The sequence below is a fragment of the Streptomyces cavernae genome, from assembly GCF_004023625.1.
Lineage (GTDB): Bacteria > Actinomycetota > Actinomycetes > Streptomycetales > Streptomycetaceae > Streptomyces > Streptomyces cavernae.
This window is the reverse complement of the sequence record NZ_RPDJ01000001.1, coordinates 512,822-569,530: the sequence shown is the minus strand read 5'-3', so window position 1 is coordinate 569,530 and position 56,709 is coordinate 512,822. Positions and strand designations below refer to the sequence as shown.

At 70.2% G+C, this 56,709-nt stretch carries 44 protein-coding genes and 5 pseudogenes (1 of these 49 running past the window's edge); 20 read left to right on the top strand and 29 right to left on the bottom strand.

The genetic code is table 11. The features are described 5' to 3' along the window. Nucleotides 1-141, bottom strand: a pseudogene (locus tag EF387_RS12535) (two-component sensor histidine kinase); the annotation flags it as partial. Nucleotides 142-291: 150 nt separating this feature from the next. On the opposite strand from EF387_RS12535, the gene EF387_RS12530 reads away from it, so the two are divergent. From EF387_RS12530 to EF387_RS12520, 3 genes are read left to right on the top strand one after another with little or no spacing between them, the layout of a single operon-like run. Then, the gene (locus tag EF387_RS12530) at nt 292-1,020 is read left to right on the top strand and encodes a glycosyltransferase family 2 protein (protein WP_128376559.1); all 729 of its coding nucleotides are present in this window, start codon (nt 292-294) and stop codon (nt 1,018-1,020) included. Continuing rightward, on the top strand, nt 1,017-1,634 hold the full coding sequence (locus EF387_RS12525; RefSeq protein WP_128376558.1) for a TIGR04282 family arsenosugar biosynthesis glycosyltransferase: 618 nt from the start codon (nt 1,017-1,019) through the stop codon (nt 1,632-1,634). The genes EF387_RS12530 and EF387_RS12525 overlap by 4 nt, the downstream gene beginning before the upstream one ends. Further along, nucleotides 1,631-2,407, top strand: coding sequence for a class I SAM-dependent methyltransferase (locus EF387_RS12520; protein ID WP_128376557.1), 777 nt, complete (start codon nt 1,631-1,633; stop codon nt 2,405-2,407). Before EF387_RS12525 ends, EF387_RS12520 begins: the two co-directional genes overlap by 4 nt. A 346-nt stretch (nt 2,408-2,753) precedes the next feature. On the opposite strand, the gene EF387_RS12510 is transcribed toward EF387_RS12520, so the two are convergent. Next, nucleotides 2,754-4,019 (bottom strand): molybdopterin-dependent oxidoreductase, encoded by a 1,266-nt coding sequence (locus tag EF387_RS12510; RefSeq protein ID WP_128376556.1) that lies wholly within the window; start codon nt 4,017-4,019, stop codon nt 2,754-2,756. Nucleotides 4,020-4,133: 114 nt separating this feature from the next. Between EF387_RS12510 and EF387_RS12505 the strand changes: the two genes are divergently transcribed. Further along, nucleotides 4,134-5,585 carry a hypothetical protein gene (locus EF387_RS12505; RefSeq protein WP_128376555.1) on the top strand — a complete coding sequence of 484 codons (1,452 nt, stop codon included), beginning with the start codon at nt 4,134-4,136 and terminating at the stop codon, nt 5,583-5,585. A 128-nt stretch (nt 5,586-5,713) separates the two neighbouring features. Here the strand turns inward: EF387_RS12505 and EF387_RS12500 are convergent. From EF387_RS12500 to EF387_RS12420, 17 genes and pseudogenes are all read right to left on the bottom strand, one after another. Next, a pseudogene (locus EF387_RS12500) lies at nt 5,714-5,863 on the bottom strand (4-hydroxy-2-oxovalerate aldolase); the annotation flags it as partial. Between the two features lie 105 nt (nt 5,864-5,968). After that, nucleotides 5,969-7,258 carry a CaiB/BaiF CoA transferase family protein gene (locus EF387_RS12495; RefSeq protein WP_420802561.1) on the bottom strand — a complete coding sequence of 430 codons (1,290 nt, stop codon included), beginning with the start codon at nt 7,256-7,258 and terminating at the stop codon, nt 5,969-5,971. A 115-nt stretch (nt 7,259-7,373) separates the two neighbouring features. Then, nucleotides 7,374-8,192, bottom strand: a complete 819-nt coding sequence (locus EF387_RS12490; RefSeq protein WP_128376553.1) for an enoyl-CoA hydratase/isomerase family protein — start codon at nt 8,190-8,192, stop codon at nt 7,374-7,376. Between the two features lie 105 nt (nt 8,193-8,297). Beyond that, nucleotides 8,298-9,443 carry an acyl-CoA dehydrogenase family protein gene (locus EF387_RS12485; RefSeq protein WP_128376552.1) on the bottom strand — a complete coding sequence of 382 codons (1,146 nt, stop codon included), beginning with the start codon at nt 9,441-9,443 and terminating at the stop codon, nt 8,298-8,300. A gap of 76 nt (nt 9,444-9,519) precedes the next feature. Beyond that, complete coding sequence (locus tag EF387_RS12480; protein ID WP_128376551.1) at nt 9,520-10,689, bottom strand: thiolase family protein; 1,170 nt, start codon at nt 10,687-10,689, stop codon at nt 9,520-9,522. A 1-nt stretch (nt 10,690) separates the two neighbouring features. Further along, entirely contained in the window at nt 10,691-12,454 is a 1,764-nt protein-coding gene (locus tag EF387_RS12475) for a class I adenylate-forming enzyme family protein (protein WP_128376550.1), read from the bottom strand. 64 nt (nt 12,455-12,518) lie between these two features. Continuing rightward, a complete protein-coding gene (locus EF387_RS12470) occupies nt 12,519-13,709 on the bottom strand; it encodes a CaiB/BaiF CoA transferase family protein (protein ID WP_128376549.1) in 1,191 nt (396 codons plus the stop codon). Nucleotides 13,710-13,716: 7 nt separating this feature from the next. Next, a complete protein-coding gene (locus EF387_RS12465; protein ID WP_128376548.1) occupies nt 13,717-14,481 on the bottom strand; it encodes a crotonase/enoyl-CoA hydratase family protein in 765 nt (254 codons plus the stop codon). 64 nt (nt 14,482-14,545) lie between these two features. Further along, nucleotides 14,546-15,310, bottom strand: a complete 765-nt coding sequence (locus tag EF387_RS12460; protein WP_128376547.1) for an SDR family NAD(P)-dependent oxidoreductase — start codon at nt 15,308-15,310, stop codon at nt 14,546-14,548. Between the two features lie 206 nt (nt 15,311-15,516). After that, nucleotides 15,517-16,173 carry a TetR/AcrR family transcriptional regulator gene (locus tag EF387_RS12455; RefSeq protein ID WP_128376546.1) on the bottom strand — a complete coding sequence of 219 codons (657 nt, stop codon included), beginning with the start codon at nt 16,171-16,173 and terminating at the stop codon, nt 15,517-15,519. A gap of 109 nt (nt 16,174-16,282) precedes the next feature. Then, nucleotides 16,283-17,527, bottom strand: a complete 1,245-nt coding sequence (locus EF387_RS12450) for an ABC transporter substrate-binding protein (RefSeq protein WP_128376545.1) — start codon at nt 17,525-17,527, stop codon at nt 16,283-16,285. A gap of 110 nt (nt 17,528-17,637) precedes the next feature. Further along, a complete protein-coding gene (locus EF387_RS12445; RefSeq protein WP_338058108.1) occupies nt 17,638-18,735 on the bottom strand; it encodes a branched-chain amino acid ABC transporter permease in 1,098 nt (365 codons plus the stop codon). Then, nucleotides 18,728-19,618, bottom strand: coding sequence for a branched-chain amino acid ABC transporter permease (locus EF387_RS12440; RefSeq protein ID WP_128376544.1), 891 nt, complete (start codon nt 19,616-19,618; stop codon nt 18,728-18,730). The genes EF387_RS12445 and EF387_RS12440 overlap by 8 nt, the downstream gene beginning before the upstream one ends. Continuing rightward, nucleotides 19,618-20,430 carry an ABC transporter ATP-binding protein gene (locus EF387_RS12435; RefSeq protein WP_202918219.1) on the bottom strand — a complete coding sequence of 271 codons (813 nt, stop codon included), beginning with the start codon at nt 20,428-20,430 and terminating at the stop codon, nt 19,618-19,620. Before EF387_RS12435 ends, EF387_RS12440 begins: the two co-directional genes overlap by 1 nt. Continuing rightward, complete coding sequence (locus tag EF387_RS12430; RefSeq protein ID WP_128376542.1) at nt 20,427-21,284, bottom strand: ABC transporter ATP-binding protein; 858 nt, start codon at nt 21,282-21,284, stop codon at nt 20,427-20,429. Before EF387_RS12430 ends, EF387_RS12435 begins: the two co-directional genes overlap by 4 nt. A 235-nt stretch (nt 21,285-21,519) precedes the next feature. Then, nucleotides 21,520-21,826, bottom strand: a pseudogene (locus tag EF387_RS48255) (aldo/keto reductase); the annotation flags it as partial. A gap of 321 nt (nt 21,827-22,147) precedes the next feature. Continuing rightward, nucleotides 22,148-22,900, bottom strand: coding sequence for an amylo-alpha-1,6-glucosidase (locus tag EF387_RS12420; protein WP_238431484.1), 753 nt, complete (start codon nt 22,898-22,900; stop codon nt 22,148-22,150). Between EF387_RS12420 and EF387_RS12415 the strand changes: the two are divergent. From EF387_RS12415 to EF387_RS12380, 5 genes and pseudogenes are all read left to right on the top strand, one after another. Continuing rightward, a pseudogene (locus EF387_RS12415) lies at nt 22,872-23,174 on the top strand (substrate-binding domain-containing protein); the annotation flags it as partial. The gene EF387_RS12420 and the pseudogene EF387_RS12415 overlap by 29 nt on opposite strands. A gap of 177 nt (nt 23,175-23,351) precedes the next feature. After that, nucleotides 23,352-23,774 carry an extracellular solute-binding protein gene (locus tag EF387_RS12410; RefSeq protein ID WP_238431472.1) on the top strand — a complete coding sequence of 141 codons (423 nt, stop codon included), beginning with the start codon at nt 23,352-23,354 and terminating at the stop codon, nt 23,772-23,774. 204 nt (nt 23,775-23,978) lie between these two features. Then, complete coding sequence (locus EF387_RS48250; protein ID WP_238431471.1) at nt 23,979-25,859, top strand: ABC transporter permease; 1,881 nt, start codon at nt 23,979-23,981, stop codon at nt 25,857-25,859. Nucleotides 25,860-25,960: 101 nt separating this feature from the next. Then, on the top strand, nt 25,961-26,899 hold the full coding sequence (locus EF387_RS12395; RefSeq protein ID WP_128376540.1) for a glycoside hydrolase family 32 protein: 939 nt from the start codon (nt 25,961-25,963) through the stop codon (nt 26,897-26,899). A 926-nt stretch (nt 26,900-27,825) separates the two neighbouring features. Next, a complete protein-coding gene (locus EF387_RS12380) occupies nt 27,826-28,476 on the top strand; it encodes a SpcZ (protein WP_128376538.1) in 651 nt (216 codons plus the stop codon). Nucleotides 28,477-28,545: 69 nt separating this feature from the next. On the opposite strand, the gene EF387_RS12375 is transcribed toward EF387_RS12380, so the two are convergent. From EF387_RS12375 to EF387_RS12345, 7 genes and pseudogenes are all read right to left on the bottom strand, one after another. Next, nucleotides 28,546-29,418: a TauD/TfdA dioxygenase family protein gene (locus EF387_RS12375; RefSeq protein ID WP_128376537.1), complete on the bottom strand. Its 873-nt coding sequence runs from the start codon at nt 29,416-29,418 to the stop codon at nt 28,546-28,548. 26 nt (nt 29,419-29,444) lie between these two features. Further along, nucleotides 29,445-30,152, bottom strand: coding sequence for a hypothetical protein (locus EF387_RS12370; protein ID WP_202918218.1), 708 nt, complete (start codon nt 30,150-30,152; stop codon nt 29,445-29,447). Then, complete coding sequence (locus tag EF387_RS12365; protein WP_128376536.1) at nt 30,115-31,155, bottom strand: GSCFA domain-containing protein; 1,041 nt, start codon at nt 31,153-31,155, stop codon at nt 30,115-30,117. Before EF387_RS12365 ends, EF387_RS12370 begins: the two co-directional genes overlap by 38 nt. After that, nucleotides 31,152-40,523 carry an amino acid adenylation domain-containing protein gene (locus EF387_RS12360; protein WP_476691247.1) on the bottom strand — a complete coding sequence of 3,124 codons (9,372 nt, stop codon included), beginning with the start codon at nt 40,521-40,523 and terminating at the stop codon, nt 31,152-31,154. Before EF387_RS12360 ends, EF387_RS12365 begins: the two co-directional genes overlap by 4 nt. After that, nucleotides 40,523-44,518 carry a non-ribosomal peptide synthetase gene (locus EF387_RS12355; protein WP_274388935.1) on the bottom strand — a complete coding sequence of 1,332 codons (3,996 nt, stop codon included), beginning with the start codon at nt 44,516-44,518 and terminating at the stop codon, nt 40,523-40,525. Before EF387_RS12355 ends, EF387_RS12360 begins: the two co-directional genes overlap by 1 nt. 1,029 nt (nt 44,519-45,547) lie before the next feature. Beyond that, nucleotides 45,548-45,798: pseudogene (locus EF387_RS12350) on the bottom strand (helix-turn-helix domain-containing protein); the annotation flags it as partial. A 5-nt stretch (nt 45,799-45,803) separates the two neighbouring features. Continuing rightward, the gene (locus EF387_RS12345; RefSeq protein WP_238431470.1) at nt 45,804-46,736 is read right to left on the bottom strand and encodes an MFS transporter; all 933 of its coding nucleotides are present in this window, start codon (nt 46,734-46,736) and stop codon (nt 45,804-45,806) included. Between EF387_RS12345 and EF387_RS12340 the strand changes: the two genes are divergently transcribed. Together EF387_RS12340 and EF387_RS49975 are read left to right on the top strand one after the other, a co-directional pair. Then, nucleotides 46,648-47,214, top strand: coding sequence for a helix-turn-helix domain-containing protein (locus EF387_RS12340; protein ID WP_128376621.1), 567 nt, complete (start codon nt 46,648-46,650; stop codon nt 47,212-47,214). The two genes, EF387_RS12345 and EF387_RS12340, sit on opposite strands and share 89 nt — an antisense overlap. A gap of 282 nt (nt 47,215-47,496) precedes the next feature. Continuing rightward, the gene (locus EF387_RS49975; RefSeq protein ID WP_128376533.1) at nt 47,497-47,754 is read left to right on the top strand and encodes a glutamine amidotransferase-related protein; all 258 of its coding nucleotides are present in this window, start codon (nt 47,497-47,499) and stop codon (nt 47,752-47,754) included. A gap of 163 nt (nt 47,755-47,917) precedes the next feature. Here EF387_RS49975 and EF387_RS12330 read toward each other — a convergent pair whose 3' ends face one another. Beyond that, nucleotides 47,918-48,880 (bottom strand): AraC-like ligand-binding domain-containing protein, encoded by a 963-nt coding sequence (locus tag EF387_RS12330; RefSeq protein WP_128376532.1) that lies wholly within the window; start codon nt 48,878-48,880, stop codon nt 47,918-47,920. A 259-nt stretch (nt 48,881-49,139) separates the two neighbouring features. On the opposite strand from EF387_RS12330, the gene EF387_RS12325 reads away from it, so the two are divergent. From EF387_RS12325 to EF387_RS12285, 9 genes are all read left to right on the top strand, one after another. Then, nucleotides 49,140-50,660, top strand: a complete 1,521-nt coding sequence (locus EF387_RS12325) for an amidase (protein WP_128376531.1) — start codon at nt 49,140-49,142, stop codon at nt 50,658-50,660. 12 nt (nt 50,661-50,672) lie between these two features. Beyond that, a complete protein-coding gene (gene nthB, locus EF387_RS12320) occupies nt 50,673-51,392 on the top strand; it encodes a nitrile hydratase subunit beta (protein ID WP_128376530.1) in 720 nt (239 codons plus the stop codon). Then, nucleotides 51,389-51,991 carry a nitrile hydratase subunit alpha gene (nthA, locus tag EF387_RS12315; RefSeq protein WP_128376529.1) on the top strand — a complete coding sequence of 201 codons (603 nt, stop codon included), beginning with the start codon at nt 51,389-51,391 and terminating at the stop codon, nt 51,989-51,991. Before nthB ends, nthA begins: the two co-directional genes overlap by 4 nt. An 86-nt stretch (nt 51,992-52,077) precedes the next feature. After that, nucleotides 52,078-52,434, top strand: coding sequence for a nitrile hydratase accessory protein (locus EF387_RS12310; RefSeq protein ID WP_128376528.1), 357 nt, complete (start codon nt 52,078-52,080; stop codon nt 52,432-52,434). Between the two features lie 18 nt (nt 52,435-52,452). Then, nucleotides 52,453-52,650, top strand: a complete 198-nt coding sequence (locus tag EF387_RS12305) for a CbtB domain-containing protein (RefSeq protein WP_128376527.1) — start codon at nt 52,453-52,455, stop codon at nt 52,648-52,650. Nucleotides 52,651-52,665: 15 nt separating this feature from the next. Next, entirely contained in the window at nt 52,666-53,433 is a 768-nt protein-coding gene (locus EF387_RS12300) for a CbtA family protein (RefSeq protein WP_128376526.1), read from the top strand. Between the two features lie 7 nt (nt 53,434-53,440). Next, nucleotides 53,441-53,848: a (2Fe-2S) ferredoxin domain-containing protein gene (locus tag EF387_RS12295; RefSeq protein ID WP_202918215.1), complete on the top strand. Its 408-nt coding sequence runs from the start codon at nt 53,441-53,443 to the stop codon at nt 53,846-53,848. Between the two features lie 61 nt (nt 53,849-53,909). Then, nucleotides 53,910-54,971: an aliphatic aldoxime dehydratase gene (gene oxdA, locus EF387_RS12290; RefSeq protein ID WP_128376525.1), complete on the top strand. Its 1,062-nt coding sequence runs from the start codon at nt 53,910-53,912 to the stop codon at nt 54,969-54,971. 101 nt (nt 54,972-55,072) lie between these two features. Further along, nucleotides 55,073-55,630 carry an AMP-binding protein gene (locus tag EF387_RS12285; RefSeq protein WP_202918214.1) on the top strand — a complete coding sequence of 186 codons (558 nt, stop codon included), beginning with the start codon at nt 55,073-55,075 and terminating at the stop codon, nt 55,628-55,630. A gap of 190 nt (nt 55,631-55,820) precedes the next feature. On the opposite strand, the gene EF387_RS47080 is transcribed toward EF387_RS12285, so the two are convergent. Then, entirely contained in the window at nt 55,821-56,066 is a 246-nt protein-coding gene (locus EF387_RS47080) for a hypothetical protein (protein WP_162467110.1), read from the bottom strand. A gap of 281 nt (nt 56,067-56,347) precedes the next feature. Next, nucleotides 56,348-56,709: the 3' end of a helix-turn-helix domain-containing protein gene (locus EF387_RS12280; protein WP_162467123.1), read on the bottom strand. It continues 577 nt past the right edge of the window; only the last 362 of its 939 coding nucleotides appear in the window; the start codon falls outside the window, past its right edge; it ends in the stop codon at nt 56,348-56,350.

The window sequence follows — 56,709 nt, the reverse complement described above, 5'->3', positions numbered from 1 at the left end:
CGCGAGCGGCGTGCGCAGATCGTGCGAGATCCAGGCGACGAGTTCACGGCGGGAGGACTCAAGGGCGCGCTCGCGCTCCCGGGACTCGGCCAGCTTCGCGCTGGTCGCCTCCAACTCGCGGCTGAGTACTGAGGCGTCCGCCGCCGGCTCAACGGCTGCTGTTCCATGCGGCCGGCCTCGCACCCATTCCCCTGGCCGTCGCGCTTCGAGCAGCCCGCGTCCCCGACGTCCGTGTTTCGTAAGGAGCCGAAGTCCGATATGTGCCGCTCCGGTTCGTAGGGTGAAGCCGTGATGACCTTTTCCGTACCCGAGGACGTCGATGTCGTCCTCCCCTGTCTGAACGAGGCCGAAGCCCTGCCCTGGGTGCTCGACCGCATCCCTCCCGGCTGGCGTGCCCTCGTCGTGGACAACGGGTCCACCGACGGCTCGGCCGACATCGCCCGCCGCCTCGGCGCGACCGTCGTCCACGAAGCGCGCCGCGGCTTCGGCGCCGCCTGCCATGCGGGGCTGACCGCCGCAAGTGCCACAACCGTGTGCTTCTGTGACTGCGACGCCTCGCTGGACCCGGCCCTGCTCGTGCCGTTCGTGCGCGAAGTCCAGGACGGCGAGGCCGACTTGGTGCTCGGGCGGCGACGACCGCGAGGCCGGGGCGCCTGGCCCGCGCACGCGCGGGCCGGCAATATCGCGCTCGCTCTGATGCTGCGCCGCCGCACCGGCCTGCGGCTGCACGATCTCGGCCCGCTGCGGGCCGCCCGCCGCGAGGCGCTGCTCGGCCTCGGTCTGACTGACCGGCGCAGCGGCTACCCGCTGCAGATGGTCGTGCGGGCCGCCGACGCCGGCTGGCGTGTCACCGAGCACGACGTCCCCTATCTGCCGCGGTCCGGTGCCTCGAAGGTGACAGGCACCTGGCGGGGCACCCTGCAGGCCGTACGGGACATGAGCCGCGTCCTGGCCGAGGCACCAGGCGTGGCCACGACTGCCGCGGCGCACCCCACGGCCCGAGGAGGCACCCGCCGATGACCACCCTGCTCGTCATCGCCAAGGAGCCCCGGCCGGGACGGGTGAAGACGCGGCTCACCCCGCCGTTCACGTCCGAGGAGGCGGCGATGCTGGCCGAGGCGGCCCTCGCGGACACCCTGCGGGCGGTGGCCGCGGCACCCGCCCGGCGCCGGGTCCTGGTCCTCGACGGGACGGCCGGGCCCTGGCTGCCGCCCGGCTTCGACGTCGTTCCGCAGTGCGCGGGTGGTCTCGACGAGCGGCTGGCCGCGGCCTTCGCCGACTGCGACGGTCCGGCCCTGCTGATCGGAATGGACACCCCGCAGGTGACGCCGGACCTGCTCACCGTGGACTTCGACGGAAGCGACGCCTGCCTCGGCCCCGCCGAGGACGGCGGCTTCTGGGCACTCGGACTGGCCGAGCCCGACCCCGGCCTGTTGCGCGGGGTACCGATGTCGACGCCCGCCACCGGCGCCGCCCAGCGGGACCGGCTCGTCGCCGCGGGCCTGCGGGTGCGCGACCTGCCGCACCTGCGGGACGTCGACACGGCCGCCGACGCGGAGGCGGTCGCCGCCACGGCGCCGAACGGCGCCTTCGCCGCGGAGTTCGCCCGGCTTCGGGTGGTCGGCGGCCGATGACAACCGCACATGAGGTGATGGTGCGGGGCACCGCGGAACACGACTGGTCCGCCGACCCGTACGCCGACGCCCTCCGGGCCGGCCGCGGACCGCTGTTCCTCCGCCGCAGTGACGGCTGGCTGCTTCCGCTGGACGTGGAGCGGTGGTGCGGCCGGGCCGACGCCGTGGACTTGCGGGTGCTGGACCGGTGTGAGGGTGCCGTGTTGGACGTGGGGTGCGGGCCGGGACGACTGGTCGCGGAACTCGCCGCCCAGGGCCGGACCGCGCTCGGCATCGACATCAGCGAGGCCGCCGTCGCCCACACCTTGAGCATCGGCGGGCAGGCCGTGTGGCGCTCGGTCTTCGAGCCGATGCCCGGCGAGCGCCGCTGGAACACCGTTCTGCTCCTGGACGGCAACCTCGGCATCGGCGGCGACCCACGCGCCCTGCTCCGCAGACTGGCCCAACTACTGCTGCCGGGTGGCCTGTTGATCGCGGAGACGGCACCGGTGGACGTGGACGAGCGCATCGACGTCCGCATCGTGCGCGGCACCGACGCCCGCGTTACCGGTGCCCTGTTCCCGTGGGCCCGGCTCGGCACCCCTGCGCTGCTGCGGTGCGCCCGCCCGCTGGGCTGGCGCACCGTCGCTCAGTGGTCGGACGACGGCCGCTGTTTCGTGGCCCTGCGCAGCCGCGACACCAGCAGCAGGGCGGAACCGCCGAACAGTACTGCGGTGATCAGCAGCCAGCGGGCGAGGAAGCCCTCGGCGGACAGGCCGGTGGCGGACTCGTAGCTCGCCACCCGCCCGCTGATGAGCGGGAACCACACCAGCAGCAGGAGCCCGGACAGGACCGCCGGCACCCGGACGTACAAGGTCCTCCCCCGCTGCCCCAAGGGCGTGGACGGTGCCCCCACCCGCCGGCCGGCGGCACCGAGCACACCGGTGACGGCCCGGTCCACGGCCGCGTACAGCGGCACGAACACCAGGTCGTGCAGCACCGCCGCGCCCACGAACCACAGCACCACTCCGAGCCAGTCCCCGGACAGCAGACGCACGCCCGCGTAGCCCGCGAGCGCGAACGAAGAAGCCAGAAGCAGAATCCGCAGGGGGCTCCCCAGCGGAGGCAACGCGCTGCGCATCACAGATCTCCGAACGTCATCCGGGCCACCCACTTGGTGTTGAGCACACCGGGCACAGCAGGCGCGATGACCCGCGCCGGGTAGCCGTGGTCGGGGGTCAGCGGCTCGCCGTTGACGTCCAGTGCCAGCAGGGAACGCGGGTCACGCACCTGATTGGCCCGTAGGGCTGCCTTGCGGAAGGCGCCGCGTCGCTGGAGGGACTCCACCATGACGTCGGGCGCCGCGTCCGCCTCGTATCCGACCAAGGCGGCGAGATCCCGTAGCCGTACGCCCCGCCACCACTGGTCAGAGGTCGACCAACCCTCCACGCAGGCAATGGGCAGCGCCGAACTGTGCAAAGGAAGTCCCAGCAGCTCGGCACGGCTCAACCGAACGCTCCCGGTGGGCCCCGTGACGACCAGCCGCCAGACCTCCTCGCTCGTCTCCCGTCCGGTGATCCCCCGGTACGCGGCCGTCTTGTTGATCTGGAAGCCGCCGGGGCCACTGCCCGGATCGCCCGCCCCGTGCGGAGCGAGGAGGGCGGTCCGCCGCAGCGGACCATCGAAGCTCTGCCCCGCCGTGGTCGCGAACAGCAGCAACGAACCGCCCCCGACCAACCACAGCGCCCCGCGCCGCGACACGGTGGGCTCCATGGGCCGCGGGGAGACCAGCGGGAACTCCGGCTCCACGCCGGCCTCCTCCTGCGGGCCCTTCCCCTCCCGCATGCGCCGCAGATTGCGTACGGCAGCCGGCGCCCGCAGCACCACGTGCACGACGAACGCGGCGAAGAACACCCACGCCCCGTAGAAGTGCAGAGGGTAGAAGGAGCCCGGGAAGACATAATCCAGCTGGATGTTGAGCACACCCGTCACGAACTCGAACAGCACGCCGCCGACCAGCAGGAGCAGGGAGATCCGCTCCAGTGCGTGGGCGAGCGACCGGACCGGTGGCAGCGCGAACAGCTTGGGCACCACCGACCACAGCTTGGCCAGCAGGACAGGGATGAGCGTGATCCCGAGCGTGACATGGACGCCCTGGTTGAGCCGGTACAGCCAGGGCGGATCGGTCGGCCATGCGAAGAGGTAGAAGCCGAGCAGTCCCTTGTCCGGCGTCTTGTCGTTCACCGGCGACAGATCCGGGTTGTACGCGGCGTAGGACAGCAGCCCCGTCACGAACAGCACGGTGATCCCGCCGAGCAGCACGACGCCGAGCACCGAGGTGAACCACGGACCGCGCACAGGACTTCGCCAGAAACCGGGGGAGAAAGGCAGACGTTGGTCAGGCATGTCCCGACGTTAGGCAGGAACCCGCCGGTACAGGGGTGCGCGACCCATGACGAAACTCTGACGTCAGCACCGCGGGCGACCCTGTTCGACGCCTTCCGCCCTAGCGTTCCATGTGTGATCCGCACCCCGTTCCGCGACCTGGCAGCTGTCCTGGCCGCCGTCCTCCTCGTCGTGGCGGCCGTCGTGGTCGGCCGGCACCTCCACTTCACCTACGACAACCTGCATACGGGGTGGCCTCCCCTGTACGCCAACTGGGGCCCCCACGCCGGCCCCGGTACCCCGGCGGCGCTGGTCGTGGCGGTCGCCGTCGTGGCGTACGGCCCGGCCCTGGCCGCCCGGCTGCCGTGGCGCGCGCTGCTCGGGGCCACCTGGGGTGCGGCGATGGCGTGGACGTGGTCACTGGCTCTGATCGACGGCTGGCAGCGCGGGATCGCGGTGCGGCTCACGACCAGGTACGAGTACCTGCAGGTCATCGACCGCTTCCAGGACATTCCCGCGACGCTGCGGGACTTCACCGGGCACATCCTGCTCCACTCCCCCGACAACTGGCCCCCGCATGTGGCGGGTCACCCTCCGGCGGCGACGCTCACGTTCGTCCTGCTCGACCGGGCCGGGCTCGGCGGCGGGGGCTGGGCCGGGGTGTGGTGCATCACCGTGGGCGCATCGGCGTGCGTGGCGGTACTGGTGGCCGTGCGGGCGCTCGCGGACGAGGCCCTCGCGCGCCGGGCGGCACCGTTCCTGGTACTGACGCCGGCCGCGGTATGGATGGGGACGTCCGCGGACGGCTACTTCGCGGCGGTCGCCGCCTGGACCATCGCGTTCCTCGCCCTCGCGGTCACCGGACACCGGCCGCGGCTCACCGGCTTCGTCTCCGGCCTCCTCTTCGGTCTCACCTGCTACCTCTCCTACGGACTCACGCTCTTCGCCGTGATCGCGGGCGCCGTCCTGCTGCTCGGCGGCCCGCGACGAACCCGGCCCCTGCCCTACGCCCTCGCCGGAGTCACCCTCGTTCCGCTCGTCTTCACCCTCGCGGGCTTCAACTGGTGGGAGGCATACCGACTGCTCGTCGAGCGCTACTACCAAGGGGCGGGCGGTATCCGTCCCTATGGCTACTGGGTGTGGGCCAACCTCGCCTGCACCGTTCTGATCGTGGGCCCGGCGACAGTGGCGGGCCTGCGGCGGACCGGCGCCGCGCTCCTTGGGTCCCTGGCACGCCTCAAGGCACGTTCGCCCGCCAACGCTCCGGAGGACGGGGTGCGGACGGACGACCGCCACGGCACTGCCGTACGTACCGGCTCTGCCCTGCGCCGGCGTGTCGTGCCCCGGGCGGGCTGGTCCGTCACCTGTCCCGACGTCCGCCTCGCTCTGCTGGTCACCGCGGCGTTCGCTGCTCTGCTCATCGCCGACCTGTCCGGGATGAGCAAGGCGGAGACCGAACGCATCTGGCTGCCGTTCGCCCTGTGGCTGCCGGCCGCCTGCGCGTTCCTGACCCGACCCCGTGCCTGGCTCACCGCGCAGGCCGCACTCGCTCTGCTCCTCAATCACCTGCTGATGACCGGCTGGTGACGGGAGGGATGGCGAAACGCCGTTCCCCGGCCCACCCACTGGTTCGGACTCGCCGATGGACTACGAGGTACTCCTCGTCTCCGGGATGCGGGGGGAGTTGAGGAGTTGAGGACTATTTGTGTCGCGGCCTACTCCGCCGCGACCGCCTGTTCCGACATCAGGTCCGGAGCGATGTCCACGATCATGTCCTCGTGACCGCCGACCAGGCCGCGGCGGCCGACCTTCAGCAACAGTGTGCGGGCGTCGACGCCGTACCGATCGGCCGCCATCTCGGCGTGGATGCCTGCCGCCGTGGAGGAGCGCGCTCCCCCCAGGCCATGTCGATAGCGCCGTCGAGGCCCTCAGGCACACACAGAGTTTCCGAGACGCTTGGATCCGACAGCTCAGCGAGGGGCCGGGGTCACCGCCCCTTGTGCGCGCAGCAATGCGATGTCGTCTTCGGTGACGCCGAGTTCGGTGAGCAGGGCGTCGGTGTGCTGACCGAGGGCGGGGATCCCACCCATCGGGGGCTCGTAGCCGGCGATGACCGGCGGTGGAAGCAGAGCGGGTACCTGACCGTGAGGTGTGTCGATCCGGCGCCACCGGTCGCGGGCCGTCAGATGCGGATGGGCTATGACCTCGCTCGGTGTGTTGAACCGGGCGTTCCCGATCCCTGCGGCATCCGCGTCGCTCTGCACCTGCGTCAGGTCGTGGCGTGCGCACCAGTCGGCGATCTCCGCGTCCAGGAATTCACGGTGTTCAGCCCGGCCGGAGGTGGTACGAAAGCGTTCGTCGTCGGCCAGGTCGGGCCGACCGAGAAGGTCACGCGCGAACCGCCGCCATTCGCGGTCGTTCGTCGTGCCCAGGACGACGGTCTGGCCGTCCGCTGTGCGGTAGGCACCGTACGGCGCCACCGCGGGCGAGCCCATGCCGACCGGCTGCTGGTCCACACCCGTGTGCAGCGTGTAGGTGAGCTGATACCCCATCAGCTCTGTCATCGTGTCGAACAGGCTCACCGCGACCGCGTTGAGGCCGCGACCATGGCCACGTTCCTTGCCGCAGAGCAGCGCCAGAACCGACAACGCGGCATACAGGCCGGAGCACACGTCGGCCATCGGCGGACCGGGCTTGGCCGGCGCACCGGGAAGGCCCGTCGTCGCGCATGCGCCCGACTCCGCCTGGGCGAGCAGATCGTAAGCACGCTTGTGGGACAGCGGGCCTCCCGGCCCGTAGCCGTCGATCTCCACGGCGATGAGTTCCGGGTGGCTGACGGCCAGGTCGGCGGGCGCGATACCGAGCCTCGCCGTGGCACCGGGAGCAAGATTGGAGACCATCACATCGGCGCGGTCGAGCAACCGGTGGAGTATCGCCATCCCGGCCGGATCCTTCAGGTTCAGCGTGACCGACTCCTTGCCCCGGTTGACCCATACGAAGTGCGCCGACATGCCGCTCACCACGTCGTCGTAGTGCCGGGCGAAGTCACCGCCTTCCGGGTTCTCCACCTTGATCACCCGAGCCCCGAAGTCACCGAGGGTTCGGGTGCAGATGGGAGCCGCCACCGCCTGCTCCAGGGACACCACCGTGATGCCCGCCAGTGGCCCGGCCTGCTTGGCCGCGTCACGAGCGGTGCGTGTCGGGTCGGAGCGTTCCGCCCGCTCGGTGTCTGCCACCTGCTCGGTGTCTGCCACGTTCACCCGATCACCCTTCAGGGTCCGGGGAGGAAAGCCGGGCCTTGCCATGAATTTCTCCTCGACCTTGTCGTACCTGCCAGTGCCGGGCGCGTCGGTGCTGTGGCCCGCGCCGCCCACCTCATGCCCGCTCCGTCGTGGTCGGTCCGGTGGACCGCGGAGCGCGTCCGGCCGAGAACGCGGTGCTGCCCTCGGCGATACCCGCACCGGCCGGCAGTTGCGGCTGTGCCCGTATCTCCTCGGCGAGTACGGCGTCGAGTTTCGCGGGCAGGACAGGACGCCGGACGGACGCCGGATCCGCTTGGTCGCCGCGATGGAGGACGGAGCGCCTTCGGCTAGCCGCCCGGCCGGCCGTACCGCTTCCTGCCATGCGGATCCGGGCTCGCACAGGACGTCGGCCAGAGCCGAGAGCGGCCGACTCCCCCGAGTCCAGGACGTCGCCGAACAGCAGCAGGCGCTTCGCCGTGCGCAGCCCGACCCGCGCTTGCAGCGACCAGAGCAGTCCGGAGTCCGCGATCAGCCCGATCCTCCCGAAGGGGCAGCCGAACCGGGCGTCACGGGCGGCCACCACGTGGTCGCACGACGCCGCGAGCGACATGCCGAGCCCGAACGCGACACCCTCGACCGTCGCGAGCCCGGGCTTGGGGCTCCGGACCATCGCCCGTACGATGCCCGCGACCACCTCCGTCCTCGCGGCGGACTCCCCCGAGACGGGTGTCATGGAGCGGATGTCGCCGCCCGCGCACAAGTTGCCTCCCGCGCCGGTCGTCACCACTGCCCGGCACCGCTCGTCGCGCGACGCGTCCCGCAGTGCGGTGCCAAGTTCCTGGCGGCAGGCCAGATCCAGGGTGTTGTGTCGATCGGGCTGATGGAGCGTCAGCACCCGTTCCAGCCCGTCGTCCTCCATGAGCACGGCCGCGCCTGGGGTCCGGTCGCTCATGGCGGCCCCTTGCCGATCCACGACCGCACTGCGACGGCCGGTCGCCTTCCCCGTACAGCCCGGTGGCCTCGCACGCCTCGCTCATGGGGCCGCCCGCGCCGCCCGTCACGCGTGCTCCCGCAGCAACTGCCTGCCCACGATGAGCTTCTGGATCTCGCTCGTCCCCTCGTAGATGCGGAACAGTCGCACGTCCCGGTAGAAGCGCTCGACGGGAACGTGGCGCATGTAGCCCATGCCCCCGTGTATCTGGACGGCACGGTCGGCCACCCGGCCCACCATCTCGCTGCAGAACAGTTTCGTGGAGGACGGCGCGAGCCTGCGGTCCTCGCCCGAGTCGTACGCGCGGGCCGCCTCCAGCACCATGGCGCGGGCCGCGTACATCTCGGCGTGCGACTCGGCGAGCATGGCCTGGACGAGCTGGAACTCGCCGATGGGACGTCCGCCCTGCCGGGTGACCGAGGCGTGCGCCACGCTTTCGTCCAGGATGCGCCCGGCCAGCCCCACACACATCGCCGCGACGCTCAGACGTCCCCTCGCCAGCGACCGCATGGCGGTACGGAATCCCTCTTCCTCGCGTCCTCCGACGAGCGCACTCGCCGGAAGGCGTACGTCGTCGAAGAAGACCTCCGCGCTCAAGGCCCCCGACTGGCCCATCTTGTGGTCCCTCGGTCCCACGGTGACGCCGGGGCTGTCCGCGTCGACGGCGAAGGCGGAGATCCCCTCGGCGCCCGTGCTCTGGGGCCCAGTGCGGGCGAACACCATGAAGACGCCGGCGAGCGGGGCATTGGTGATGAACCGCTTGCTGCCGTTCAGGACGTAGCCGTCCCCGTCGCGTACGGCACGGGTCCTGATTCCGCTGGGGTCCGAGCCCGCCTCCGCCTCCGTGAGCGTGAACGCCGCGATCAACTCTCCGGCGGCCATCCGCGGCAGATAGCGCCGCTTCTGCTCCTCGGTGCCGGAACTCGCCAGGAGCTGGCCGGCGACCCCGTTGTTGATGCTGAACATCGAACGGAACGCGGGCGTGGTGTAGCCGATCTCCAGGGAGAGGCGTACGTCCTCCGTCATGGAGAAGCCCAGCCCGCCGTACTCCTGGGGCAGCGCGTAGCCGAACAGGCCCATGGCGGCGGCCTTCTCGCGGAGGTCCGCCGGGATCTCGTCCTTCTCCTCGATCTCGTTCTCGCGCGGGACGACCTTCTCGCGCACGAAGGCCCGCACCGCCGCCAGAACGGCGTCGAACTCGTCTGGTTCCATTGGCTTTTCGCACTCCTCGGTTGTGGGCGCCCTATCGAGCGCGCCCCATGGCTCGGGCTGCTCGGGCTGCTCGGGCTCAGCGGGGAAGGAGTTCCAGGACGGTGGCGTTCGCCATACCGCCGCCCTCGCACATGGACTGCAGGCCGTAGCGGACGCCGGCGGCTCGCATGTGGTGGAGCAGGGTCGTGGTCAGCCGTGCGCCGGAGGCTCCGAGGGGGTGGCCGAGCGCGATGGCTCCGCCGTCGGGATTGAGCCGGTCCGGATCGGCGCCGGTCTCGGCGAGCCAGGCGCAGGTCACGCTGGCGAACGCCTCGTTGATCTCGAAGGCTCCGATGTCCTCGATACCCAGACCGGCGCGCTTCAGGACCTTCTCGGTGGCCGGGACGGGGCCGGTCAGCATCGTCACGGGGTCGACTCCGACGACGGCGAAGGAGTGGAAGCGGGCGATCGGGCGCAGGCCGAGTTCACGCGCCTTCTCGCCGCTCATGACCAGCAGCGCCGAGGCACCGTCCGATATCTGCGAGGAGTTGCCGGCCGTGACCACGCCGTCCTCGGTGAACGCGGGCTTCAGAGCCGCCATCGTGGCGGCCGTACCGCCCCGCCGTACTCCCTCGTCCGTGTCGACGGTCCGTACGGAACCGTCCTCATCCGTCACGTCCACCGGCACGATCTGGGACTTGAACCGCCCCTCGTCGATCGCGGCCGCCGCCTTGGCGTGCGACCGCAGACTGTGCGCGTCGAGTTGCTCCCGGCTCAGCCGCCAGCGCCGCGCGATCTCCTCCGCGCCCAGCCCCTGGCTGAACCGTGAGACGCCGTACCGTGCCCGTACGGCCGGGCCGAAGGGTTCGCCGGGGCCCCGCTCGCGGCCGGAGCCCAGCGGAACGCGGCTCATCGACTCCACGCCGCCCGCCACCACGACGTCGTACTGCCCGCTCATCACTCCCGCGGCCGCGAACTGCGCCGCCTGCTGCGAGGATCCGCACTGCCGGTCGATGGTGACGCCTGGCACCTCCTCCGGCCATCCGGCGGCCAGAACGGCGAAACGGCCGACGCAGCCGCCTTGCTCACCGGTCTGGGAGACGCAGCCCCACAGCACGTCCTCGACCAACGCCGGGTCCAGATCGTTGCGTTCGGCGAGGGCGCGCAACACCACGGCGGACAGGTCGACCGGGTGCACAGTGCTCAACGAGCCGTTCCGCTTGCCCACGGGGGTACGGACGGCGTCCACGATGACCGCGTCACGCATGTCAGACCTGCCTTTCCGCTGTGTCCGGCGCACCGGTTTCGTGTGTGCCCGAGGGGGGTTCGCCCGGGCCCCGAGTCGTCCGGGCCAGGCGGCGGAGCTCGGTTTTCAGCACCTTTCCGGCCGGGGACAGGGGAAGTTCCTCGACGAAACGGACCTCTCTGATCCGCTTGTACGGCGTCACGCGCTCCGCGACGTACTCCATCAGCTCCTCGGCCATCGCACGCGGCTCAGCGGCGGGGACCACGAAGGCGACGGGGACCTCGCCGACGGCAGGCACCGCCCTCCCGACGACCGACGCCTGGAGCACTGCCGGGTGTCCGCCGAGGATGTCCTCCAGCTCGCGCGGGTACACGTTGTAGCCCTTGTAGATGAGCATGTCCTTCGACCTGCCGGAGACGTACAGGAAGCCGTCCGCGTCGAGGTGGCCGGTGTCGCCGGTGCGCAGCCAGCCGTCGACGAACTGCGCGGCGGTCTCCTCCGGGCGGCCGAGGTAGCCCGCGGCCACCTGAGGGCCCCGCACCCAGATCTCGCCGTGCTCCCCCCGAGGCACCTTCCGGCCGGGATGCAGCGGGTCCCGGATCTCCAGCTCGGTGTCGAACAGGGGAAGCCCCTGGCTGCCCGGCTTGCGCAGCCCGGCCTTCGCGATCGGGCCGCTGGACACGGTTGCTGTCGCCTCCGTCAGGCCGTAACCCTCGATGACGGCGGCGTTGGGGAAGACCTCTGTCAACTTCTCCAACGTGTATGTGTCGATGGGGGCGCCGCCCGACACCACGGCCTTGACCGAACTGAGGTCCCGCGTGCGGATGCCCGGTGTCGCCAGCAGGGCGTGCCAGAGCGCCGGGGCGCCCGGGATGTACGTGATCCGGTGTCGTTCCACCTGCTCCAGGTACGACTCCGCATCGAAGCGGCCGCTCAGGATGGTGGTGGCGCCGCACAGGAGGAAGAAGTTGAGGCTGATCAGACCAAGGGCGTGGAACAGGGGCGAGACACACAGCGCGGCGTAGCCGCCCAGTGGAAGGGCGTGATCGCCGGGGGTCTCCAAGGGGGTCAGTACCACACCGCCTTCGCTGTCGAGCCCGGGGACCGCCCCGGAGCGCCAGCAGGCGACCTGGATGGAGTTGCCGACGATGTTGCGGTGCAGTATGCGCACTCCCTTGGGTGCCCCGGTGGTTCCGCCGGTGTACCCGTACTGGGCGACGGAGTCGCTGGGGACCAGCACCTCTGGCGGGTGGGTGCTCTGGCCTGCGACGAGGGCCTCCAGGGCGGTGCCCGCCTTCCCGAAGAGCTTCGCGCAGTCACCGTGCCTGTCGGCCGGGGCCGATTCGCTGGGCGGCACGATGACGACCAGCCGGACCGGCAGCCCGTCGATCGCCTCGGCCAGCACCGGTGCCGGCTCCGGATGGGTCACCACGGCTGCCGCGGAGCAGTCGGCGAGCTGGGCGCGCAGGGCCTTGGCCGGCTGGGCGGGGTTGGCCGGGCAGGCTGTCGCGCCGGCGAGCATGATGCCGTAGTAGGCCACGGCGAACCACAGGGTGTTCGGCAGGTGAAGGGCGACCACGTCACCCTGCCGTATGCCGCGCGCCCTGAGGCCGCCTGCGAACGCGGCAGCCTGTTCGTACAGGCCGGTGAAGGTGAGAACCTGGTCGCCGTCGCGCACGGCCGCCCGGTCGCGGTAGCGGCGGGCCGAGCCGGCGAGCACCGCGCCGAGCGGGACATCGGGGTAGTCGAGGCGGCGAGGCAGTCCCGCGGGCCAGTAGTCGGTCATGTGCCGCTCCCTTCACGCGCCGGCCTGCGCCCGGCCATGCAGGGCTTTCGCGCGGTACGCCGGCTCATCGCACGACCCCCGCGTCGAAAAGCCTCTTGATCTGCTCGGGGCTCCGGCCCGTCTCGGCGAGGACCTGTGCTGTGTGCTCGCCCGGAAGGGGGGCCGGCCGGGCGGGCCGGCGAGGGGTGGAGGAGCCGAACCGGGGGGCCGGGGCGGGCTGGAGGACTCCCGTGCCGTCGGTGAAGAAGGTGCCGCGTGCCGCGTTGTGACGATGGCGCGGTGCCTCCTCCAGCGACAGCACGGGGGTGACGCACGCGTCGGCGTCGGCGAACACGGCGGCCCAGTCGTCGCGAATCCGGGCGGCGAAGACCTCCGCCAGGCGCCGCCGCATGACCGGCCAGCGGGAACGGTCCCACTGCCCGGTGAAGTCGACATCCGCGGCCAGGCCGAGCCGTTCCAGGAGGGTGGCGTAGAAGGGCGCCTCGATCGCGCCGACCGCGATGTACTCGCCGTCGCGGCAGCGGTAGACGCCGTAGAACGGGGCTGTACCGTCCAGGTAGTTGACGCCCCGGTGGTCGGTCCACCGCCCCTGGTGCAGACGGCTGTAGACCATGGCCAGCAGCTGAGCCGACCCGTCCACCATCGCGGCGTCCACGACCTGGCCTTTCCCGGAGGCGCGTGCCTGCACGACCGCGCACAGCACACCGAAGGCGAGCAGTGCGCCACCGCCGCCGAAGTCGCCGAGCAGGTTGAGCGGCAGGACCGGCGGACCGTCGGCCGGTCCGATGGCCCCCAGGGCCCCCGACAGGGCGATGTAGTTGATGTCGTGCCCGGCCCGCGGCGCGAGCGGCCCGTCCTGCCCGAATCCCGTCATCCGTCCGTAAACCAGGCGCGGATTGCGGTCCAGGCACGGGCCGGGTCCCACGCCGAGCCGTTCGGCCACGCCCGGCCGGAAGCCCTCCAGGAGGACGTCGGCATCCGCCACCAGGTCGAGGACGGCGCCAACGCCTTCCGGGTGCTTGAGGTCGATGGCGGCCGAGCGCCGGCCCCGGTGCAGGACGGGATCGGGCCTGCCGGCCTCGTCCGACGGGCGCTCGACACGGATCACGTCCGCGCCGGCATCGGCGAGGAGCATCGCACAGAACGGCCCCGGCCCGATGCCCCCTAGCTCGACGACCCGCAGCCCGGTGAGCGGCCCCGGAGCCGCATGGGGCACGGCGCCGTTCGCATGTCCTTGTTCTTGTTCTTCGTTCACCGGCCGCTCACCGGCCTCGCCAGACGGGAGCGCGCTTTTCGGTGAAGGCCGACGCGCCTTCCCGAGCGTCATCCGAGTTGAACACCAGCGCGGTGATCGGCCTTTGACGGTCGAACAGCTCGTCCCGTGGCCAGCCGGGAGACTCCACGAGGACACGTTTGGTGACCTGTACGGCGAGCGGACCGTTGGCGGCGATGGTGGAGGCCAGCAGCCTCGCCTCCTTCAGCGCGCCGCCGGGCGGGGTGAGCCGGTTGACCAGCCCGTAGTGGTACGCCCGGTCCGCGGTGAGGACGTCGCCGGTGAGAGCGAGTTCCATCGCGATCTGGTACGGGACCCGTCCCGGCAGCCGCAGCAGTCCCCCGCCCACCGCCACCAGTCCGCGCTTGACCTCGGGCAGCCCGAACTTGGCGTCCTCGGCGGCGACGACCAGATCACTGGCGAGGGCGATCTCGCATCCGCCTGCCACGGCGTAGCCCTCGACGGCGGCGATCAGCGGCTTGCGCGGCGGGGCCTCCGAGATGCCGGCGAAACCGCGTCCCGCCACATGGGGACGCTCGCCGCGCAGGAATGCCTTGAGGTCCATGCCCGCGCAGAAGGTGCCGCCGGCGCCGGTGAGGATGCCGACCGCGAGGTCGTCACGCTCGTCCAGGTCGTCCAGCGCGGCTGCGATGGCCTCGGCGACGGCGCGGTTGACCGCGTTGCGGGACTCGGGCCGGTTGATGGTGATGACGGCGATGCCGTCGCCGTACTCGACCAGTACTTCGTCTGCCACGGCAGCTCCTTTACGGTGGCCAAGCGGTGGTCGCGGTTGGGGAGTAGCGGTTGAGCGCCGGCCTTCAACGCGGGGCCAGGCGGATGGCGCCGTCGAGGCGGATGGTCTCTCCGTTGAGCATCGGGTTTTCGATGATGTGCAGGGCGAGTTGTGCGTACTCGTCCGCCGCGCCGAGGCGCGGCGGGTGCGGCACCGCGGCGGCGAGCGCGTCGAGCTTCTCCTTCGGCCTCCTGCCGAGCATCGGTGTGTCGAACAAGCCGGGTGCGATGGTGACGACCCGGATGCTCCTGCTCGCCAGATCCCGGGCCGCACACACGGTGAGGCCGGCCACTCCGGCTTTCGACGCCGCGTACGGGGTCTGTCCGATCTGCCCCTCGAACGCCGCGACCGACGCCGTCATGACAACCACTCCGCGGTCGCCGTCGAGTGGTTCGTTGTGGGCCATGCGGGCGGCGGCGAGCCGGAGCACGTTGAAGGTGCCGATCAGGTTGACGTCGACCACGGCGCGGAAATGGTCGAGATCGCCAGCGGTGCCGTCCTTGTTGACCACGCGGAGCGGACCGCCGCGGCCCGCGCAGTGGACGACCGCGCGCAGCGCTCCTGTCCGCTCGGCGGTGTCGAGGACAGCGGTCATGTCCTCGGTGCTCGTCACGTCGGCGGGGACGAAGACGGCCTCGGGGCCGAGGTCGCGGACGACGCGGTCGCCGTCCGAGGAGGGCAGGTCCGCGATGGTGACGCGGGCGCCGGCCTTGAGCAGCCGCCGCGCCGTCGCCAGGCCGAGCCCCGACGCGCCGCCGGTCACCACTGCGGATATTCCGCTGGTCTGCATGGACACTCCAGTCGGTCGAGTCGGTGTCGGATCTGCCGCCCCCGGCGCCGCGAAGGCTCGGCGACTGCCGTCGTACGCCGGGCCGCGGGCCACGGCCCTTGCGGTCGGGACCGCAGCCGATGGAGAGGAGGTACTTGTCGAACGATCGTTAAGTTAGGCCGCTGTCTCACACACTGTCAATGACCGCGACGAAAAGTGCGGGCGACCTACCGGGCCGGCGCCTCGCCGTGCCCGACCAATGCGAACGCCAGCCGCACGTACCGGTCGCACAGCTGCGCCGTCCCGAGGTCGCCGGACGGGTCGTACCACTGGGCGACGGCGTTGCACATGGCCATGACCGCCCGGCGGGCGTCGTCCGGGTGCCGGGTCCGGAAGACTCCGCCGGCCAAGCCGTCGTCGATGGCCTTCTGGAAGAGTCCCGATACTGCGTGTCGCCTTTCGATGATGGGGTTGCGGTACTCGGGTTCGAGGTAACGGAGTTCCTGGAGGGTCAGCAGACTCTCGACCCGCCGCCTGACCCGGTAGTCGACCGTCACTGTGACCAGGGCGGCCAGCCGCGCGGCGGGGTCGTCACCGGCCTGCGCCAGTTCCTTCTCGCAGTGACGGAAGTAGTCGTCGAGCGAGTCCTCGATCAGGGCGTGGAAGAGCTCCGCCTTGCCGGAGTAGTAGTAATAGAGGGCGGACAGACTCATGTCGGCCCGCTTGGCGATGTCACGGATGGAGGCGCCGAAGTAGCCACGCTCCGCGAAGACGTCCCGTGCGGCGTCCATGATGGCGTCCCGGCCGTTCCCCCGGAGGCCGGAGGGACCGTTGTCCGCCGCCTTGGCGCTCTTGCCCGCCACTTTGCCCCTTGTCGCATCCATGGACCCAGCCTCCCAGAACGAACGAACGATCGATACAGCCGCCCCCTGCCATGCCGAGCCGAGGGCCGGCGCACCGCCGCCGCCGGCCCGCCGGGCACGGTCCCCAGTGTCATCCGGCCGACGGAACCTTGTACTCCTTCGCCAGGTCCGATGCGAAGAAGTCACCGAGTGGTTTGACTCCGGCGAAGACGTCCTTGTCCACACCCAGCACCTGGGCCTCGCGCGAACTCGGCTCAGCGGGATCGGAGAAGTCCTGGGGCGGGAGCAGACCGGGCAGCGTGAAGTCGGTGACGGCGCTGCGGGCCTTGAGCAGGCCCGGGCGGGTGAGGTCCTCGCAGGTCTTGCCGAGTATCTCGGCGTACAGCTTGGTCATGGCGTAGGCGTGGACGACTCCGCTGCTGGCCTCCGGCGCCTTGCCGTACTGGTCCGTCCAGGCAGCGGCCAGCTTGCGAGCGGCGGCGGTGTCCGCGCCGAGGGCGCCCAGCCCGGAGAGCCTGGTGTAGTGCTCGGTGAGCGCGGGTGCCGCAGACGTCGTGAGCAGGCTGGTGGCGAAGGTCGACACCCCGCCCATGATCGGTACCTCCATGCCGGCCGCCTGCGCCACTGCCGCCACCGAAGCCGCCTGCTTGGGCGTCGAGTCGACCTGGATCGCCTTGACCTTCGCCGACTTGAGCGCGTTGACCTGGCTGGTGAGGTCGGTTGCGGTGGGGTCGATCTGCTGGCCGACGATCTTCAGCCCCAGCTTCCCCGCAGCGAACTTGCTGCCCCGCAGGCTGTTCTCGCCGATTTCTCCCTGGAGGTAGATATGCCCGACGGAATCGCCGCTGCGCAGTTCGCCCTTCCTCACGAGCCAGTCCAGGCCGTTGATCGTCTGGATGTCGTACGTGGCGCCCAGGACGATCAGGTGCTTGTCCCCCAGCAGGGTCGACGCGAACGTGGTCAGGCCGGCGAGTTCGTCCTTCGCCTCGATCTTGTCCCGCAGCGCCGTGACGACCGGTGTGCCGAGGATGTTCAGATAGCCGAGGACCTGCGGATCCATCTCGTCGTACGCGGCGACGGCCTTCTGTGGGTCGTAGCCGTGGTCGCGGGTGACGAGTGCCAGCTTCCGGTCGCAGACACCGCCTGCCGCGTTGATCTCCTTCACGGCGACGTTGCTCGCGTCGAGGATCGTCTTGCCGGTGCCCGCGAACGGGCCCGACAGGTCCATCAGCACCCCGAGCTTGATGGTGGAGTCGCTGACGCCGGGCGCGGCGGAGGAGGTCCCTGCCCTTTCGGCCTTGGTGGAGCATCCGGCAACCGCCAGCGCTGAGGCCAGAGCCACGGCCGCCAGGCCGAGTGTGCGCGATTTGTGCATCGGTGTGTCTCCTCGTTGAGAAGCGGATGAGGTGGTTGACAGCACACGTCCGGCAAGGTGGGGAGCGGGCCTGGAGTGTCTGAGGCGACGGACGGCTGCGGAGCGCGGGTTCAGGGAGTGGAGGCCTCGGCCGGGCGGCGGCTTCGTAGAGGTCGAACGGCGCCGGCCAGCGCCGCCAGACCGCCCGGCTGGACGATCACGGTCACGATGACGACCGCGCCGTACACGAACTGTGCCGCTGTCGACCCGTCAAGTCCCTGCCCGCCGGCTCCGGTGACGAACGGCAGGGAATCCGCGTAGCGGGAGAACAGCAGGGGCAGCGTCACGACGAAGACCGCACCGGCGATCGCGCCACCCACGGATCCGAGGCCGCCCAGGATGACCATCAGCAGATAGTTGATCGACAGGTGGAGGCTGAAGTAGTCGGGGACGGTGCGCTGGAAGGCCAGTGCCGTGAGCACACCGGCAGCGCCGGCATACATCGACGACAGTACGAAGACGGCTGCCTTGGTGCGTCGTATGTCGACGCCCATGGCGCTCGCGCCGATCTCGCTGTCCCTCATGAGCCTCAGCGCCCTGCCGGGCCGGCCGCGCAGGACGTTCCGGCCGAGCAGCGCCGCCCCGCCGGTGACGACGAGGAACAGATACCACTGGCTCTCGGCGGCACCGAACGGAACGCCCAGGACGGTGACGTCCGCCTGGTCGGAGAAGGAGAACCCGCCGATCGACAGCGGCACGACGGTCCGGCCCTCGAAGCCGCCGGTCACCGGCTTCATGTTCTGCAGCAGATGGTGGCCGAGGAACACCAGGCCCAGGGAGGCGATGCCCAGGTAGATGCCTCGCAGGCGGCTGGAGACCGGGCTGAACAGCAGGCCGCAGACGCCCGCCAGCAGGACGGCCAGTACTGCGGCGAGAAGCGGGGGAAGGCCCAGACCGGACACCCCGCCGCCGCTCTCTCCGGCCAAGAAGGCATAGCCGTATGTGCCGACGGCGACGAAGAAGGCGTGTCCCAGGGACAACTGTCCCGCCGCGCCGAGCAGGATGGTGAGGCCGATCGCGCCGACCGCGGCCGCCATCGCGAACAGGCCCATGTTCAGCCAGAACGCGGAGACATACAGGGGCAGTGCCAGGAGGACCACCAGGGCGGCGGTCAGCGCGCACAGGGCCGGCACACGCCCTGCCATGCGAAGCCGGGACGTCTCAGGCACGGCTGACCTCCTTCGCGCCGAACAGGCCCGAGGGCCGCCACAGCAGAATGCAGATCATGATCACGTAGGCCACGACGTCCCCAAGCCCGCGCCCGAGGAAGGAGAGGGAGGCCTGGTACTCGGCGACGGTCACCTCGGCGATGCCGATGACCAGGCCGCCGACGATCGCCCCGCCGAGCGAGTCGAGGCCACCGATGATCGCGGCGGGGAGCGCCTTGATGGCCGCGGTCCCGGTACTCACGGCCACGCCAGGGCTGGGGAACGACGCGAGACCGATGCCGGCCGCGACGGCGAGGACGCCGGCCGTCACCCAGGCACCTGCCGAGACCCGCTTCAGCCGGACACCGGCGAGCGCCGCGCCCTCCCGGTCCTCGATCGAGGCGCGCATGGCCAGGCCCCAGCCGGTGTGGCGGAGGCACGCAGCGAGACCGGCGATCAGCAGCGGCACGGTGATGATCGTGATGATCACGGACAAGGGCAGTACCACTGAGCCGAAGTGGACCACATGTCCGTCCCAGGGAGCGCCGAGTGGCAGCACGCGCTCCCCGATGCGCCAGCTCAGTTCCGCAGTGAGCACCACGTTGACCCCGATGGTGAGGATCGCCAACGCGTCATGCTTGCGGCCGTCGACCCGGGACAGCAGGAGTCGCTCCACCGCCAGCCCCAGCGTCCCGGCCGCGACCAGGCCGAGCGCCACGGCGGCCGCGAAACCGATGTGCGGGCTGGTCTGCGCCACCACCCACACACCGAAGAGCACAAACGAGGCGTGCGCGAAGTTCACCGTGCGGGTCGCCTTGAAGACAATGACGAAGCCCAGCGCGATCAGGGCGTACAACAACCCCAAAGACAGACCGCTCAGCAGGATTTCGACTCCGCGAGTCATCACGACAACCTCTCCGCCACCTGGTCGTTTCCGGATTCCATGGGCGCTCCCAGATAGGCGCTGATCACTTCCGGATGCTGTCTTACGTGTTCCGGCGTGCCGTCCGTGACGACCTTGCCGAAGTCGAGAACGGTGATGCGGTCGGCGATCGACATGACCACTCCCATGTCGTGCTCGACGAACACCACGGTCAGACCGAGCGCGTCACGTGCCGCGGAGACGAGCCGGGCGAGTTCCGCGCTCTCCGCGGTATTCATCCCGGCGACCGGTTCGTCGAGGATGAGCAGCCGCGGCTCCAGGCACAGCGCCCGCGCGAACTCCAGGCGCTTGAGATCTCCGTACGCGAGGCTCGCCGCCGGGCGGTCCAGAACACCGGACAAGCCGGCGAACTCCGCTATGTCACGCACCCGCGCTTCGTGGACACGCTGTTCACCGCGGCCCAGTCCCAGTGCCGTCGCGGCGATGCCGGACCGCGTCAGCCGATGCCGGCCGACCATGAGGTTGTCGAGTGTGGACTCGACCGGTGACACGACGATGTTCTGGAAGGTGCGGGCGACCCCCCTCCGTACCACCCGGTCCGGACGCAGGCCCGTCACCTCCTGACCGTCCACCATGATGCGGCCCGAGGCGACACGGTAGATCCCCGACAGGGCATTGAGCAGCGTCGTCTTCCCAGCACCGTTGGGACCGATGACGGCATGGATCGTTCCGGGCCGCACGGTGAATGACACACCGTCAAGCGCGCGCAAACCGCTGAACATCACGCTCACGTCCTCGACACGCAGTTCCGGTGCTCCGTGAGTCGTCGTCATCCGGACCACCTGCTCAGCGTCGGCGTCTTTCCGGTTCCGGCCCCGGGCCGCGGGGCGGATCCGCCGGCGCCCTGGCCGGCGTGCGCGTCCGCGCCCAGGTAGAGGCGGCGCACATCGTCGCTCTGCGACAGTTCGTCCGTCGGTCCGCTCAGCACGACCCGGCCGAGGTCGAGCACACAGGCCGAGTCGGCGACCGACAGGGCCATCGCCGCGTTCTGCTCCACCAGCAGGACGGGGACCCCCTCCCGGCTGATCTCGCGGATGGTCTCGCCCACGAGATGCACCAGCCGCGGCGCGAGGCCGAGGGACGGCTCGTCGAGAAGCAGGAGTCTCGGCTGCGCCATCAACGCCCGGGCGATGGCCAGCATTTGCTGCTCGCCGCCGGACAGCGTCCCGCCACGGGCGCGTCGCCGCTCGGCGAGCCGCGGGAAGAGTTCGTACATCCGACGGCGTGTGCGCTCACGCGCCGCCGACGACCGCACGGTGAGCGCACCGGCGTTCAGATTTTCCTCCACCGTCAGACCGGCGAAGATGTGCCGTCCTTCCGGTACCTGCACGAGCCCGCGCGCCACGGTGCGGGCCGTGTCCGCACCGGTGATCCGTTCGTCCTGGAACCGGACGGAGCCTTCGGTGACCCCGCCGCCGTACAGGCCGAGCGTGCCGGAGACGGCGCGCATGAGCGTCGTCTTGCCGGCGCCGTTGCTGCCGAGGAGCGCGACGACGCCGCTGCCGCCGACGTCCAAGGACACCCCCCGCAGAACGGGTGAGCGCGCGCCGTACCGGACGACGAGTCCATCGATTTCGAGCACTTCGGCCTCCCTTGCCGCCCCGAAGCAACACCCAACGTCACTCATCGATCGTTCGTTAAGGCCAGCGCGAACGTAGAGTGAGCCACGTCACTCGGTCAAGGTCCCTGCACATGATCGCTTGAGACGACGCGGGGTGGAGGGCTACGAGGTCACCGGTTCCCCCTGGACAGAAGGGTCGGTGCGCTTTTAAACGATCGTTCGATAAAAATCTCGGTCGGTCAGAAGACGAGGGGTCTTCATCGTGTTACCTGACCGCCCCCAACGCGCGACGAGGTCGGCGGGCGCTGTTCTCCTCGACCCGCTCGACGCGCTTGGTGCCGGGGATGGGGGCGATGTCGTCGCCCTGGGCGAGCAGTCAGGCCAGAGCCACCCGCGCAGGTGTGGCACCGACCTCGTCGGCGACCGCCCTGACCTCGTCGGCCAGGCGCAGGTTGCGCTGGAAGTTCTCGCCGGTGAAGCGCGGGTTGTTCTTGCGCCAGCCGGTGTCGTCGAAGTCGTCGGTCTGACCGGATCTGCCCGGTTAGGAAGCCGTGGCCCAGCGGCGAGTGGGGCACGAACCCGATGCCCAGCTCCCACAGCGCCGGCAGGGCCGTAGACCTCAGTGGTGTCGATGAAGGTGACGCCCAGGTCGAGTGCCCGGTGGACGTACGGATCGACTCCGCATCATCTGTGCTGTCCCCGGCACAGGCATGGGACATCGACATCGGCCCCAGACCGATTCGGGAGACCTCCAGATCGCCCAGCCGATGTGTTTCACCCGCGGCTCGCCGCGGGCCTCGGCCCGGTGACCGTGGCCCCGGCCGCGGCCTCTCGTCGCTCGCGCGGCGGGAACGTCGGGCATCGGGACAAGGACCGTGCGCCGGCCGTACCCGCCTGTCGGCCGTTGGGCAACACCGGATGGTCCGGCATCAGGATGTGACCAGGGCCAACCCCTCGGGTGCTGTCACCTTCACCGATCCGTCCGCTGCCAGCGTGATGTCCAGTTGGCCTCCGCCGGCTTGGAGCCCGGTGATCGTCAGCGGTCCGTACTTCGGAGCGAAGGTCGGGTTCACGGTGATCCTGCCACCCGGGACGTCCGCTTTCAGGCCGAGGGCAGCTTGGAGCACGAGGACCGAGGAGGTGGCCGCCCACGCCTGCGGCCGACAGGACGCCGGATAGGGGGCCGGGAGCTGGCTTCCCTCGGCACCGTGCCCGGCGAAGAGCTCGGGAAGACGGGCCTCGAACGCCGTCGACGCGCTCAGCAGGCCAGCCGCCAGTGAGGCCGCGGCCTCCGGGAATCCTGCCCTGATCAGGCCATGTACAGCGATCGCCGTGTCGTGCGGCCAGATCGAGCCGACATGATAGCCATACGGGTTGAAGCCCACCGCGTCGCTGCTCAGCGTGCGCAGGCCGTGGCCTGCGTCCAGGTCGGGTGCGGCGATCCGGGCCGCGAGCAGCGCGCTCTCCTCGGCGTTGAGCAGTCCCGTGCCGAGGAGGTGGCCGAAGCCGGAGGTGACCGAGTCGACGGGCTTGCCGTCGCCGTCGAGGGCGACGGCCGGGTGGCGGCCGTGTTCGTCGGATACCCAGAAGCGGTCGCGGAAGCGGGCGGCGAGTTGCTCGGCCCATGCCTCCCAGTCCTCGGCCCCCGGGCGGCCGAAGGCGCGAATCTCGGCCAGCGACATGCTGGCGCTGGGCTGTTACCAGATGCTGCGCGAGCGGGGCGCCGCTCCCGGCCGGGATGTCGCGGTGGTCGGCTTCGACGACTCGCCGACCGCGGAACTCCTCTCGCCCGGCCTGTCCTCGATCGCCCAGCCCTTGGAGGACGTCGGCCGGGAATGCGTACGCCTGCTGCTGGCACGGATCGCCACCCCGGACGCGCCGCCCGAGCGGCTCCTGCTGGAGCCGTCCCTGATCGTGCGCGACAGCGCCACCTCACCGCTGTCCGCCACCCCCTGAGCCCCACCCGGCCGGGCCTTTCCGCTCCCGGCCGGCCCCACGCCACTGAAGACGCCTTTCCCTCCTCCACCCCCACACCCCTGGCCCACGCCTTCGTGTGCCCGGGCGGAGCCGCAGGTACCACCCCGTAACCCTCGGAGGAAGCAATGCACAACCGTTGACTGGCTCACCGGCGCCATGAAGGCCGACTTCCCGGACGTGAAGTACACGGTGGTCCCGCTGCCCGCCGGACCGGCCGGCAAGGGCACCCTCGCCTTCAGCCAGTGCTGGGGCGTGGCCCAGGACAGCGCCCACCGGGCCGCGGCAGTGGACCTGGTCAAGTACCTGACCTCCGCCACCCAGCAGTTGAAGAACGCGGACGCCTTCGGCGTGATGCCCTCCCGCACCAGCGCGCTCGCCGAGTACGCGAAGAAGTACTCCACGGCCAAGGCATGGGCGGACGGCACGGCCTACGCGCAGGGCCCGGTGACGGTCGCCGGCTTCGACAAGGTGCTCACCCAGTTCAACACCGACCTCACCTCGCTGGGCACCGCTGACCCGAAGAAGATCCTCGGCGACCTGCAGCGCAACGGCGAGCAGGCCCTGACGAAGGGCGACTGAGCCCCCCCCATGTCCTCGCCTACGTCACAGACCCCTCGCCCGAACTCGCGCTCCCGCGCGGGCGGGGGTCCCCGTACGGCCGACTCGCCGGGCGCCCCTGACACGCCCGGCGGGTCCGGCCCGGCCGCGGCGTCCCTCATCAAGCCCGCCCCGCGTGGGGGGCGCCGCGGCGAAGGCCCCTGGGGCTGGCTGTTCGTCAGCCCCATGGTGATCATCCTCGGCCTGTTCTTCGTCCTGCCGATCTTCATGGCGCTGTGGGTGAGCCTGCTGAACTGGGACGGCCAGTCCAACCCCTTCACCGGCCAGGCGAAGTTCGTGGGGCTCGACAACTACCGGTCCCTGTTCACCCAGGACGGCCTGGACCGCACCCTGTTCGCCACCTCACTGCGCAACAACGCCTACTACGTGCTGCTGACCGTACCGATCCAGACGATCCTCGCCCTGGTGCTGGCACTGATCGTCAACCAGCGGATCCTGCGCGCCCGCGGCGCCCTGCGCACCGCGTTCTTCTTCCCCTCCGTGACCAGCTCCATCGCGGTCTCCACGGTCTTCCTCTTCCTGTTCCAGGGCAGCGGCGCCGTCAACACCGCACTGTCCTGGATCGGAGTGAAAGGCCCCAGCTGGTTCAACGACCCCCGCGGAGTGCTCTCCCTGCTGCTCGGTGCGCTGGGCATCGTCGACCCGGACCATCCCTCGGGCTTCCTCGCCGACCACTCCGTGATGGGCCTGTCCTGGTTCGACTGGCTGTCCGGGCCGTCCGTCGCCATGTGCGTGATCATCACGCTCGCGGTGTGGACGACCTCCGGCACCTTCATGCTGATCTTCCTCGCCGCCCTCCAGGGCATCCCGCGCGAACTGGAAGAGGCCGCCGCCATCGAAGGCGTCAGCCGCCTGCAGATGCTGCGCCACGTGATCCTGCCCGCGCTGCGGCCGGTCATCTTCCTCGTGGTTACCCTCGGCCTCATCGCCAACCTGGCAGGTCTTCGACCAGGTCTACGTCATGAGCGGCGGCGCTCCTGGCAACACCACCCTGACCCCGGCCTACCTGTCCTACTCCAGCGCCTTCGACGACGCCAGCTTCGGCCAGGGCGCGGCCATCGCCTTCGTCCTGCTGATCATCATCCTCGCCTTCACCGTCGCCCAGCGTTTCCTGCTGCGCGAGCGCACCCCCCGAACCCGGAGGAACCGATGAACGCCAAGGCCGCCGCCCGGGCACAAGGGCGCCCGGTGCTGGAACGGTTCCCCCTTGCACTGCGCATCCTCGGCTACACGACCGTGATCGCGATCGGCCTGCTGTACCTGTTCCCGTTCATCCTGCAGTTGGTCACCGGCTTCAAAACGGACCCGGATGCGGCCGCGCACCCCCTCGGGCTGATACCCACCACCCCCACCACCGCCGCCTACCAGCGGCTGTTCGGACTGAGCCAGTCCGGCGAGGCGGTGCCCTTCTTCCGCTGGCTGGGCAACTCCGTGTTCCTGTCGGTCACCGTCACGGCCGGACGCGTGCTGTTCGACTCGATGGCCGGCTACGCGCTCGCCCGGCTCAACTTCCCAGGCCGCAGGCTGCTGTTCGGCTTCGTCATCGCCATCCTGGCGGTGCCGCCCGTGGCCCTGCTGATCCCGAAGTTCCTGGTCCTGAATACCTTCGGGCTGTTCGACACCTACGCCGCCATGATCCTGCCACTGCTCGTGGACACCGTCGGCATCTTCATCATGAAGCAGTTCTTCGAATCCATCCCCCGCGAAGTCGAAGAGGCCGCGAAGATGGACGGCTCCGGCGTCTTCCGCACCTTCTGGTCGATCGTGCTGCCTATGGCCCGCCCCGCCCTGATCACCCTGACCATCCTGTCCTTCCAGGGCTCCTGGAACGAGTTCACCAACCTCCTCGTCGCCACCCAGTCCAGCCAGTACGAAACCCTCACCACGGGCCTGGCCCGCTTCGTCTCCGGCAGCCTGGGCCAAGGCACCCAGTACCCCCTGAAGCTGGCAGCGGCCCTGCTGGCCACCAGCCCCGTCGCCCCGCTGTTCTTCTGCTTCCAGCGGTACTTCGTCCAGGGCGCCAACGCCGGAGCCGTCAAGGAATAACCCACCACCGACGTCGTCCGCGACGCGCACCCGCCGTCGGCAAGAGCCCGCGGACCGCCGACCGTCTCCGCATGCTGCCTGCGCCACCGAAAGGCACACCTGTGTCCACCGCGCCCCGTGACCCGCACCGGCCCGTCGCGCATCTGCGACCGCCCCGCAACTGGATCAACGACCCCAACGGGCTCGTCTTCCACGACGGCTACTACCACGTGTTCCACCAGTACAACCCGCACGGCGCCACCCATGCGCACATGCACTGGGGCCACTTCCGCAGCACCGATCTGCTCACCTGGGAGCCGCTGCCGATCGCCTTGTCACCGACCCCGAACGGTGTGGACGCCGACGGCTGCTTCTCCGGCAACGCCGTCTCCGACGGCGACCGGCTGATCGCCTTCTACTCCGCCTATCGCCAAGACCGCCACCCCCGCCACCAGCCCATCACCACCGCCGGCTCCCGCGACGGCGGCCGCACCTTCCGCTCCCGCGGCCAACTGCTCATCCCCGAACCGCCAGAGGGCTGCACGATGTGGCGCGACCTCTACGTCTGGCAGCACACGGACGGCTGGCGCATGCTGGTCGGCGCCGCCCTCGCCGACGGCCGCGGAGCTGCCCTGCTCTACGCATCACCCGACCTGGAGACCTGGACCTACCTCGGGCCCTTCACCGCCCGCGAACCGGAGCCCATCGCCGGCAGTGGCCTGGACACCGGCGAAGGCTGGGAATGCCCCCAATACCTCCCGGCGGGCAGCGGGCGCGGGCCTGTACTCGCCCGATCACCGGCAGCCACATCCGGACGCGTCGCTGAGCACTGCCGTTACGCGGGGGCCGTAACCGAAGGTCCCATCCGGCGGCGTCGATTCGGCCACGACCCTCAGCCGAACCCAGCCGTCGAGCCGCATCAGCGCGAGGTTGTCGGTTACAGGCCGCCACGCTCAGGTGCAGGCCGGGACTTCACGCATCCGTACTCAGCTCCTTGCGTACTGCCGCAGCGAGGCGGCTGCCCATACGGGTCGCGCACGGTCAGCGCCAAGCGAGCGTAGGGACTGCGCCAATGCTCCAGGTCGACCACGAGGGCGGGCTCGTCTTGGATCAGTGCGACGAAGTCCCGGCCCTTCGCATGCTTCAGCTCCCCGGCACACCACCGTGCCGGGCGGAAGCGGCAGCCGCGGCCCGGCCCGCCCCGCAAGGCCCGCCACCAGGACGGTTCGACGCGTATGGCCGTCACCTGGTCTGCTGGCACGCGCAGAGTCCGTCTCGCGGCGGCAAGGGCCAGACGCCAGGGCAGTCGGGCCACTATCTGATCCTCCTCAACTTGCACCCGAACCATCACTGCACCCGTTCTTGAGTCCCCCAATGTCAAGTGACAGGGTGCGCACTGTCCCTGAAGCGGTGTTGAGCCACACCGCCGAGCGGATCGCCGGGCCAGGTCGGCGGCACCGCCGCACCTGCCACGCCTCTGCGCGCGGCTGGCCATCGGCACCGCGGTTGTTGCACCCACCGCAGGGAGGAGTCGCGTACGGACGCTGTGATCTGCCTGCTCCTGCCGCTGTTGGCGGGGATCGGCAGCAGCGTATGGGCCTGGCGTGCCGGAAGACGGCGCGACGGGCGGCCGTGGGTCGCGCCGCCTTCCGGCACGGACCGATGCGGTCAGGGCATCCGGCGTCGGCCACGACCACCGGTGGGGCAATACCCCAGCAGGCCAGGGCATACAGCGTCAGCCGCCACTTTTCCCGGTGCCCGAGGTGTCCGGCACGTGGGCGGCAGGACGGCGTCGGCCTCGTCGCGGCAGCACGGCACCTCAGGGCCCCGACGTCGCCGGAAACCGCTTGCCCCATTCAAGGCACGGCATTGGACGGGACGGCAGAATGTGCAGTCTGATGATTCTGTTGGTTCCGGAACGAGGAGCCACGAGCCGGAGGCTGTGTTGACGACCGAACCGCCTGTCCCGCCAAAAGCCCTTCCGCCCATGTCGGTACCCAGCTGGCTGGACCAGGTCCGCGAGGCACTCGCTGATCCAGCGGGTGGCCAGGACGGGCCGGCGCACTCCCCTGCTGAGGTGCCCTTCGTCGCCGTCCACCACTGGCATGCCGGTGCGGTGGCGGATCTGATCGGTGAGGCGGTGGCCCGGCGCGGCGTGGACGCTGCCCCGCATGACGACTTGTGCGCAGTGCACGCACGCGCGGCAGCCGGTGAACCGATCGGCGAGGGCCTCTGGTCGGCGGTGCTGGAACCGGCGTTGCGCGAGGTGTACCGGCTGGCCTATCCCCGCGAAGAGGTATACACCCGGGCTTCGTCGGCCGCGGCCTCCTTCGCGCGCTCGCGCGGTTGGTCCGAGGACGAGGCCGAACGCTACGGTGAGACCTATGCGCGCATGAACACCGAGGTGAGCGAGCGCGTTCACGCCGAGGCCAACGCGATCGCGAACGCTGCCGCGTACGCCATGGCCTTTGCTGCCAGGGATGCGGAGGCTTATGCCCGCGCCTGGCCCTTCGCCGTGGTGCAAGCCTGGATCGCCGCGTACGCGGGACCGGCCGGCACCGACGGGCCGGCCGCCCAGGAGGCCCGGGGGCGCCTTCGGGACGGCCTCGCCGACGCGGTGCGGCGCGCCACGGCGTGAGCAGGTGACCGGTGAGGCGTCATGCGCGGATCCCACGGTTCATGCACGACGCCTCACCCGGTCGCGCCGTCAGCCCTTGACCGGGCCGCCGTTGATGGCGACGCGCCGGCCGTAGCGGGCGTAGGGGTAGTAGTCGTAGGTCGCGTGGTGCTGGACACAGCGGTTGTCCCAGAAGACCAGGGTGCCCGGGGTCCAGCGGACGCGGCAGTGCAGGATCGGCCTGTGGGCGACGGTGTCGAAGAGCATGTCCAGCAGGGCCTGGCTCTCCTGGGCGGAGAGCTGCGGGATGCGGCTGGTGTAGGCCTTGTTGACGTAGAGCAGCCTGCGGTCGGTCTCGGGATGGCGGGCGACGAGCGGGTGCTCGCTCTTGGGGATGACGTAGTCCGCGGGCGGGGTGTAGCCCCCCAGGGCCTGGGCGCCGTCGTGGACGGCGGTGAGCGGGTCCAGCAGGGAGCGCATGGCCGGCGAGAGCATCTCGTAGGCCAGGTGCATGTTGGCGAAGAGGGTGTCACCGCCGCAGCCCGGCTCGGGGATCTCGGTGATGTACAGCATCGATCCCAGCGACGGTTCGGCGTCGGCGGTGCCGTCGGCGTGCCAGCCGTTGCCCGCCACGTTCGCCGCGGCCGGCGTCGTGCGGATCTCCAGGATGTAGGGGTCGCCCTCGGGCGGCGGCGGGTTGACGGGACGCAGCTCGCCGAAGGCGGCGGCGAACCGCTTGTGGTCTTCGACGGTGATCGTCTGGTCGCGGAAGACGAGGACGTGGTGATCGAGGAACGCGGTGCGAATCTCGTCCAGTTGCTCCTCCGGGATCTCCTTCGACAGGTCGACGCCCGAGACCTCCGCGCCCAGAACAGGGGTGATCCGTTCGACCGTGAGCGTGCGGTAGGGGTGCACGGGACGCGTGGTCACCGCTTCCAGCGCTTGGCGTTCGTATGGCTCCATGAGCACGTCCTCCAGAGGGGGTGGGGTTACAGGCCTCGGTCGAGCAGTTCGGCGAGGATGATGCGGCCGAAGGCGAGGTTGCCGTGGATCTCGTCGTCGGGCTCGCACAGCTCGGGGCGTTGCAGACCGTCCGGACCGGTGGTCCGCCGACGCAGGTCCACGACCTCGACGCCGAGCTCTGTCACGGCCAGCCGGATGCGCTCCTGCGCGGCCATGAACACCGCCGGATCGGACTGGCCGGGGACCCGTTGCGGCGGCATCACCGCGAGGACGTGCAGTCCGAGGTCCACGGCGTGTTCGTAGAACGCGAGGGCGTCACGGACAGCGGCGCGCACGATGGCGCCGAACAGGGGGCCGGCGAGGAAACCCGGCGGGACGGCACCCGATCGGTCGCGATAGAGGTCCCAGTTCTCCCGCAGCGCCAAGAAGTGCGCGCAGAAGCCGAACGTCGCGACCAGCGGGATGCCCAGCCCGGAGAGGGCGTCGACGCCGAGTTCCTTGAGGAAGCGGCGGTAGTGCTCCTCGGCCTCGTCGGACCGGAAGACGACGTCGGTCCCGCCGGGTGTGTCCCGGGTGGTGAAGAAGCTGTCGGTGAACTCCCGGCCGGCACCTACGGGACCGCCCTGGAACGGGATGCCGGCTTTCTGGGCCGCTCGTCCGATCGGTCCCGCGTGGGAGTCGCCGAGCAGCAGGAACCTAGCGGGGGCTGTAGTAGTCAAGGACGGCGTCCTCACAGGCGGCATCTGTCGAACAGGCATCGGTGTCGCGGGCGTGCTGCGGCCCCGTGGGGCCGCGGTGGAGCCCGGCCACGAAGTGCCGCATCACGAAGTCGACGCCCTCGGGAGTGACGGTGCGCTGGTTCCGGCCGAAGAACCTGCCGCCGAAGACCGGTCCGGTGACGAGCTCGTAGGACGGGAAGTAGTCGACGTCCGGGTCCTCCAGCGCGAGCTGTCCCGCGACCGCGCGCAGCACGGACTTGGTGTAGCCGTTGGCGAGGAGCGCGTGGCCGCCGGTGGCGGTGGCGGTCAGCGGCTGCGGTGACACCGTCAGCAGGATGCGCAGGCCGGGATTGACCAGGCGCGCCATCGCGATCGCCTCGGTCATGTCCCGGTGCGCCTCGGCGAACGTGAAGTTGTGCAGGGAGTACCGATCGGCGTCGAAGGTGCCGCGGACGGTGCCGGGGCAGGTGGGGTGCACGGTGCCGTCGACGGCGTCGCGCCAGGCCTCCGTGAGCCCCATGGTGAAGACCAGGCAGCTTGCCGTGGTGACGGCGGTGCGGATGGCGGCCAGGGTGACCTCACGAGCTTTCAGCATCTCGGCGGTGGATGCGAAGCCGTCGGGTTCGATAGCGGGGCGGTAGGGATCGACGTAGCGGTCGCCGTCGGGCCAGGCCTCCTGCGGCGGCTGCGCGTGGCCGAGGGCCCACGACAGCCACTGGCGCAGGACGGCGGGCGTGTAGATGTTGCCGGTACGGAAGGAGAAGGCTCCGTAGCCGCGGTCCTGGCGCTGCTGCCGGGTCAGGCCGGGCGGGGCGGGTTCGGCGTCGAGCCAGTTCATGCCCGAGTCCAGCAGGGCCCTGCCGATCTGCGCGGCGAAGCAGGACCCGGCGGTGATGACGGGATCGTCCTGGCCGAGGGCGAACTTGGGTGTCCAGACGTCCTCGATGTGCAGCGGGTCCGGCTCGGCGACCGCGGGTCGCCAGAACGACCGGACTGGCAAGGACTGGTAGGGGTTCACTGGGCGCGCTCCGATTCTTGCTCGCGGTGGGGCCGGGAACCGGTGGCCGGGTCCGCCAGCATTGCCGTGACGGTCTCGGCCACGGTGTGCACGTGGGGTGGGGCGACGATTCCGTAGTGGTCGGTGGGCAGGGATCGTCGCGTGGCGGAGGGGGGCAGGCAGGCGCTCCACTGGCGGGCCGTCTCCTGCGGGTCGCCGGGTGCGGGCACGTCGGCCGTGGGCTCGTCGGCCAGCCACAGGACAGTGGGGGTGAAGACGAGCGGCCGCACCTGGTGCTCGCCCAGACTGCGCAGGTTGGCCCGGCAGCAGCGGGCCAGTCGCTCGGCGTACGCCTGCGCGTGCTCTGCCGACAAAACGGGGGCTCCGGTGCCGAGTTCGGCGGCGAACACCGTCTCGAGGTGGTTCTCGTCGTAGGCGGCGACCAGCGCGTCCGCCTGCGGGGGCGGTGGGTCCAGCAGGTGGAGCCCCTCCACCGGCCATCCGGCCGACTCGGCGAGGCCTGCCATCTCCATGGCCACCCGGGCGCCGAAGGACCACCCGGCCAGGTGTAGTCGGTGGTCGGAGCCGCCGAAGCGGTCCCGCAGCTCGGCATCGTAGTGACGGGCACGTTCGGCCAGCGACCACGGGGGCATGTCGGGGTTGCGGAGTGCCGGGTCGCCGATGAGGCACACGGTCGGTTCGGGCCCGAGCGCTGCCACCAGCGACCGGTAGGCCTGGACGTCGCCGCCCACCGGGTGCACCAGGCACAGGACGGCGGAGCCGGTTCCCTCCTGCCAGATGTCGAGGACCACCCGGGAAGGGACGCTGGTGGCCGCCTCGGAGGCGGGTGCGGTGGGGGCGAGGGCCGCTTCGATGTGTTTGAGGATCTCGGTGAGGCTGACCCGGTGGCTGAAGGAGGCCAGGTCGAATTCGACGCCGTAGTCGTCCTCGATCTGCGCGATCAGGCTGAGCATGGTCAGCGAGTCCGCGCCGAGGTCGTACAGCGAGTCGTCCGGATCGATCTCGTCCACGCCCAGCAGCTCCTGGACCACGCGGGCCATGGCGTCGGCTCTGGCGTCGGCTCGATCCTCGGCACTGTCCGTGTCCGGGGAACCCGCCTCGCCGTCGGCGTCGTGCGCCGGTCCGGACCGCGCGGTGAACGGTTCCGCCCTGCCGTCGGCGGAGGAGGCGTAGAAGGCGCGGGAGACCTCGATGTCGGTGGTGGAGACGAGGAGTTGGGGCAGTTGCAGGGCCAGGGCGCCTGCGAAGACCGCCTTGCCTTCCTCTACCGTCAGGCCGACTTCCAGGTGGGCCTGGTGACGGCTGTCCGTGGACAGGGCCCGGGTCGCCATTCCGGTCTCGCTCCAGATGTCCCAGTCGATGCCGATCCGGGCGGTCGTCTCTGTCTCTTCCGAGCGGTGGTGGGCGAAGCCGTCGAGGAGGCTCGCGCCGGCCGCGTAGTCGCTCTGGCCGACGCCGCCGAGCAGGGCGGACATCGAGGAGCAGTAGACCGCGATCTCGGGACGGAAGGTCTCGATCAGGCGCTCCATGACGAGCGCGCCCTTCTCCCGGGCCGCGGCAGCGTTGCGCATCGCCGTGGCGTCGCGTCGTACGAGCAGCCCCCCGAATCCGAGGCCGGCCGCGTGGATCACGCCATCCAGCCGCGGTGTGCGCTCTGCGACGGCCGCCGCCACTTCGTCCACGGGCATGGCCGCCAGATCCGCCGGGAGGAGGCCGACGCGGTCGGCCCAGCGGGTCAGTTCCGCGGGCAGCCGCGGATTCCTCGACAGCAGCAGGACCCGGCCGCCGGTGTGCTCCAGCAGCCAGGCGGCGATGGCGCGGCCTATGCCACCCGTGCCGCCCAGTACCAGGTGAACCGTGTCCTCACCGGACGGTACGAGGGGCTCCGTGCCGGACGGCGCCGGTACGGGCGTGGTGCCCGGACGCCACCAGTAACCCCGCCGCAGCGCGAGCTGCCGGGGCAGAGCCGGGCCGCCGGGATGCCCGGCTCGGCGTGCTTCGGCGACGACCGAGGCCACGTTTCCGGCCCAGCGGGTGAGGTCGTCGTCGGGGAGGTCCAACCAGTGGCCGTCCAGGGCAGCCTCCTGGGGCGCGACCTCCACGGGCCCGGCGAGGAGCGCCAGTTCGGGCCTGTGCACCGTCCCGTCCACAGGCCGGGCGCCGTACGACAGCCACCACACGCGTGGGGAGCCGGTTCGCCCGGACAGTGCCTGGGCCAGGGCCGCCGTGGTGTCCAGGCAGGCGTGGCGGGCGTGTTCCAGCGTGCCGGGACCGACCGGCCCCGTCACGTCCAGGGGCAGCGCGTGCACCCACTCCGCGTCGGCCAGGGCCAGGGTGGTGTTGTCAGTGCCGTCCTCGGACAGTGCGTCCAGCAGCAGGCGCAGGGACGCCGGGTCGGCCGGGTCGGCGTCGAAGACGTCGGGTCCCCTGCGGACGAAGCTGCGGGCTGGGTTCACCCGTACCACGCGTGACGCCACGGCCTGGAACGGCGCGAACGCTGCCTGCGGCGTGCTCTCGGAGGCCACTACGACCACGACGGACGCGCGGCCGGCCGGTACGGTGGTGTCCACGGCGGCGGCGCGGCGCAGCCGGACCCAGTGCGGCTGGTGCAGCCAGTCGGACTGTGGCAACCGCTGGGGTTCGGAAGCCGGGGCCTTGGGCGTGCGGTCGAAGTCGTACTCCGCGAGTGCGAAGGACGGGGGCGGGAAGTCCCAGGGCGCCGGAGCCGGGCCCGTCCGCCAGTCGATGCGCCTTCCGGCGATCCAGTCATCGGCGATGTCCTGGGGTGCGCGGCCGGCGGCCGGAACCGTCGTGGCGTCCGGATCCGCGATGCCGTGCGGGACCTGTCCCGTGGCCACCTCGTGCAGCCAGCGCACGGCGTCCGCGGCGTCCGCGACTGGTGCCGCTGCCCGCAGGCGGCGGGCCGCACGTCCGGCCTGTAGATGGCGCAGCACGGACTCGTAGCGCTCGGGCCGGAGTCGGAGGTAGTCGGCGATCCGTGTGGCGTCGGCGGCCAGGGCGTCCGCGCTGGAGGAGGACAGTACCAGGCACTTCGGTACCTCGCCGGCCCAGGCGGTGCCGTTTCCGGTGTGCTGTTCGACGATGACGTGGGCGTTGGTGCCGCCGATCCCGAAGCTGCTGACCGAGGCAACCCGCTCGCGCCCCTCGGGCCAGGGCGTGACCCGGTCCGGGACGTAGAAGGGAGTGGGGTCGGGGCCGATCTCCGGGTTGAAGGCGCGGAAGTTGAGGGTGGGCGGGACGCTCCCGTGGTGCACGGCGAGGACGGCTCGGACGAGGCCCACGACTCCTGCGGCCGCGCCCATGTGGCCGAGCTGGCTCTTGACGGAGCTGAGTGCGCAGCGAGCGGACTCCCTCACGTCGAACGCCTGGCGGAGCGCGCTCACTTCGACGGGGTCGCCCAGCCGGGTACCGGTTCCGTGCGCCTCCACGTAGCCGAGGTCGGCACCCGTGCGTCCGGCGCGGGCCAGGGCGGTGCGGATCACCTCGCGCTGCCCGGCCAGGGACGGCGCGGTGTAACTCATCTTCGCCGCGCCGTCGTTGTTGATCGCGGAGCCGGTGACGAGTGCGTAGACGGTGTCGCCGTCACGCCGTGCCTGCCGCAGCGGTTTGAGGACCACGACGCCGACGCCGCTCGCGCCGACCGTCCCGGTCGCGTCGTCGCTGAAGGGGCGGCAGTCGCCGTCCGCGGAGAAGATGTGCTGCGGGCGGTAGCGGTAGCCGCCGGTCAGCCCGGGGTCGACGAGCACTCCTCCGGCGAGCATCACCTCGGCCTCGCCCTGCCGGAGCATGCCGGCCGCGAGGTGCACGGCGACCAGGGAACTGGAGCACGCCGTCTGTGCGCTGATCGCGGGACCGGTCAGCCCGAGGTGGTAGGCCACCTTGGTGGCCAGGAAGTCCTTCTCGTGGTGCAGGGCGAGCTGGAAGCCGTCGGGCAGCCGGCCGGGGTCCGCCTCGCGCAGCATGGACTGGAAGTAGGTGTTCTCCCCGGCACCGGCGACCAGTCCCACACGGGTGGTGGACGTGTCCGCGACGCCGGCGTGGGCCAGGGCCTGCACGCAGGCCATCAGCAGGTGACGTTGCTGGGGGTCCATCAGGCGCGCTTCCTGGGGGCTGATGCCGAAGTGGCCCGGGTCGAAGTCGAGCATCCCGTCGAGCGTGCTGTGCGCGCCGATGACGCCTTCCGGGGCGTCCACACGGCGGATGCCGGTGCCACCGGAGACCACCAGGTCCCAGAAGGCCGCCAGATCCGGGGCGCCGGGCACCCGCACCGCCATGCCGACGACCGCGATCGGTTCGCCCGGCTCCGGGGTCCCGGCGTCTGTCCTGGCCGGTGCGGTAGGGGTCCGGGTGCCGGGGAGGTCGTCGGCCGCGAGGTGGCGGGCCAGGGAGCGGACAGTGACGTGCTCGAACAGGTCCGCGACGCTGAAGCGTAAACCGAGTTCCGTGGTGCAGCGCAGATGGAAGCGCATGAGAGCGAGGCTGGAGGCACCCGCCTCGAAGAAGGTCTGGTCCGGTTCGATCGTCGCCCCGGTGACCTCCTCGAAGGCGGCGGTGAGCCGCTCCTCCTCGGCCGACAGCCCGGTGCGGGCGACCACCGCACGGCGTATCTCCTCGCCCGGTGCCCGAAGCGCCGCCTGCCGGTCCAGCTTGCCGCTCGGGGTGCGCGGCAGCGTCTGAAGTCTCCGGAAGCGGTCCACGCGGACGTAGGAGGGCAGCAGAGCGGAGAGGTGTCCGGTCAGGTCGTCGGCGGACGGGGACTCGCCACGGAACTCGAGGCAGGCCGTCAGCCGGTCGCCGTGACACGCTACGACGGCGTTGACCACCGCGGGATGGCGCAGCAGGGCCGCCTCGACGGAGCCGAGTTCCAGCCGGTGCCCGCTCAGTTTGATCTGCTGGTCGTCGCGGCCCGCGTAGTGCAGCAGCCCCTCGCGGTCGAACCACGCCTGATCGCCGCTGCGGTAGAACAGACCCTCACCGGGCACCTCGACGAAGCGGGTGTCGTCGAGAGCGGGTTCGTCGAGGTAGCAACGGGTGGTCATGGTGCCGCCTATCAGCAGCTCGCCGGTGCACCCGGGCGGCACCGGGTCGCCCGCCGCGTCCACCACGCGCAGGTCGGCGCCGGCCACCGGGCGTCCGATGGCGGGCCGCTCGGGCCACTGCCCCGGGTCGCCCTCCAGGCACAGGGCACTGACCACATGCGTCTCGGTAGGCCCGTAGTGGTTGAACAGGCGGGCGCCGGGCAGTCCGGCGAACCAGCGACGGATGGTGTCGGTGCACACCAGTTGCTCGCCCGCGGTGACCACCTCGCGCAGCCGGGAGGGGAACCTGCCCAGGCGGACGCCGTACTCGGCGAGCACCTGCAGGGCCACGTAGGGCATGAAGATCCGCTCGGTCCCCGTGGCCTCCAGCCGTTCCAGGAGCGTGGGGGCGTCCTGGCGCCACTCGGGGCGTATGAGCCGGAGGCTGCCGCCGGTGCACAGCGTCCCGAAGATCTCCTGGAAGGACACGTCGAACGCCAGCATCGAGAACTGCTGGGTGGCCGCCGGGGCGGTCAGGCCGCCGGGGCCGGACTGCCACTGGATCAGGTCGCACAGCGTGCGGTCGGAGATCTGGACCCCCTTGGGGACGCCGGTGGAGCCAGAGGTGAACAGGGTGTACAGGGGTCGTGTGCCGTCGTGCGTGCGCCACCTCCTCGCACCGGCGGACGGCGCGCTCGTGCCGGCGCCCTCCTGTGGGGCCAGGGCCGCGGGGAGGACGACGGCACGGTGGCGCACCACGCCGTCCGGGAGCAGTGTGTCCAGCGCCGGCGCGCCGTCCTGCGTGACCAGGACGCACAGCGGGTCGACCTGCTCCAGGACGTGGCGCAGCACGTCGACCGGGTAGGAGGGGTCGAGGGGGACGGCGGTGACGTTCAGCCGCGCCAGTGCCAGCAGGGCCACCACGTGCTCGGCGGACGGGTCCAGGTACAGGGCCGCCCGGCAGGGGCTGTCGTCGGCCGGGATCGGGTAGCGGTCGGCCAGTTCCGCGGCGAGGGCCGAGGCGCGGGCGTCGAGCGCCGCGTAGCTCAGGGTGCTCCCGTCGGCGGTGATCACGGCGGGGGCGTCCGGGGTGCGGGCGACCTGCCGTGCGAAGCCCTCGGCGATCGTGGTGAAGCCCCGCTCGGGGAGGGGCCCGCGCCCGTGCTCCGGCAGGGACCGCCGGTACGGCGCGACCAGCTCCCGCGCGGTGGAGCGGCCACCGGACGCCAGCGCGTCCACGCCCCGCCGGAAGAGCTCGGCCATCGCCTCGACGGCGTCGCCGGTGAACCGGTCCTCGGCGTACTCCCACAGAAGGTCGAGTCCGTCGGGATGCTCGACCACGGAGACCGTCATCGGGCACTTGGCCTCCGGCGCGGCCCACCACAGGGGCCGCTGGACGCAGCCGGGCAGCCGCAGCCCCCCGAAGTCGGTGTTCTCCAGGACGAACAGGAGATCGAACGGGGTGCCGTCGCCGACGGCCTCCCAGCCGGTCAGGACGTCCGCGAGCGCCACGTCCTGGCGTCGCAGCACCTCCCCCGTGCCGGCCCCTGTGCGGGCGAGCTGCGAGCGCAGGTCCTCACCGGGCACCACGGCCACGGGCAGCAGCACGGTGTTCGCCATCATGCCCACGCTGTCCTCGAACTCGCGTACCGGGCGGTTGGCGACCGGGGCGGCGATGCGTGGGCGGACCAGGCCGGTCACGCCGTACAGGCTCCAGGAGAACACGCTCAGCAGCACCTGGAAGCGGGTCAGCCCGAACTCGGCGCAGACCTGGTCCACCTGGGCCCGGCGTACGACGTCGAGCGGGGTGTGCAGCAGGCGCGCCCGCGGCGCCGGATCCGTGTTCTGGGCGGGCAGCGGTTCCTGGGGCTCCGCCAGGCCCTGGTAGTACGCCAGGAGTTCGTCGCGCTGTGCCTGGTAGGCCGCACTCGTGAACCAGTCGCTCTGCCAGGCGGCGAAGTCCAGTGGGTTGGGAGCCGGTGCAGTGTTCCGGCTGGTTTGGGCGCCGGCGTCGGTGGACTCGACGTACTCGGCGGACAGGTCCTGCAGCAGGATGCTCAGTGACCAGCCGTCGACGGCGATGTGGTGCAGGTGCAGCAGAAGCGTTCCGCCGCCGTCACGGGGCAGCCAGCAGGCCCGGAGCATACGGGGGACGGCGAGGTCGAAGGGCTCGGCGAAGAAGGCGTCGGCGAAGGCGTGCGCCTCTTCCTCGTCCCATAAGCGCTGTGTGCCCGGCTCGTGCCAGGGGTCGTACGGTTCGCCGACTGTCTGCCGCAGTCCCTGCGGCCCCAGGGCGAAGCCTGTCCGCAGTGCCGCGTGGCGTGCCACCAGGGTCCGCAGCGTCCGCCGGAGGGCGGTGGTGTCGACGGGCCCGTCCACGCGGAAGGCCTGGTTGACGGAGTACGCCCGGGAGCCCGGTGCGCGGCGCTGCAGCAGCCACAGCCGCTGCTGCTCGCTCGTGGCGGGCGCCGAGTGGGCACCGGCGACCACCGGTGCCGGACAGGCGCCTTCCTCTCCGGGGCCGGCCGCGGTGACGGCCCGGGCGATCGCGGCCAGGTCGCCGTGAAGGATGGCCGCCTGCGTCAGGTCGCGGCCCCACCGCTGCCGGACGGCGAAGCAGAACCGCAGCGCCTTCAACGAGTCACCGCCGACGGCGATCCACCGGTCGCCGAGCCCGAGGCCGGTGGCGCCCAGGATCTCCTCGGCCAGCTCGATGACCTCGCGCTCCGTTCCCGTCGGGGCCGGCCCGTCGGAGGCGGCCGGCCGCCAGGGCCGGTCGGCCTGCTCCAGCAGCGCGGCCTGGTCGACCTTGCCGTTGGCGTTGAGCGGCAACTCCTCCACGAGATGGATCTGGTGCGGACGCATGTAGGCGGGCAGGTGGGCCGTGAGGTGGCTGTCGAACTCCTCGTAGGACAGCTCCTGGTGCAGGACGACGAACGCCAGCAGTTCGTTCGGCCCCTCCTGGCCCGCGCGGCGTGTGCACACGTAGGCCCGCCGGACCGCCGGGTGGGCGAGAACGCGCCGTTCCACCTCACCGGGCTCGATCCGGAAGCCACGCACCTTGACCTGGCGGTCGGTTCGTCCGACGTACTCCACCCGGCCCTCGTCGTCGGCCCGTACGAGGTCACCGGTGCGGTAGTACCGCTCCTCGCCGCCGTCGAGCCAGGCGAGCCGTACGAAGCGCCGCTCGGTCTCCTCGGGGAGGTTGCGGTACCCGACCGCGAGTCCGGCGCCGCTCAGCAGGAGTTCGGCCACCTCACCGGGCGCTGCGACCCTCTCCTGGCCCGGCACGACCAGGACGGCGTCGGTCCCCGGCAGGGGTCGGCCGATCGGCACCACATCACCGTCGAAGTCCCGCGGGATCGGATGGCACAGGGCGAAGGTGCTGGACTCGGTCGGCCCGTAGATGTTGAACAGACGGGTGCCGCTGTCGGCGTTGTCCCGGTACCAACGGCGCATCACCCGGGCGTTGAGCTGCTCACCGCCCACCAGCACCTCGCCGACCGCCGCGAAGCAGTCCGGCACGGCCGTGACCACCGCGTTGAACAGCGCGGTGGTGACGAAGACGGTGTCCACCCGCTCGCGCCGCAGTGCCGCGGCGAGCCGCTCGGGAGTCCGCACGTCACCGTCGCGCAGGACCACGCAGCAGCCGCCGGTCAGCAGGGGTGCCCAGACCTCGAAGCTCAGTGCGTCGAATGCCGGGTTCGCCAGACAGGCATAGCGCAGGCCGGGCTCGACACGGATGTAGCCGGGCCGTGCCAGCCGCATGACCCCGGCGTCGCGGACCTCGACGCCCTTGGGCCGTCCGGTCGTTCCGGAGGTGTAGAACAGGAAGGACACCTCGCCGGCGGCGGGCGGCGCCTGCACGCTGGCCGCGGGATCGGGGAGTTCGGGCAGCAGAGTGTCCACGGCGAGCGCCTTCATGCCGTGCGGAAGCTCGGTGACGCTCTCGGGGGCGACGTACACCAGGGCGGCCGCTCCGGAATCCCTCAGGATGAAGAGGCGGCGTTCGGCGGGGCTCTGTGTGTCAAGCGGCACCACTTGGGCACCCAGCCGCAGAATGCCCAGCATCACGCAGACCAGCCGCCACGAGCGCGGCAGCGCCACCGCCACGGCCTGCCCGGAAGTGACGCCCTGGCGGCCCAGCGCCTGGGCCACGGCGGCGGCCGCGGCGTTCAACGTCGCGTAGTCCAGCCGTACGTCGCCGTCGGCGACCGCCTCCGCCTGTGGTGAGCGCAGGGCCTGGCGGTGTATCTCGAGGGCGAGCCCGACCGGCGCGCTCAGGTCCCCGGCCACGTCGGCGGGGGAAGTTTCGACGCGCGGTTTCATCATGCCTCCGACGTCCCAGGGAGTGTCGTGCGCTCCGTCTCGGTCTCGCCCGTGCCGGTTGCCGGCCGGTTCAGTTCGGCGGCGAGGACGGCGGCGACGCGTGGCAGTTCGTCGCTCTCCAACATGTCCCAGTGACCGCAGGCCACCGGCTCGACCACGAACTGACCACTGACGCGGCGCCGCCAGAACGCGCGCAGGCGGGCGGCCGCGTCACCGTCCTCGTCCTCCACGGCCGTCGCCTGCATCAGCACGACACGGGCCGGCGATTCGGGTACGGCGTAGTCGCCCGCCGTCTCGCGATGGTGGTTGTAGACGGTCAGGTACCGGGCCACCTGGTCGTCGTCGATGCCCGGATACATGCCGTTGAAGCGCACCAGCTTCTCCCGGAACTCCGCCATGCCCACCGGCTCGGTGGCGGCGTGCCGCTCCGCGCCCTCCGCGCCATGGGTGTCGAGCAGGACCACGCTCACCCGCTCGTGCCCGGCCGCCACCAGGCGGCGGCCCATCTCGTACGCGATCAGGCCACCGTAGGACAGCCCGCACAGCACCAGTGTCTCGTCCGGGCGGGGACCGACGAGCCGCAGATACTCCTCGGCCATCGCCTCGACACCGGGCAGGGTGGATTCGCCGGGGTTGATGCCGGGCGCCTGAAGTCCCACCACGCCGACCTCGTCGGGCAGTGCCGTGGACAGCGGCAGGTAGCAGAACGCGGTGCCGCCGGCGGGATGCACGCACACCACGCGCTGCCGGCCGCTGCCGGCGCGGAACTCCACAAGGCTGCTGAGCTCCGCGGGCTGCGAGGCCTCGGCGCCGTTGCTGCGCACCCGCTCGGCGAGCGCCTCGATGGTGGGGTGCAGCATGACCTCCCGGACCGGCAGCGTCACGCCGAGTTCGTCCTGGACGGCGGACGCCATCTTGATGGCCGAGATCGACGTGCCGCCCAGCTCGAAGAAGTTGTCGCCGATTCCGACGTCCGGGTGCAGGAGCACGCGCCGCCAGATCCGGTACAGCGCCATCTCGACGTGGTCGCGGGGCGCGGCCGTGTTGACCCGCCCGGAGCGGGCCCCCGCCGCGGCGCGCAGCACTGCCGTCCGGTCCACCTTGCCGTTGCGGTTCAGCGGCAGCCGCGGGAATTCGGCCACCACGACGGGGATCATGTAGTCCGGCAGGCGGTCCTTGAGGGCCGCGCGCCATTCGTACGCCGTCCGCATGGATTCGGCGTCACATCCCACGCCGGCGACCAGATGAGGGCCGCCCGGTGTGTCGCGGTCGGCCAGCACCACGGCCTCCCGCACGCCGGGCACCGCCAGCAGCGCTGCCTCGACCTCGCCGGGTTCGATCCGGAAGCCGCGCAGCTTGAGCTGGTCGTCGCGGCGGCCGACGTACTCGGCGTTGCCGTCCGGCAGCCAGCGCGCCAGGTCGCCGGTGCGATAGACGCGTTCGCCGGGCAGGAACGGGTCGGGTAGGAAGAGCTCGTCGGTGAGGTCGGGCCGGTTCAGATATCCGCGGGCCAGGCTCGCTCCGCCGATGTAGACCTCACCGGGAATCCCCACCGGTACCGGGCGCATGCGGTCGTCGAGCAGGTACAGGCGTGTGCCGCGCAGCGGCCGCCCGATGGGGCACGACCGCTCCTGCGGCTGCGGGTCGGTGTAGGCGGTGGAGTAGAGCGTGGCCTCGGTCGGGCCGTAGCCGAAGCAGATGCGCAGGCCGGGCAGCTGTTCGCGCATGCGGTGCAGGGCGCTCTCGGGCAGGGACTCCACTCCGGTGAGGAGCTGACGCAGGCTCAGCCCGGCCAGTCGCCCGGCCGGATCCTCGTCGATCCACAGGACGTAGGACGGGGGCAGGAACGCCTGGGTCACCTTGCGTTCGCGCAGCCAGCCCATCAGTGCTGCGGGGTCGCCCCGGAGGTCGTCGGGGACCATGTGGAGCACCGCTCCGGTGGTCAACGGTACGAGGAGCTCGTGCACCGACGCGTCGAAGCCGATGCTCGACCAGGCCGATGACGCCTCACCCGGGGTATCTCCCATGAGTTCACGCCAGTGGTCGAAGAGATTGACGACGCTGCCGTGCGTCACCGCCACGCCCTTGGGGCGGCCGGTCGATCCCGAGGTGTAGATGACGTAGGCGAGCCGGGCGGGGTCCGTGTCGATGCCCGGCGCTTCGTCGTGTGTTCCCTCGGCCTCCACCTTCAGCAGGTTCTCCCACAGATGCCGGTCGTCGCCCGCCGTGTCCGCCTGGTCGGTCAGCACGAGTGCGGGTGCGCCGTCGCTCACCATGGCAGTGAGCCGTTCGGAGGGCTGTGCGGGGTCGAGGGGCAGATAGGCGGCTCCGGCCTTGAGGATGCCGAGTACGCCGACGACGAGTTCGGCGGTGCGTCCGGTGTGCAGGCCCACCACGTGGTCGGGTCGGACCCCTCGCGCGATCAGTGCGCCGGCGAGCCGGTTGGCCCGGCGGTCCAGCGTCGCGTAGTCCAGTTCCGTGTCCCCGGCCACCACGGCGGGCTGCTGCGGCCGTATCCGCACCTGCGTCGCGAACCGCTCCAGCAGGCCCGCCGGTGCCGGGGCGCCGGGTATGGCCGCGGCGGGCCCTGCGCTGAAGGTGGCGAGGAGTTCGCGCTGCTCGTCCTCGTCCAGCAGCGTCAGGTCGGCGATGTCGGCTTCCGGGCGCTCGGTCATCAGGCGCAGCACGCGCAGGAACTGGCGTACGTACCGTTCGACGGTCGCCCGGTCGAAGAGCGCCACCGCGTAGTCGATCTCGCCGGTGAGGTGTCGGCCCTCGTCGGCCAGGGCCAGGACCATGTCGAACTTCGCCGGGACGTGGGCCGCGTCCTCCCTTAACTCGACTTTCAGGTCCGGGAGTTCGAGTTCCCTTCGCATGGAGGGGACCCAGGCGAACATGGTCTGGAACAGTGCCGTGTGGGCGGGGCTCCGAGGTGGGTTGACCAGTTCCACGACCCGCTCGAAGGGCAGGTCCACGTGCTTGAGGGCGTCGCGGATCCGCTGGTTCACCTGTTTCAGGGCGCTACTGACGCTGGGGCAGCCGCTCAGGTCCGCGCGCAGGGCCAGGGTGTTGACGAAGAAGCCGATCAGGCCCTCGACGTTCCCGCGACGGCGGTTAGACGTCGGGGCGCCGACAACGATGTCGTCCTGCCCGGAAAGCAGCGACAACAGCACCGACCAGCCGGTCAGAACGGTCGCGTACAGGGTGACACCGTTGTCAGCGGCGAGGTCGCGCAGGGCCTGCGTCAGGTCCTCGTCCACGGTCACCGACACCCGGTCGCCGCGGAAGACCTGCTCGGGCGGCCGAGGCCGGTCCGTGGGCAGGGAGAGCACGGCCGGAGCGCCGGCCAATGCGGCAGCCCAGTAGTCGGCGTGCGCGGCAGGCTCCTCCCCCGACATCCAGTCCCACTGCCAGCGGGTGTAGTCGCTGTACTGCCAGGCCAGTTCCGGCAGCGACGCGTCCCGCCCCTGCTGGAGCGCGGTGTACAACAGGCCCAGCTCCCGCAACAGCAGCGAGCGGGACCAGCCGTCGAAGATTATGTGATGGGCCGTCAGCAGTAGGACGTGGTAATCCGGTTCGAGCGCCACGAGACAGCCGCGCACCATGGGCTCCTCGCCCAGGCGGAACGGGGTGCCTTCCACTTCCTGCCGTGTCCGCGCGAACCGCTCGGCCGCGTCCGGCAGTCCCGTCAGATCCTCGAAGGCCACCGGGAACCCGGTCTCCGGCGGGTCGACGACCTGGAGCGCCGAGCCGCCGGAGGGCACCAGCCGGGTACGCAGAGCCTCGTGCCGGGCCGCGAGCAGATGCAGCGCCTGGATGAGCAGGTCCCGGTCCAGCGGCCCCCGGATGTCGAAGGGCATCGGCTCGTTGTAGGCGGCACTGGCGTCTCCGTCCATGCGCGCCATGACCCACAGCCGCTCCTGCGCCAGCGACAGGGGGGCGGGAGATGTTCCTTTGTCGGAGTGATGGGTGACTGTGATTCGGGGGGAAGACACGGATTACCCTTCACGAGAAGAGAACGCGGCAGAAATCAGATCCTGCGTTCCCGAAGGATCAATGGTTCGCGCAGCAGTGCGCGAGTATGCCCGGCATTGCCATTTTCTAGCAATTCAGCGACGTCCGGAATGTGCGCTTTGAAGACAATGCGCACAGCAACAGAGACTCTTCAACGGGACGACAACAGGGGATCGACGATCTGGCGGGGTCAATTCCCCTGCGGAGCCGCGGTGCGAACAGCGCGGCTGGCCACCCCGGGTCGCGGACCGACACCCTCACAGGTTCAGCGGCGCCTCGCGCCCGCTTCTGAATATTGCCATTTCTTTGCCAGAACTCCATAGAATTGCGTCAGCTGCATGCGTAGGAGTGGTTGAGGAGGTGTCTGTTTTCCGGCCGCCCCGGCGGTGGCTCATTTCCGCAGAATATTAAGTGGGCACCGATTAGAAGGTCAACAGTGACCCGCGCCACACTCTTTCGGTGAGGTCGTCGCGTGCGGACTGCGGGCAAAGCCGAGGGGCCTGTCTAAAAATGGTCGACGACAAAACGCTATTGGCGAAAATTCGCGCATTCTTAATGCCCGACAGGTGTCAAGCCTCGGCACCGTAAGCGTTCTGCGCAGGAGTGAGGCTTTTGACTGGGTACCGGGTCGCTGTTTTCCGGCCGAAAGCGAGACCGCCGGGCGGTGGAACGCAGGGCGGGGCCGTGACGCGTCCTGTCGGGCATCGCCGGACCGCGTCTCCTCGCGGACACCCCCGAACGCCTGGGCGGTTCGCGTCCACGGCATCATCGATGCCCTGCCCGGGACGATCTCCGCCCCGGCCCAGCAGATACCTACCAGGGCACTGCCGGCGCGGCCCGGGCGTTCCCTACCTGAGGAGCAACGCTCTCTTCGCATCTGCGGTCGGTCAAGATCCGGTAGCGTCCCCCTTTGCGGCCGGTGTCATCGGCGTGCTGGTGGACACGGACGATGGTGGACTGGATCTGGACCAGCCGGTCGATGTCACCTGCCGCATCGGCGCGGGCCCGGACTTGTGGGCGCGTGCGAGGACCTCGACCTGGGCTACCACTTCGTCTGGGGTGGCCTTCGGCTGGTGCCCTTGCGTCGAGGAGCGGTCAAGAGCCCGATCTCGCCGAATCTGCGGTAGCGGTTCACCCACTTCGAGGCACAGGCCCGGGAGATGCCCATCTCAGCGGCGACGTGAGCAATGGGGCGAGTTCGGCAGCGCTCGACGAGGCGGCGGCGCCCTTCAACGGACAACGGTGCGTTGCGGTGGGTCACGCGGCTCACCGCGCTTGTTGGGAGGCGGGGCCCGTGGAGGCTCCCTTCGTACGTGATACGTGGGCGACGAAAAAGAGCAGTACGCCGCAGGTGGCGACCAGGATCCAGCCCGGGCGGGACGCGTGTGCGAGCTCCGTCGGGCTGGTGGCCGTGACCAGGCCGCCGGCGAGAGCGATGCCGAGGGCGGCACCGAGTTGCCGTGCGGTGGAGGTGATCGCCCCAGCTACGCCGGCACGGGCGGGTGGCAGTCCGTTGACCGCGGTGTTGGTGATCGGGGCGTTGGCGAAGCCGAACCCGACGCCGATGAGCGCGTATGCGGCCAACAGCAGGAACACGCTCGTGTGCGGGGTGAGCCGGACCAGGCAGAGCCCGCCGACCGTGATGAAACCGCCGGCCAGGAGCAGTGGCAGCCGCGGTCCCGCGCGGCCGACCATACGGCCGGACCAGGGGGCGCAGACGGTCGCTCCGACGGCCAGGGGCAAGGTCGCCATGCCGGCGGCCAGCGGCGTCCATCCCCGGGTGTTCTGCAGGTAGAGGGTGTTCAGCAGCAGCGTCATGTTCAGGCCGACGAAGACCGCCACCGCGCCCACGACCGCACCGCTGAAGATCGGGCGCCTGAAGAGCCGCAGATCCATGAGCGGCTCACGTCGGCGGGACTCGACCCACACGAATCCGGCTGTCGCCACGGCAGCCCATGCGTATCCCGCCAGCGCCGCAGGCGACGTCCAGCCGATGCGCGGCCCTTCGATCAGGACGCCGACCACGACGGCGAGGACCATGGTCAGCAGGACCTGGCCGGGCAGGTCGAGCCGCCGGGCCCGCGGTACCCGGGACTCCGGCGGGCCCCGGCTGCGCCAGGAACGGAGACTCACACTCGAGGCACTCGCGACCACGACCGGGATCTCCGTCAGCACGCTGTCCCGGGTGGAATCGGGCAAGCGGCGCCCGACTCTGGACCTGCTCATCCCGCTGGCACGGGCGCACCACGTCGCACTCGACCAGCTGGTGGCGGCGCCGGCCAGCGGTGACCCTCGGGTGCACCTCCGGCCCCTGCACAAGGGGCGCGGAAGCGTCCTCGTGCCCCTGACGCAGTACCCAGGCCGAGTGCAGGTCTTCAAGCAGGTGCTGTCACCCCGCCAGCCTGAACTGGTCACCCACGAGGGCTATGAATGGCTCTACGTCCTCGCTGGTCGGCTGCGCCTCATCCTCGGGGCGCAGGACTTCACGCTGCGGCCCGGCGAAGTGGCCGAGTTCGACACCACCGAGCCACACTGGTTCGGCCCCGCGGACACGAGCACTGTGGAGATCCTGCACCTGTTCGGTCCACGGGGAGACCAAGCCATCGTCCGCGCCAGACCGTCGACCGCCGATCCCGCCCCGCCGACCGCCCCAGACTCACCGTCAACAACGTCATGACCCGCAACACCTAGCGGGGCGGGTCCCTTGAGCGTCTGGCTTCGTGGCCCGTAGCTGGTCTGTCAGATTACCCCGAGCGCGACACCTGTGATCGGCTACGACGAGCATGCAACTTCATACGCTGAGTCGCATACCCGACCGGGTCCGCTCTGTGACGGGACCTCGGTTTGACGCTCCAATGAGCAATCGCGACCGGCCGATCACCGGCGTGACTGACTACACGAGCGGAAGCTCTCAGAGCGTGGTGCAGGCTCTGAACGCTCTGGGCGCCCAAATCGTCTGATGCCGGCGCCCCATGAACTCGGCAGTGTGGACCGGGTTGTCCTGCCCGGTGTCGGATCAGCAGGTACCACGATGGAGTACCTCGCCAAGGCCGGCCGGCCCGAAGCCCTTCGGCCTCGAGTGGTGGACGACGGGATGCCGTTCCTGGGTATCTGTGTGGGACTACAGATCCTCTTCGAATCCAGCGCGGAGCAGGACGCCGCGTGCCTAGGCCGGCTCCGAGCCGGTCGAGTTCGTCTCCGGTCGGGGCCGCGGTGAAAGATGGTTCAGCGCACTCCCGAGATTTCTTCTCGTCGCCCTGGCCGGGGCCTTCTTCGCCGTCGTCGCGGTCGATGACTGACGAACCGCGTGCCACAGACCACCGCTGTTGGGCCTCTTCTTGGATCAGCCGAACCTGCACGTCAGCAGCGTGAACGTCCTCTTAGCCAGCCGACGGGGTTGGGGTGCGCGCGAAACGACGGGCTTCGCCAGGAGTCATCCCAAAACGCTTCTTGAAGACCCGGTTGAAGTGGGCGGGGTCGGGGATGCCCCAGCGGCGACCGACCAGCAAGACGGGTTCGTCCACCAGCGCAGTCGTCAGGTCTCGATGAGCCCCCTGGAGTCGTTGCTCGCGCAGGTAGCCGACAATGGTCGTCCCGTCGTTGGCGAAGAGGCGATGCAGGTAGCTGAGGGAAACACCGCAAGCAACGGCGACGTCGGCGGGAGCGAGTGCGGGTTCGCCGAGGTGTCGCACGATGAACGACTTCGCCAGGGACAGATGCACGGACGGCGGGCTCCCCACCGCTCCATCGCCGGACATGAACGCGACAGACAAACTGACCAGCGCATGCTGAATCGCGACCTGTTGGCTGGGATCCGAAAGATCCGCACTTCCCCTGGCCAGTGAGGTGAGTAGCGCGCCGAGTGCCGCGCCGACCCCATCCGCAAGGGGCGCAACGCGCGCCGTTCGATCGGCGAGCACCTTCTCGGGCAGCGGCAATAGCCGCTTGGGGAGGAGGCCGATGGTGAACTGGAAGGCTCCTGACGTCGCGAATCGGAACGGTCGTGAACTGTCGTACAGCAGGAGGTCACCGGGTTTCACCATCGCCGTCCGCCCGTCCTGCTCCACCTGGCAGTAGTGGCCATGGTCCATGGACAAGACGTGAAGGACCTCCGGGTCGCCGGCCCTGATGTCCGATGCGCGTCGGTCGAAGACATGCTGGCTCGCGCGAATCCGCCGCAGTCGGGTCTCGGCGATGGTCGCACCCGCGACGCGACCGTGTAGCTCGCTGACGGTTGGCTGCACGGCCAGAGGGACGAACTGATCACAGACGCTGGAGCGCCAGTATTCGGTCCGCTCCGCTGCGGGTCGATTCGCAGTATCGATCTCGAACGAATCGGGCATGGCTCATCGTGCTCTGTCCGTTCCGACCTCGTCAACCCCGGTTTGGGGGCGGTTCGGGGTCGAGATTGTCCATGTCTGCACATGCCTTGACTGTGGCAATCCAAACCCGCTCCAGGCCACTGTCCGCCGTTGACGCGGGCACTTCGGGGGTCGTTTGCTCCTCCGCCAGGACGTAAGTGCATCCGCCTTGGCAGTGACGCCCCGAGGATCTCATGTCGTCCGGGACGAAGATCCGTACGAACAAGGAAGAGAGCGTCCCATGGAGTTGCCATCTCGCCGAGCGGTCGAAGACCTCGCCCATGACCTGAAGCTCGGCATCGCCGAGCACGACCTGGACTTCTACCACGCCGCTACGAGCGGACTGCTGGGATCGTGGTCGGTCGTCGACGAGCTCTACGAGCGTGAGGTAGCGCCCAAGGCGCCCGAGCGGGACTGGTCGGAGCCGGCTGACAACCCCCTTGGGGCGTGGTACGTCAAGACCGACCTTCGCACGACTGAGTCCGGCCCGCTGGCGGGCCGCCGGGTCGCGATCAAGGACAACATTGCTGTTGCCGGCGTCCCGATGATGAACGGCTCGGAGACGGTGCGCGGCTTCGTCCCGAAGACGGACGCCACCGTCGTCACTCGCCTGCTCGATGCCGGTGCCACGATCGCCGGCAAGTCCGTGTGTGAAGACCTCTGCTTCTCCGGCGCGTCTCACACGGCGAAGACCGGACCGATCCGCAACCCGTGGGACACCAAGCGCACCGCGGGCGGCTCCTCGAGCGGCAGCGCGGCGCTGGTCGCCGCGGGTGAGGTCGATCTCGCCCTGGGTGGTGACCAGGGTGGTTCGATCCGCATCCCGTCAGCCTTCTGTGGGGTGGTGGGCCACAAGCCGACCTTCGGCCTGGTGCCCTACACCGGCGGCTTCCCGATCGAACAGACGATTGATCACCTCGGTCCCATCGCTCCGACGGTCGCCGACGCCGCGGCCATGCTGACGGTGATCGCTGGGGCTGACGGTCTCGACCCGCGCCAGCCAACGGGTGTGACCGGCGCCGACTATGTAGCCGCACTGGGCGAACTCGACCGTGGTCTTCGGATCGGTGTTGTCACTGAGGGCTTCGATCAGGCCAACTCCGACCCGGGGGTGAACGCGGTCGTACGGGCTGCGATCGAGCGTCTGACCGCCGCCGACCACCTCGCCGAAGACGTCTCGATCCCGTGGCACAAGCACGGCGCCGCCATCTGGGACGTGATCTCGGTCGAGGGAGCGACCTGGCAGATGGTGGACGGCAACGCCTACGGCCTCAATTGGAAGGGCGCTTATGACCCCGACCTGATGGCCTTCTACGGCGAGCGGTGGCGCCAGAACCCGGCTGCGTTCTCGGAGACGGTCAAGCTCGTGGCGCTCGGTGGCACATACGCCCTCCGCCATGGGTACGGCGCGAGCTACGGCAAGGCGCGCAACCTTGAGTCGGTGCTCGCGGCCGCGTACGACAAGGTTCTTGACCAGTACGACGTCATCGTCATGCCGACCCTCCCGATCACGGCCAGCCTCATCCCCGCTGCCGACGCATCGGCCGAGGAGATCGTGACGCGAGCACTGGACATGGTGGCCAACACAGCGCCCTTCGACGTGACTGGTCACCCGGCCTGCACGATCCCCGCCGGCCTGAGCGAGGGCCTTCCCGTCGGCCTCATGGTCATCGCCAAGCGATTCAGCGACGCATCGGTCCTGCAGGCAGCGCACGCCTTCGAGCAGACGCTCGGAACGCTCACGCGCCCCGAGCACAGTTAAGGAGTGACCCGAATGAACGGTGTATTCGACCTCGCCGGTACCGACGGCATCGGCCCCGTAATCGTCCCTGAGCACGAACCGGTTTTCCGCGCCGCATGGGAGAAGGCCGTCTTTCCGATGTTCGCCATGTGCTTTCGCGCAGGGTTCTTCGGCGTCGACGAGTTCCGCCACGGAATCGAGCTCATCGACCCGGCTGTCTACCTGAAGTCGCCGTACTACGAGCACTGGGTGCACACCGTCGAACACTTCGGAGAGAAGCTGGGCAAGCTCGACATGGCCGAGCTCGACCGCCGGACCGCTCACTACCTGGCCAAACCGGAAGCTCCGTTGCCGCAGCACCAGGACGACCCGGAGCTGCTCGCGTTCGTCGAGGCGGTCGTCCCGGTCGGTGCGACCGCGAAGCGTGAGTCCGACAAGGCTGCTCGCTTCAAGGTGGGCGACATCGTTCGGGTCGACCGGTCGGCTCCGAAGGGCCACACGCGCCGCGCCCGCTACATCCGTGGCGCCGTCGGTGAGGTCGTCCTGGCGCACGGCACGTTCATCTACCCCGACACCGCGGGCAACGGACTCGGCGAGCACCCCGAGCACGTCTACACCGTCCGATTCACCAACGAAGAGCTCTGGGGTGCTGAGCACGCCGAGCCCAACGGTTCCGTCTGCTTCGACGTCTGGGACCCCTACATCGAGCTCGCCGGCCCCGCGGCCGCCAACGCCGAAGGAGCTGTCGCGTGAGCGCCAAGATCCGTACCCAGGAAGAGATCGCCGCTCGAGTCAAGGCGCTCGAGTCCATGCTCATCGAGCAGGGCGTCATGACGACCCAGGCCATCGACCGCATGGTCGAGATCTACGAGCACGAGGTCGGCCCTCAGCTCGGCGCGAAGGTCGTGGCCAAGGCGTGGAGTGACCCGGAGTTCAAGGCTCGCCTGGTCGAGGACGCCTCCGAGGCTTGCAAAGAACTCGGTATCAGCGGCCTCCAGGGCGAGGACATGTTCGTCGTCGAGAACACCGACGACGTGCACAACATCATTGTGTGCACCCTCTGCTCCTGCTACCCGTGGCCCGTCCTCGGACTGCCGCCGAACTGGTACAAGGACCCGCAGTACCGTGCCGCCATCACACGCGAGCCCCGCAAGGTCCTCAGCGACTCCTTCGACTTCACCGTCCCGGAGAGTGTCGAGGTCCGCGTCTGGGACTCCAGCAGCGAGATGCGCTACTGGGTGCTTCCGCAGCGCCCGGCCGGCACCGACGGGTGGAGCGAGGAGCGACTCGCCGAACTCGTCACCCGTGACTCGATGATCGGCGTCGGTCCGGTCGCTCAGGTCGCATCGTGACAACCGCGGCCACGCTTCCGGAACCGTACGCAAGTGCTACGGCACGGGGGGAGTCCCGCCGCGAGGTCGAGGAGCTCCTCTGCGGGATGCCCGTCGCTGATCCGAGCGAGCTGGGCTTCGAGTTCCCGTGGGAGATCCGCGCCTTCGCGATGGCGGTCGCTGCCCACAAGTCGTTGAAGTTCGACTGGTCCGAATTCCAGGGTGCGTTGATCTCCTCGATCCAGGAGTGGGAGACCACTGCGGCTGAGAGCGGTGCGAAGTGGTCGTACTACGAGCACTGGGTGACGGCGCTCGAGGACGTCATGTCCCAGCACGGCGTCATGGCCAGGTCCAACCTCGGCCAACGGGTCGTTCAGGTCCTGGCCGAGCCGCCCAACCGCAACCACCACGAGGCCCACACCGAGCCGATCGCCATCTTCCCCGCCACCCCGGCAGGGGTCTGACCTGAAGGAGTCGCCGACATGGCACACAGCAATACCGCGGTCGCGAACGAGCCCGTCGTGACCACCGTCCTCAGCATCACGCTCGCCGTGTTCGCCCTGCTGACCGTCCTCTTCCTCCTGCAGGAGAACGGACTTCTCATCCCGTCCGGGGCTGCGCACTACCTGCACGAGGCCACGCACGACGCGCGTCACGCTCTCGGCGTGCCGTGCCACTGAGGGAGGTCGACTCCCATGGCCGTGATGACCGTAGGCCGCACCATCGGCTACGGCACCCTGGCGGGCGCCGTGGCCGGCGGTGCCGGTGCCGCTGTTCAGTATTGGCTCGTCGAGCCGTCCATCCGCGCTGCGATCGCGATCGAGGACGCCAAGTCGGCGACGGATCACGCCGATCACGGTCACACGTCCGACGTGGTCGTCTCCAGGGCGGAGCAGGTCGGGTTCGGACTGCTCACCGTTCTGGTCGTCGGAACCCTGATCGGTATCGCCTTCGCGCTGGTCCGTCGTTTCCTCGGTGATCGAGTGCCGGGGCGCTCTGCCGCCGGTTCGGCGATTGCTCTCGCCGGCCTCGGGTTCGCCGCGTGCACCCTCGCACCGGCGCTCGTCATCCCGGCCAATCCGCCGGCGGTCGGTGACCCGGCCACCGTCAATGCCCGGACCGTGACTTACATCGGAACGATCTTCTGCGCGATCGTGCTCACGGCAGCGGTGACCGCCTTGGCACGGGTGAAGCGTTTCGAGCCTGGGCTTAGGGTCGTCGCCGCCACGGCGCTCGCCCTCGTTGGTTCGATCGTTCTGGTCTGGGTGATCCCTGACGTTGCCGACCCGATTCCCTCCGACGTGCCCGCTCGGTTGATCTGGAACTTCAGGGTCGGCTCCCTTGCCCAGATGGGTGTGATGTGGCTGGTCATGGGCGGTGTCTTCGGGTACCTCTCGCAGGCCGTTGCTCGTGCCCGGAGGGGGGTCGGTGCCCTGCCTTCCGCTCAGTTCGCCTCCGGGTGAGGCGAACGTGACCGCGACGTCAGCCGCGAAGACGGAGCCTCGCCCCGGCCAGGGCCTGCGGATCAGGATGTGTCGGGGTTGCTGCTGCGGCACCCGGCGCAAGCACCCTGATGTGGATCACGACGGCATTGCCGAGATCCTGGCGCACGAGAGCGGGAGCGGCACCGAGCTGGTGAGCACCGACTGCCTGTGGCAGTGCGCACTCTCCAACGTCGTTGTCGTCAACCCGTCTCCGGACGCACGACGCGCGGGCGCCCGACCGGTGTGGATCCAGAAGGTCAACACGCTTGAGCGAGCCCGCGTGATCGCCGAGTGGGTCCGCCGAGGCGGGCCCGGGATTGCCGAGCCGCCCGACGACCTCGGCGACGCCAACCCTCAGTCCGCTGCCCACCGCTCGCCCCTCGCCGGCTGGTGACCGGTGGCCGCCAAGGCCACCAGTACCCCTTTCGCTGTTCGCCCACTTGAAGAAGGAACTCATGGAATCCGCGATCGACACCCACCTCCGGTGCCCGCGCACGCTGTCACGGCGCGTCGCTGACGACTACCAGCCGCCCTTCCCGATGTTCGTCGCACGCGCGGACCAGTCGCTCCAGCAGGTCGTCATGGCCTACTTCGGTGTTCAGTACGCCGAGGACTCGCAGCGGCCGAAGGCGCTCGCGGCACTGCGGCACATCGTTGAAAGCTTCGCCCTGGCCGACGGGCCGATCCATCACGACCTGACCGACCACGTCGACAACCAGAACCACCACAACCTGATGGTCGTCGCTTACTGGGCGGACCCGGCGGCGTACTGCCGTTGGCTGCGCTCGGATGAGGTCAACGGCTGGTGGAGCTCCGACGAGCGCCTCACCGAGGGTCTCGGCTACTTCCGCGAGATCGTCGCGCCACGCGTCGACCAGTTCGAGACGCTCTACGCCTTCACCGAGGACTTCCCCGGTATCGGTGGTGTGATGGGCACGTGCAGTGGTGAGATCAGCGAGCACGGGTATTGGGGCTCGATGCGTGACCGCATTCCGCTCTCGCAGACCGACTGGATGCAGCCCGACGACGGGCTCGCCATCATCTCGGGTGACCCGTCCCAGGGTGGCCGTGTGATCGTTCGAGGCCACGACAACATCGCCCTGATCCGGTCGGGCCAGGACTGGCGCGCCGCAGGCGAGGCCGAGCGGAACCTCTACCTCGACGAGATCCTGCCGAGCCTGGAAGCCGGTATGGACTTCCTGCGCGACAACGGCGAGACGGTCGGCTGCTACAGCAACCGCTTCGTCCGCAGCATCGACCTCGACGGCAACGAACTCGACGAGAGCTACGACATCGGGCACTGGCGGTCCCTGGACCAACTCGAGCGGTGGGCAGAGTCCCACCCGACGCACCTGCGCATCTTCGTCACGTTCTTCAAGGTCGTGGCCGGTCTGGAGAAGCTTCGCCTCTACCACGAGGTCTCGGTCTCCGATGGCAAGGACCAGCTCTTCGAGTACATCAACTGCCACCCGCTCACCGGGATGATGCGGGACGCGGTGGTGCCGGCGAGTGTCTGAGGACCACTCTCCTCATCCCCGGTCGGTTGCTGTGCGGAGCCCGCGCTCGGCTCGGCAACCGACCGCCAACTCTCTTCGATCCAGGACGAACGAAGAGCCCCATGACCAACGCCACCGCCGCCCTCCGTGAAGCCCGTGACCACCTGCTGCACGTGCGCACTGCCTACGACGAGGTGGCGACGAGTTTCCATTGGCCCGACGTCGGCCCGGCCTTCAATTTCGCCTTCGACTGGTTCGACGCCATTGCGCGTGGCAACCAGCGGCCGGCCCTCGTGCTGGCTGAGGAGCACGGCTCGACAGCGTCCTACACGCTCCACGACATGGCCTATCGCTCCGACAAGGTGGCTGTCTACCTGGCGGCACAGGGCGTACGCCGCGGAGACAGCGTCGTTGTGATGCTCGGCAATCAGGTCGAGCTGCGGGAGAGCATGCTGGCACTCATTCGACTGGGGGCCGTTATCATGCCGACGACCACTGCCGTCGGCACCTCGACCTCATCGATCGCCTTGAAGCAGCTCGGCTCGCGCGGTCATCTGCAATCCGGCCGATGGGCACAAGTTCGAGGGCGTCCCTGGCGACTATCTCCGGTTCGCTGTCGGGGACAAGGCTCGGCCGGACGGCTGGCTCCGCTATGCCGACGCCCACGACATGGCCTGTGATGCAGCACGTGCGGCCAATACTCACCCGGGCAACGCGAGTACGGACCGTCTCCTCCTCTACTTCACTTCCGGCACGACCACCCGGCCCAAGCTTGTGGAGCACACCCACATCTCCTACCCGATCGGCCACCTCTCGAATACGGCCCCACTCCCCCGCCATCGGCACGGAGAGACCGCAAGGCAGGGCCGCTCAGCCCAGCACGTCGCGCAGCAGTCTCGCGTCCTTCACCACCTGGCTCCAGCCGGTACGCGCGGCGGCCGCGGTGACCTCGGCATCTCGCCCTTCGCCGCGCAGCGGGAGGCGCAGTCGACACCGCGGGCGAGCAGCGCTCCGGTGCCCCGGACCACCGGGTCGCCCAGCAAGGTGGGGCAGGACGACTTCGAGCACGGACCAGACGGTGGCGTACGCGCCGGTCTCGGCCGCAGTACGCAGCAAGGTCTCCCCTTGCCCGGCGGCGTCGTGGGCGCGCCGCACAACCGGCCCCGGGCCGACTGCGGCCGTGAGCTGGGACACGGCGCCACCCACACCGACCCAGGCAATCGCCCACCTCCGCAGCCGGCAGATCCTGCTGACCTACGACGCCGCGGCCAGGACCCTGACCGCGGCCACACCCCGAACAGAACCCCTGGCGGACCTTTCCAGCGCTGCGGTGATGATCGCCGAGAACTGCGCAGCGACCCGGCGGCAGGCACCGACGCCCGCGCCGAGAGTCGGGGCTACCGGCGCACTTCGCGCGGTGCGATCCCGAAGTGCTGCCGGAACGCGCTGCTGAAGGCGCTGGGGGAGCTGAAGCCGACCGACGCGGCCACATCGGCGATGCTGTGCGAGGCGAATGCCGGGCAGCTCAGTCTGGTGCGGGCGAGGTCGAGCCGCTCGCGCCGGATCAGCTCTGTGGCGGTGGTGCCTTCCCGGGCGAGCACAGCCTGGATGTAGCGGGATGACCAGCCGATCGCTGAGGACATCGCGGCCACGGAGAGGTCGGGGTCGGTGACGTGTTCGCGCACGTATCGGCGTACCGCGTCGAGAACCGCCGTGCCGCCGCTCGAGGACGGCATCTGTTGGTCGCCGGCGGCGGCGA

Excerpts from the sequence above, each read along its gene's own strand:
- EF387_RS12530 (WP_128376559.1), top strand. The coding sequence starts at position 292 with ATGACCTTTTCCGTACCCGAGGACGTCGATGTCGTCCTCCCCTGTCTG.
- EF387_RS12525 (WP_128376558.1), top strand. The coding sequence starts at position 1,017 with ATGACCACCCTGCTCGTCATCGCCAAGGAGCCCCGGCCGGGACGGGTG.
- EF387_RS12520 (WP_128376557.1), top strand. The coding sequence starts at position 1,631 with ATGACAACCGCACATGAGGTGATGGTGCGGGGCACCGCGGAACACGAC.
- EF387_RS12510 (WP_128376556.1), bottom strand. The coding sequence starts at position 4,019 with ATGCCTGACCAACGTCTGCCTTTCTCCCCCGGTTTCTGGCGAAGTCCT.
- EF387_RS12490 (WP_128376553.1), bottom strand. The coding sequence starts at position 8,192 with ATGAGCGACCGGACCCCAGGCGCGGCCGTGCTCATGGAGGACGACGGG.
- EF387_RS12485 (WP_128376552.1), bottom strand. The coding sequence starts at position 9,443 with ATGGAACCAGACGAGTTCGACGCCGTTCTGGCGGCGGTGCGGGCCTTC.
- EF387_RS12480 (WP_128376551.1), bottom strand. The coding sequence starts at position 10,689 with ATGCGTGACGCGGTCATCGTGGACGCCGTCCGTACCCCCGTGGGCAAG.
- EF387_RS12475 (WP_128376550.1), bottom strand. The coding sequence starts at position 12,454 with ATGACCGACTACTGGCCCGCGGGACTGCCTCGCCGCCTCGACTACCCC.
- EF387_RS12460 (WP_128376547.1), bottom strand. The coding sequence starts at position 15,310 with ATGCAGACCAGCGGAATATCCGCAGTGGTGACCGGCGGCGCGTCGGGG.
- EF387_RS12455 (WP_128376546.1), bottom strand. The coding sequence starts at position 16,173 with ATGGATGCGACAAGGGGCAAAGTGGCGGGCAAGAGCGCCAAGGCGGCG.
- EF387_RS12450 (WP_128376545.1), bottom strand. The coding sequence starts at position 17,527 with ATGCACAAATCGCGCACACTCGGCCTGGCGGCCGTGGCTCTGGCCTCA.
- EF387_RS12440 (WP_128376544.1), bottom strand. The coding sequence starts at position 19,618 with ATGACTCGCGGAGTCGAAATCCTGCTGAGCGGTCTGTCTTTGGGGTTG.
- EF387_RS12435 (WP_202918219.1), bottom strand. The coding sequence starts at position 20,430 with ATGACGACGACTCACGGAGCACCGGAACTGCGTGTCGAGGACGTGAGC.
- EF387_RS12430 (WP_128376542.1), bottom strand. The coding sequence starts at position 21,284 with ATGAGTGACGTTGGGTGTTGCTTCGGGGCGGCAAGGGAGGCCGAAGTG.
- EF387_RS12420 (WP_238431484.1), bottom strand. The coding sequence starts at position 22,900 with ATGTCGCTGGCCGAGATTCGCGCCTTCGGCCGCCCGGGGGCCGAGGAC.
- EF387_RS12410 (WP_238431472.1), top strand. The coding sequence starts at position 23,352 with ATGAAGGCCGACTTCCCGGACGTGAAGTACACGGTGGTCCCGCTGCCC.
- EF387_RS48250 (WP_238431471.1), top strand. The coding sequence starts at position 23,979 with ATGGTGATCATCCTCGGCCTGTTCTTCGTCCTGCCGATCTTCATGGCG.
- EF387_RS12380 (WP_128376538.1), top strand. The coding sequence starts at position 27,826 with ATGTCGGTACCCAGCTGGCTGGACCAGGTCCGCGAGGCACTCGCTGAT.
- EF387_RS12375 (WP_128376537.1), bottom strand. The coding sequence starts at position 29,418 with ATGGAGCCATACGAACGCCAAGCGCTGGAAGCGGTGACCACGCGTCCC.
- EF387_RS12360 (WP_476691247.1), bottom strand. The coding sequence starts at position 40,523 with ATGAAACCGCGCGTCGAAACTTCCCCCGCCGACGTGGCCGGGGACCTG.
- EF387_RS49975 (WP_128376533.1), top strand. The coding sequence starts at position 47,497 with ATGCCGGCGCCCCATGAACTCGGCAGTGTGGACCGGGTTGTCCTGCCC.
- EF387_RS12330 (WP_128376532.1), bottom strand. The coding sequence starts at position 48,880 with ATGCCCGATTCGTTCGAGATCGATACTGCGAATCGACCCGCAGCGGAG.
- EF387_RS12325 (WP_128376531.1), top strand. The coding sequence starts at position 49,140 with ATGGAGTTGCCATCTCGCCGAGCGGTCGAAGACCTCGCCCATGACCTG.
- nthB (WP_128376530.1), top strand. The coding sequence starts at position 50,673 with ATGAACGGTGTATTCGACCTCGCCGGTACCGACGGCATCGGCCCCGTA.
- EF387_RS12310 (WP_128376528.1), top strand. The coding sequence starts at position 52,078 with ATGCCCGTCGCTGATCCGAGCGAGCTGGGCTTCGAGTTCCCGTGGGAG.
- EF387_RS12305 (WP_128376527.1), top strand. The coding sequence starts at position 52,453 with ATGGCACACAGCAATACCGCGGTCGCGAACGAGCCCGTCGTGACCACC.
- EF387_RS12300 (WP_128376526.1), top strand. The coding sequence starts at position 52,666 with ATGGCCGTGATGACCGTAGGCCGCACCATCGGCTACGGCACCCTGGCG.
- oxdA (WP_128376525.1), top strand. The coding sequence starts at position 53,910 with ATGGAATCCGCGATCGACACCCACCTCCGGTGCCCGCGCACGCTGTCA.
- EF387_RS12285 (WP_202918214.1), top strand. The coding sequence starts at position 55,073 with ATGACCAACGCCACCGCCGCCCTCCGTGAAGCCCGTGACCACCTGCTG.